Below are 57,671 nucleotides of genomic sequence, written 5' to 3' on the forward strand. Positions count from 1 at the left end.
GAAGCGGCCGAGGCCGCCGTCCGCGGGGGAACGCCGGTCCTCGCGGTCAAGATAGGCGGCTCGGCGGCGGCAGAGAGCGCGGCCATGTCCCACACGGGGTCGCTGGTCGGCACCGACGAGGCGTGGGACGCCGTCTGCGAGCAGGTCGGTGTCCAACAGGTGCCCGACATCCCCGACCTGCTGGGTCGCGCCAGCGCGCACGCGGCGTTCGACCCGCCGCAGTCGAACCGCGTCTGCGTCGCCTCCACGAGCGGCGGACTGGCGAGTCTGCTCGCGGACATGGCGAGCGAACGCGGCCTCGACGTGCCGCCGTTGGAGGGGGAGACCGAGCGCCGACTGCTCGACATGGAGGGACTGTTGACCTTCGGCGAACTCCACAACCCCGTGGACATCAGAGGCTACGGCGCAGACCACCTCCCGGAAATCGCCGACGCCCTGTTCGCGGACGACGCGTACGACGCCTACGTGTTCGCGGTCGGTCTCTCGGCGGTCGACGAACGCGCCGAGGACATCGCCGACGACCTGCTCGCGGTCGCCGACGCCGCGGACGACCCCGTCCTCTTCCTCTGGACCGGCCGCAAGGACCCCGACGAACTCGCCGACCCCCAGCCCTACGAGCGAGTTCGCGAAGAAGTGCCGCTGTTCTACGACCCCGGCCGGTGCATGGACGCGCTCGCCTCGCTGGTCGAGTTCGGGTCGAACCGGGACGACCTCGCGAACAGGCCGCCGCAGAACTACCGACTGTCCGAGAGCGACCGGCGCGACGTCGAGGTGCCCTCGGGACGGACCCTGACGTGGCGCGAGTCCGCCGACCTCCTCTCGGCGTTCGGCGTCGAGACCGCCGAGACGCGACTGGTCGAGGGACCGGACGAAGCGGCGACGGTCGCGTCTGACCTCGGTTTCCCGGTCGTCCTCAAGGTCGATTCGGCCGACGTCCCCCACCGGTCCACCGTCGGCGGCGTCCGGACCGACGTGCGCAGCGCGGCCGACGCCCGCGACGCCTACGAGGCGATACTGTCGAGCGTCCGCGAGGCGGTCCCCGACGCCGAGATAGAGGGCGTGCTGGTTCAGTCGCAGGTCGAAGACGGCGTAGAGGCGCTGGCGGGGGTCTCCACCGACCCCGAGTTCGGCCCCCTCGTCGCGGTGGGACCGGGCGGGACGCTCGTCGAGCAGTTCGACGAGCGGTCGCTGCTGGTTCCGCCGTTCACGGCGGCGGAGGCGGCGAACGCTATCGCCGAGACGCGCCTCGACGCGCTCTTGGAGCAGTCTGACGGTGACGCGAGTGCGCTGGCCGAACTCCTCGCTCGCGTCGGGGACCTCGCGGCGGAGTGCGAGTCGCTCGACGAACTCGACCTCAACCCGGTGCTGGTTCGCGAATCGGGGGTCGCGGTGGTGGACGCGCTGGTCCGGACTCGGTAACCCTCGGAATTATACTCCGGGCCGCCCCACATCCATGCGATGGCTCATCGCTTCAGGGACACCATCCCGCTCTCCGAGCAGCAGCGCCTCGTGCGTCGAAGCATCAGAGAGATATGCGACAACTTCGACCGCGCGTACTGGCGCGACCGGGCACAGGAGGGAACCTACCCCCGCGAGTTCGTGGACGAACTGATAGACAACGGGTGGATGGCGGCGCTCATTCCGGAGGAGTACGGCGGCGCGGGCATGGAGACGAGCGAGGTCGTGGTGATGATGGAGGAGATAGCGGCCAACGGCGGCGGGTTCAGCGCCGCGCAGGCGGTCCACGGCGGCATCTACAACACCGTCCCGCTGGTCGAGTACGGCAGCGAGGAACTGAAGTCGGAACTGCTGCCGAAGGTAGCCGACGGGGAGGCCTCGATACAGGCGTTCGGACTGACCGAACCCAACGCCGGTTCCGACTCGACGTCCATCGAAACCCGGGCGGAGAAGGACGGCGACGAGTACGTCGTGAACGGACAGAAGATATGGACCTCGCGGGTGGACCAGAGCGACTATCTCGTCCTCGTCGCCCGCACGACGCCCAAGTCCGAAGTCGAGAAGTCCACTCGCGGTATCTCGATGTTTCTCGTGGACCTCGACGACGCGCTGGCGCAGGGCGCGCTGGAGATGGAGGAGATATCGAAGTCGGTCAGCGAGTTCGTTCACTCCTACGAACTCTGGTTCGAGGACCTCCGCGTGCCCGAGGAGTACCTCATCGGAGAGGAAGGCGAGGGGTTCTATCAGGTGCTGGACGGTCTGAACGAGGAACGCCTCGTCATCGCCGCCGAGTGCGTCGGCCTCGGCGAGTTAGCCGTGGAGCGGGGGGTCGAGTACGCCAACGAGCGCGAGGTGTTCGGCCGACCCGTGGGGAAGAACCAGTCCATCCAGCATCCGCTGGCGGACGCTCACGCCCGCGTGCAGGCCGCCAAGCAGATGACCTACGACGCCGCCGACGCGACCGGCGGGTCGAGCGAGGAGATCGGCGCGCGCGCCAACATGTCGAAGTACCTCGCCGCGGAGGCCTGCTTCGAGGCCGCGGACGCCGCGGTGCAGACCCACGGCGGGTTCGGCGTGGCGACGGAGTACGACGTCGAGCGCTACTTCCGGGAGGCGCGGTTGACGCGGTTGGTCCCGATTACCCAGCAACTCGCGCTGAACTACATCGGCGAGAACGTCCTCGGACTCCCCCGTTCGTACTGACGGCCGCGCGAAAGTTTTAGTATCGCCTCGGCGAGTTCTATCCGTGATACGATGGTAGACACCGACGACTCCGACAGCGACGACCGAGGCGCAACGGAGCGAAGCGACGATGACTCACGACGACTCGTCTCGGGATGGCAAGGGCGCTTCTACGAGGACTTCGAGGTGGGCGACGTCTACAAGCATCCCTACGGGCGGACCGTGACCGAGACCGACAACGTCTGGTTCACGAACGTCAGCATGAACCTCAACCCGATGCACTTCAACGAGGCGTACGCCGCCGAGACGGAGTTCGGCGAGCGCCTCGTGGACGGGACGTTCGTCATCGCGCTGGCCGTCGGGATGAGCGTCATCGACGTCTCGCAGAACGCCACGGCGAACCTCGGCTACGACGACATCCGACACCACGCGCCGGTGTTCCACGGCGACACGATATTCGCCGAGAGCGAAGTTCTCGACAAACGCGAGAGCGATTCGCGAGACCACGTCGGAATCGTTACCACCGAACTGCGCGCGTACAACCAGAACGACGACCTCGTCCTGTCGCTCGAACGGACGCCGATGGTGCTGAAGCGCGAACACGCGCAACCGAGTGCCGCAAAGCCGCCGGGGTGGATCGAAGGGGTCGGAACCCAACCCGAAGACGTCGACTGAGACGGACCATTCGGCGACGCCGAATCGGACGGCGGTAGGTCTCGAAGCGGTCCCGCTCCGTCTTTTACGGTTTTTGGCCGATATAGCGCTCGTCGAGCGTGTGTTGTGATATCTATTGACAATATCGGTCCCGATTCGGTTTCGCAGTCAGCGAATCGAACACCTCGAGCCTAAATCGGGGTTCTACTGGCCATTAGCCGAACAGTAGCGCTATCGCGCCAATCACTATTTAACTGAAAGCGGCGTTCGGGACCGAACAGTGGTTCGCGAGGACCGAACTATAAGTAGCTCCGGCCAGAAAGTTGGTATAGGTATGATAGACCATGACGGGGGCGGTCGGACGGTCAAGACGACCGAGACGGCGTTCACTATCATCGAAGGTCTCGAAGAGTTGGACGGTGCGCGGGTGACGGAACTGGCCGACCACCTCGGACTGGCGAACAGCACGGTCCACAGTCACCTCTCGACGCTGTACGAGATGGGATACGTGGTCAAAGAGGGCGACGAGTATCTGGTCGGGTCCAAGTTCCTGAAGTTGGGCGAGGCCGTGAAGGAACGGAGGGAGGCCTTCAACCTGATAAAACCGAAGGTGAAACAACTGGCCGAGGAGACCGAGGAGCGCTGCCAGTTCATCATCGAGGAGTACGGCCGGGGCGTCTACCTCTATCGGGAGACGGGCGAACGCGCCGTCTGGACCGACTCCGGACTCGGGAATCGCATCTATCTCCACTCGACCGCGTCGGGGAAGTCCGTCCTCGCGAACCTGCCCGAGAGTCGAGTCGAGGAGATTCTCGACCAGTGGGGACTCCCGGCGCTCACGGAGAACACGATTACGGACCGGGACGAACTCTTCGAGGAACTGAGTACCATCCGTGAGCAGGGGTACGCCGTCAACAAGGAGGAGAGTACGGAAGGACTGCGCGCAGTCGGCGTTCCGGTCATGGACGGTGCCGACGAACTGGTGGGTGCGCTCAGCGTCTCCGGACCGACCCACCGGATGAAGGGCGAGTGGTTCGACCGCGAGATTCCGAACCTTCTGCTCGGGACGGCCAACGAACTCGAACTGAACCTGAAGTACTCGTGACCCGTCTCCGGACCCGATTACCGCTTTCCGCCGTCGTTCCGCAGACGCGGAAGTGCTGCTCCGGAACGCCGGGTCCCAGAGTCCGACAGATACGTCCCGAACACCACATTATTGCTAACGGTCGAGTTTTTAGTTGCCTGTTATCCTATCACAATCCTTTACGCGTATAACTCTGTAAAGGGAAGGGCGGACCGAGCGTCGTGAGGTTCTCGACGGGGCCGTAATACCACGGACGAGTACGGCGCAACGATGTCTACATCGGCTACTCACGATAGCGCTCGATGGGCGGGTTGAAGGCGTCTATCAACTGCGTCCGAGGAGCGACGCCTTCGATGCCGTGACGGACTCCGGGATGGACGACGAACGAATCACCGGCGGCCAACTGTCCTTCTCTGTCGCCGAAGAGTTCGACGCAACCCTCGACGACGAACACGGCTTGCACCGTCTCGTCGTGTTCGTGTTCCGGGAACACCGCGCCCTCCGCCACCGTGTAGTGGACGAGCATCAGTTCGTCCGTGTACGAGAGGACGCGTCGTTCGATTCCTTCGTACGGTCGGTCGATCTTGGCGGGGTTCGTCCAGTCCGTCTTGTCGAAGTCCGACATTGGAGTGGACAGATAACGCCCCCGAAGGTAAAGTTTCGGGAGGGACAGTTCGACAATTTCGCGGAAAAACACGTATCGAACCTCAGTTTCGTATCCGCACCTGCCACCGACACCGGGGTTCTCCAATACGCTACCGCTACGCGGTTTCGATGCGTCGGTAGAGAGCCGTCGAATCGTAACTGCGTACCTTTTTTATCTGGACGACGTAGAGTATCCAGAAATGGAATCCGACGAGGAGACCGAGCAAACGTCGAGCGGACAACGGAGTAAAGTTGCCCGTGTCATCAGGGAGTACGGATTGAACGGAACCGGCGACGAACTCGTCGCGTCGTGGACCGACCAGGGCGACGACCAGCGGAGTTTGCGCGAGCTGGCGGCCCACCTGAACCAGGCGTTGCTGCGGACGGCGATGGAGGACGCCGGGATGAGTCCCCTCGACGGCGAGGTCGAGAACTTTTACCGCCTCCTGACCGACGACGAGACGAGCGCGGGCAACAGAACGGAGGCCGAATCGACGCTCGAACGCGAGGGCGTGGCGGTCGAGGAACTGCAACGGAACTTCGTCTCCCATCAGGCGGTCCACACCTATCTCACGGAGTACCGCGACGCCGAATGGCAGTCCGAGACCGAAGAGCGCGAACGCGTGGACAAGACCCTCGACAGCGTGCAACGGTTACAGAGCCGGTTGACCGCCGTCTCGGAGCAGAGCCTACGGAAGCTCTCCGACAAGGGTCTGATATCGGTCGGCGACTTCGACGTCTTCGTCGACGTCAACGTCTTCTGCGAGGACTGCGGGACGCAACGCGGTATCGTCGATCTGCTAACCGAGCGCGGGTGCGAGTGTGAGAAGTAGTCAGTCGCCTTATAGATTCCGCATTCGTTCGGGGAGATGAAATGTACGGAGAGCGGAGTAATCTGTTTGCGAGAGGGTTCGTCCACCTCCGCGACAAACAGAAATAATTGTAAATACTGTGGTCGAAAAGCACACTTGTTTCATTCGTGTTATTACAGCCCTATTGCTACGAAACACGATAGAAATCGGACCACAATACGATATTGTACTTCACTCTCGCAGTATTATTTAGTATCTTCGCAAAATTCATCCGTAATTCTCAGGTCGAAGGGGGCGTGACTTGTTTGCTCTTATACTTAGCTTACAGTCGATAATGCCCGATAAACGAGTAATTGGTGTACTGGTCCGAACGATGACTGTATTCTAATTACTTCTATCTTCTTGGACTGATACATCGTTCCGATGCTCGCTTTCAGAACGAAACCTTTTGTCCGCACACCTCCTTGAGAGCATATGGCACCCCAAGGGAGTCCGCGCAACGAGGAGTCCGAGGAGGCGACCGATTGGACGGACACTCTCGCCTACGGCGGGGACTCCGAAGCGACCGTCGAGAAGTTCGACGCCCACTCCGAACACTGGAGTCGGTGGCACTACGGCGTCTATCTATCGGCATTCCTGCTGGTCGTCGGACTCTACAGAATGTCGCTCGCGTTTCTCGTCGCGGGATACCTCCTCGGCCCGGCTGCGATGTACCTCGACTCGCAGTATCTCGAAGACGTAACGACCGGGTGGCAACCCGACGTGGGCCTCTACCTCGTCGGGTCGCTGCTGTTCCCCGTCCTGATAATCCCCGCGTACCTGTACAAACGCCGGGAACTTCGGGGTCCGTAACGAGGTCCGAGACTCTCCGCGGTTTCGAACGACACCGACGGAGTTTGACATCCTCCCCGCGCTAAAGCGCGAGGATTCCTCCGTTGGAGGTTCGGCTACCGACCCACGGAGGCAACTTGCGGGTTTGTGCGCACTTCTTTGGGACTTTCGTGAGGGTGCGGTTTCCCCGACCAGTCGTGGTCGTCCCACTCGAATCGCACGGGCCGTGCCATCGGCCTGACTTCCGCATTGCTGTTTTCTCGAAGGAACGTCTCTGACGCCGTGAGGTCGGCGTGTCCCTCGAATCCGCACGGACACGTCAGCGTCTCCCTGTGGCGAACCGTCTCCTCGTGGTCGCCACACTCGGGACACATCTGACTCGTCCATGCTTCCGACTCGGCTTCGAGAGAGATGCCATACTCCTCACAGACACACGCAAGACGGTGGATGAACTTCTTGAACGCCCAGAAGTTGTGCGTCTTCTCGTTCACCCTGACCGACCAGTGCGTTTCCAGCACGTCGGTCAAGTCGCCCACGTACACCGTCGCCACGCCCTCGTCGTACAGCCGTTCAACGAGGTCGCGCACCAGCGCGTTTTGTGCGTGGTCACGGCGCTTCGTTCGCTGTCGGTATAGCCGTCGAATCCGCTTGGAACTGTAGCGTCCCTCTCGGAGTTTCGACTGTAGACGGGCGATTTCGTCTACCGTCTCGCGGAACCGTCCGAACAACTCCCGACCGTCGTAGAGGTACTGGTTCCCAGTAGTCGTGGAACAGGCGACGAGATTGTTCGCGCCAACGTCGAGGGCGGCTTCGTGAGAAGCCAGTGGTGAATCCAGTCGAGAATCAGGAACGGTGACTGGTTGAAAAGCCCTGAACGTGTCGCTAACCTCGTCGTACTCAAGTTCCAGACGACCCTGTTTGCCGTCCCACTTCGGGTTGCCTCGGACTTCGAGGCGGAGTCGTTCGTGGTATCCGAGCCCGTATTCGTCTTTCAGTTCTTGCCCGACAGGGATTTCAAGACGGCTACGCTTCCCCCACTGAATCGTGTACTGGTTGTTTCGGATGTAGGTACGGAGTTCGCGTCCGTCCTCCTCGTTGCCCCAGTACGACGGCGGGTTGGCGTCCTCTCCTTTCTCTTTGAGGGCGAAGAACGACCGCCACGCTTCGCTGTTCTTGCGCGTGACCTGTTGGACGGTTGCGCTACCGACGACGCCGTTGTAGCGTCCTCGGTACTCGGAAGTGTCCCACACGTCGCCGTCATCGAAGTAGTTTTGACGACGTTCGTAGGTCAGTTCGTTCCACAGAGAGGCGGAGGCGTCGAGTAGCTGTAGGAGGCACTCTTTGTCGTTCTCGGTCTGTGGAACGACCTCGAAGGTGTTGACGCGCTTCATTCGTCGTCACCTTCCTGTTCAGCGATGTACTGTTCGACAGCGCCCTTCGAGGCGCTTCCCGCTGTTCCGACGTAGTACGAACGAGTCCACTTCACGTGGTCGTCGTATCGCTGGTTGTACTTCCGCGCGGAGATGCCCTTGATCCAGTTGACGATGAGTGACGGGGCGTTCTTCGGTGGACTCCCGATGAACAGGTGTATGTGGTCGGGCATGACCTCGGATTCGGCCAGTTCGAGGTCTTTGTCTTCACAGATTTCCGCGAAGATGGCTTCGAGACGTTCCTTCGTCTTCCCCGTCAGGTGCGAACGCCGATATTTCGGCACGAACACTATGTGGTAGTAGAGTTCGTACTTCGCGTGACGGGTACTCTTTACCATCTATACATACTATCACGGTTAGACGGCTTATACATTGTGTTGGAATCCCGTCTATGCCATCGTTGGCGGTTGAATACTGTTGGTCGGCTTCATCCCCGCTCTGAAGGGCGAGGCTTTCGCCTCGAATTTTCCGTAACGTAGTCGGCGTGTCTCGAAGGTAACGTTGGGGTTCGGGTAGAAGAACTGGCAGTTCCCGCTAAATGTCGGTGATTCGTTCGTAATCGTCCGGGAGAGCGTCGGCGTCCTCGGGGAGGAGGGCGACGACCACGTAGTCCACGTAGGACTCGAAGTACTCGACGAGCGCTGCGATGCGCTCGGAGTCGATTGCCTCCAGCGAGTCCAACAGCATGAACGGGATTCGTTCGTGAACGTCGTGGACGAGGAATCCGGCGAGCGCGAACACGAGACCCGTCACCTCGCGCTCGCTCTCGCTCAGGTGGTCGATGGTGTCCTCGTAGGCGGTGCCCGACTCGGTGCTTCGCACGACGTGGAGGTCGAACGTCGTCTTCGAGACTTTCCGCCTGCCCTCGCGGACTTCGGTCTCGGTTCGTTCGAGCCAGATGCGGTCGAGGTTCGAGTAGTCGAGAACGTCGAGCAGTTCCGCCACGTGCTGGTTGAACGCTTCGACGGCGTCTCGTTCGATGCGCGAGACGCGGGTCCGCAACTCTTCGAGGTCCGCGTCGATGTCGTCTCGCTCCGCTTCGAGTGCCTCCCGGTCGTCGAGTTCGTCCTCGACCTGCGCTATCTCCTCGCGGACCTCCGATAGCTCGTCTCTCAGGCGGTCGCACTCGAATTCGAGTTGGTTCGCCTCGCGGTGGAGGTCCAGAATCTCGTCGTAGTCGTCGCTCCGCAGCGACTCCACCTCGTCGTTCAGCGTCGTGAGTTCCGCTTCGAGACCCTCGCGTTCGATTCGCAGTTCCTCGACTCGCTCTTCGCGGTCCGCGAGTTCGGACTCCGACTCTTCGATCTGTTCCTCCAGTCGTTCGCGCGTCTGCAGTCGGTCTTCGAGTTCGTCTCGCTCGGAGACCAGTTCCGAAATCCGGGTTTCGAGTTCGCGACGGTCGTCGCGTTTCGTCGATTGGAACTCCCGAATCTGCTCGGTCGTCGAGTCTATCTGATCACGTTCGACGCTACTCCCGCACGTCCAACAGGTCACTTCCTGTCGGTCGCCGAGCAGTTGGTCGGTCACTCCGTCGCCGCTCGCCGCTCCGGTATCACCGAGCGTTTCGAGAACGTCCGACTCGTAGTCGTCCAGCATATCCTGGTTGAACTGGATGATACTCTGCAGTTGGGTGATGTCGGATTCGAGGTCCCGTTTGCGTCGCCGAAGTCGGTCGATCTCCGCGTCGAGTTCGTCGATTCGCTCGGCCGGCGCGGCGGGGAGTTGCTCCTTGCGCTCTCGATACTCGCCGAGTTCCTCGCGGAGACGCTCGATGCTCTCCCGATTGGTCTCGATGTCGTAGCGGGTGTCTTCGAGCGACGACCGGACGGACTGTAACTCCTCCAGTTTCGATTCCAACTCGTCTTTCTCCGCGCGGGTCTCCTCGACGTCCGCGTTCGAGGCGTCGATTTCGGCCTTCTTCGCTTCGAGTTGCTCGCTGGTCTCTTCGAGTTCGCGCTCCAGACGCGTCTCCTCCTCGACGAGTTTGGGCAGTCGCCGTTCGAGGTCAGAGAGCGATTCGAGGTCGTCGGTGAGTCGGCGTTTCTCCCGTTCGAGCCTGTCGATTTCGGCCTGTATCTCGTCGGTGTCGACCGGGCGCATGATGACCTCCCGCAGGTCGTCGCCCCGCGCGACCGCCCGCCGCGACTCGTTGTTCTCCAGCAGGAACGCGTAGAGGTCCGCGAGGACGGAGGTGTCCGCCAGTGGTTCGCCCGTCATGACCACGTCGCCGTCGGTCCGCGTGAGCGTCCGCGTGTACGTGTCGTCGTCGATAGTGAGTTCCACGTGCCCGCGCTCGGCGTCGGCCTTCAGACTCGCCCTGTCGCTACCGAGAACGGCCATGAGCGCCTGAAGCGACGACGTACGGTTCGTCGCGTTACGGCCGGTGAGAACGTTTACCCCGCGACGGAAGGTGAGTTCCGTCTCCTCGATACCGCCGACGTTCTCGACCGAGAGAGTGGCCGTGTTCGTCAGTTCGCTCGTAGAATTCATACGTGATGTTATCCGCTACGCGGGTCATAAGTCCTTCCGTCGTCCGGTCCCGCGGTCGCTCGGCGGGTAGCGAACGTCGGAGAGAAGAGACCGCCGACTCGCGCTGACAGCGACCGCGATCGAGGGAGCGACCGCCCGGGTGAAACTTGGGAATATTGCACAACTTCCACAATAAGGTTCGGTGTGACGGTATCACTCGGCGATGTCCAGTTCGGGCGACAGGGAGACTAATTCGAGCGGCCGTTCTCTGATTTCTAACTCACAATTTCGTGTTGTGTTAATATATCCTAAGTCGCATCGGACTCTTTTTTGCGTCTCCAGTACGGGAGAGGGTGAATAATCACTTCAGATATCTCTCCGATTTCACACCGATGCTGTACGGACGTTTTCATCGCTTCGACCGGAACGAGTTCGCTCGTCGCGGACGGGAACCGGGCAAATAGCACGAGATATTATTGTGTATACTACCCATTTCCGTACAAGGTTCAGAGACTCGAACTCCCAACGGGTGTGACGGGAACTGTCGAGATGCAATCCCGCCGAACGATGGCTACGACAAACGTCACCGATATCTACAGAGGAAATTATATTACCTCACCACCGGAACGTGTTCAGAGAGAGGAAATGACTGGCGAGTCGAACACCCCCGTTCGGACGACAGCCCGGTCGTTCGACATCATCGAAACCCTGCACGGACTCGACGGGGCCTGCCTCACGGAGATATCCGCCCATCTCGATTTGCCCGACAGCACGGTCCACAACCACCTCCGAACGCTCGTCCAACGAGGGTACGTCGTCAGAAACGACAACACCTATCGCGTCAGCCTCAGGTTCCTCGAAATCGGAGAGTACGCCCGCTCCCGGCGGAAAATATGCGAGATGGCCGAGCCGGAAATCGACGAATTGGCCGCCGAGACGGACGAGTCTGCCAGCCTTCTCGTGGAAGAGGACGGACAGGGCGTGTACGTGTACGACGCGCAGGCCGACACCTCCATTCCGCTCGACACCTACCCCGGGAAGCACGTCTCGCTCCACGCCACGGCGCTCGGAAAGGCCATCCTCGCGTACCTCCCCGAGAGCCGAGTCGAAGAGATACTCGACCAGCGGGGGCTACCCGCCCAGACCGCGAAGACGATAACCGACCGCGAGGAACTCGCGAGAGAACTGGAGACCGTCCGAGAGACCGGGTACGCCGTCGATAGCGAAGAGCGGGTTCGCGGTGTCCGCTGCGTCGCCGTCGCCATCAAGAACGAGAACGGGCAGGTAATCGGCGCGATAAGCGTCTCGGGACCGTCGAGTCGCATCGACGCCGACCCGGACGAGCGACTGCTGGAGGAACTCCGGCGAGCGAAGAACATCATCGAGTTGAAACTGGCCCACGCGTAGAGTCCGCGGCGGGGTACTCGCGGCGCGAGAGAAGACGAGAACGGGTGCGTCCTCTCGCAGTGGCGACGTTCGACCGTCGCGTCGGAACGTCGAAGCGGGTCGTGCGATTCAGTGGAGTCGGTCGTGCATCGCGGCGACGAGGGTGTTGCTGGGGTCTTGGGAGAGCTCCCAGCACATCGCTCCGCCGAACCCGTTGTTCTTCACGAAGTCCACCTTGTTCGAGATGGAGTCGACGTTGTCGTAGCAGACGAACGTGTTCTCCGCCGCGGAGTAGAGCCACGGCACCTTCGCGTCCGGGTGCCAGTGGTACTCGTAGTCAGACTGCGGTTTGATGTTCTCCCGGACGTTGTAGAACGTCTCCGAGGACGCGGCGTCGAACGAGTTGAACAGGCCGTCGTTAGTGGACGAGACGCCGGTGTAGGAGCGGCCGTAGAACGGCATGCCCATGAGAAGTTTGTCGTTCGCTATCGGCTTCCCGGCCCAGTGTTGCATGTGGTTGGTGGTGTTCCAACTCGAACTGCTGGGGCCCTCGGGCGGCGAGTCGAACGGCGCGTTGAAGTTGGTGACGTCGCTCCAGTCGCCGTGGTAGTCGTAGGTCATGACGTTGACGTGGTCGAGGTAGTCGCTGATGGTCCCGACCTCGTACGCGTCGTCGGCGATGTTCGGATTGGGCGACGCCGCCATCGTCAGGTGCGCCCACGACCCGACCCGCGAATCGAGTTCGTTGCGACACGCCTCGAGCAGGAGCGTGAAGTTGTGCGGGTCATCGGCCCGCACCGACCCGTCGGGGTACTCCCAGTCCAAGTCGAGACCGTCGAAGTTGTACTTCAGCATGAGGTCGACGGCGGTCTCGGCGAACCGCTGGCGACGCTCGGCGGTCGACGCGGCGTCCGAGAACGTGCCGGAGTACCACCCGGAACTGATGGAGAGGAGGAAGACGGTGTCCGTGTCGTCGTACGTCGCTAACTCGCTGAGCGTGCTCTGCTTCGAGGAGTCGCTGACCGCGACAGTCCCGTCCGACTGGGGTTCGACGAAGGCGAAGTTGAGGTGCGTGAGTTTGTCGTAAGGCACGTCGGCGGGCGAGTAATCGCCAGCCCACGCCGGGTAGTAGCCGACGACGCGGTTGCCGTAACTGCCGTGGGCCTGTGCGCTGTTCGACGCGAGTGCGCCCGTCACCGCCATCGCCCCGGTCCCTCGGAGGAACTTCCGTCGCGACGCGTCCGGGGTCAGTTTCCGCCCGATGCTACTCGACGCTGATTTCTCTTCGTCTGGCATACGGCCTAGATAACAACATGCAAGTCAATAAATATTATTCTAGTTGTGTTCACATTTTATTTCTTCCCGAGGTGCGGTTTTACTATCCCGGAGTGCAGTCCTCGGGACGAGTCGAACGTGCCGCGAACCGTCCGTCCGGTCGGGACCACCACTCGCTCAGGGGTGGGAGATGTGTCGGTCTATCGTCTCCAGCAGGACGTTGTCGGGGTCTTGAGAGAGTTCCCAGCACATCATCCCGCCGAAGCCGTTGTCGACCGTGTACTTCGTCTTCTCCTTGACGGAGTGGCGGTCGTCGTAGGAGACGAACACGTCGTCCGCCTCGGAGTAGAGCCACGGCACGCGCGCCTCGGGGTGCCAGTGGTACTCGTAGTCGGTGCCGTGCCGGAGGTTTTCCGCGATGTCGCCGAACGAGCGGGCAGAACCGCCCTCGAACGACTGGAACAGGCCGTGGTCGTCGGCGTGTTCGTTCTGCACGCTCTCGAAGGTGCGACCGTAGAACGGGAGTCCGAAGGTGAGTTTCCGCTTGGCTATCGGTTTCCCCGCCCAGTAGCGCATGGCGTGGTCGGCGGTGAACGCCGGTTTCGCGTTGGGCGCGTCCGGCACGGGGTAGAGCGGCGCGTTGAAGTGGGTCCGGTCGTCCCACGTCCCGTGGAAGTCGTAGTTCATCACGTTGAGGTAGTCCACGTCGTCGCTGAACGCGCCCACCTCCTGCGTGTCGATTATCGACGGGTTGGCCGACGCCGCCATGCTCAACTCGTACCGTTGACCGTCCTTCTGCTCGGCGGCGTCGAGTTGGGTCCGGATTTCGCGCAGGAGGAGCGTCAGGTTGTGGGGGTCGCTCTCCCGAATCGTGCCGTCGGGGTACTCCCAGTCGATGTCGATGCCGTCGAAGTTGTACTGGCGCACGAGTTCGATGGCGGTCCGTGCGAATCGCTCGCGCCGTTCGGCCGTGAGCGCGGCGTCGGAGAAGCGACCGGAGTACCACCCGGCCTGTATCGAGAACACGAACGACGTGTCGGGTTGTTCGTGAGTCACTGCGCGGAACTCGTCGAGGAGTTCGGGCGCGGCATCGCCGTTGACAGCGAGTTTGACCTCCCCGTCGGACTTCGGTTCGAGGAAGGCGTAGTTGAGATGCGTGAGTTTGTCGTACGGGACGTCTCGGGGCGAGTAGTCGCCTGCCCACGAGGGGTAGTAGCCGACGACTCGCTTGTCCGACGAACGACCGCTTGCGCTCGTCCCACGATTCGCTCCGGCGACGCCGCCGACCATCGGCAGCGCTGCCAATGCGCCGGTGCGTTTCATGAATTTGCGCCGCTGACCGCTTACTTTTTGCTCGGGCATCGGATTAGCTAATAGCCTCTACCGTGATAAGCTTTGGTACGTTGTGACATCACATTTCTGCTCGACGCCCGCCTCGCCCGGTGAAGCCGGACGGAACCGCTCGGCCACTCCGGACGGAAATCCGGTCTCCGTCGGAACCCCAATAGATATACGGCCGACACGAGCAGTGGTACCCATGCTCCCAACAGGACGTTCCTCGTCCGTCGCGTGGGCGACGAAGACTCGACGGGAAATCCGGGAGACCGGAGGCGCCGACGGGTCGGTCGTCGTCGTACCGGTCGGAAGCATCGAACAGCACGGTCACCACCTCCCCGTCGCCACCGACACGCTACTGGCCGACGCGGTCGCTCACCGCGGCGCGGAACGCGCCGGAGACGACGTACCGGTGCTCGTGACGCCGCCGGTCTGGTCAGGGTTCTCGCCCCACCACACCTCGCTGGGCGGCACGTTGACGCTCGAACTGGAGGACCTCCTCGCGGTCTTGGAGGACGTGGCCGACAGCGCGCTCGAAAACGGGTTCGACGGTGTCTGTTTCGTCAACGGGCACGGGGGCAACGCCTCCGTCATCGACAACGTCGTGAGTACGGTGGGGAAGTCCCACCCCGACGCGGAAGTGACCGGCCTGACGTACTTCCAACTCGCGGAACCGTTCATAGACGAGATTCGAGAGAGCGACGTGGGCGGCATGGCCCACGGCGGCGAGTTCGAAACCTCGCTCGTGCTCCACCTCCACCCGGACCTCGTGACGATGGCGGAGGCGGACGCCGAGTACCTCGACGAACCGTACGAGCGCGGGACCCAGGACCTGCTCGTCGGCGGCGCGCTCTCGACCTACCGGGAGTTCGAGGAGTACTCCGCGTCGGGCGCTATCGGCGACCCGTCGCTGGCGAGCGCAGAGAAAGGCGAGGAGTTGTTCGACCGACTGGGCGACGAACTGGCCGACGTACTCCGGTCGGTCTCCGAGCAGGCGCGATAGGTCGGGACCGACTCACCGCTCGTCGGGCATCGTGACCGGGAGTCGGCCGGTCGGTTCCCTGTCGCCGACGAGCACCTCCGCGACGGCCGCGAGTGACGGGGGCGTGGCGTCGTACGTCGTCAGATACGTCTCGACGTCCGGGAACTCTGCGAGGTCGTAGGGGTTGCGGGTCGCGACGACCACCGCGCTCGGGTCGGCCACGAGGAGGTTCCGAACCGCGGCCGCCTGCTCGGGGTCCGCGGCGGCGTCGGACGTTCGCACGACCGTCGGGCCGTCGGACGCCGCGAACTCGGGGGTCTCGCCGGAGTCGAGAACCGTCGCGTCCACCGTCGCCCCCGCGTCCGAGAGCGCTGCCGCGAACGCGCCGCCGTCATCGCGGCGTTCCTCGGCGAGCGAACTCCGGGTCGCGTCGAACTCGTAAACCGAGACGGGGTCTCGGGAGAGCGGCAGGGCGTCGCCGTCGTCGCGGACGAGCGTGACGGCGCGCTCGGCGACGCTCTGCGCGACGGCGCGGCAGTCCGAGGCGGCGGTCTCCGACTCCGCTTCGTGGCCGACCGTGCCCGCGCCGTACGCCCGCTTCGCCCGGAGAACGCGCCGGACCGACTCGTCGATGCGCGACTCCGAGATGCGCCCGGATTCGACGGCCGCCACGACGGCGTCGATGGCCGCGCGCTGTTTCTCCGGCGTGTGCGAGACGCAGATCTGGTCACAGCCCGCTTTGACCGCCTGCACGCAGCCTTCGACCGTCCCGACGCCGTCGGCGATGGCGTCCATCTCCATGCAGTCGGTGAAGACGAGTCCGTCGAAGCCGAGTTCCTCGCGGAGGAGACCGGTGACGACTCGGGGCGAGAGCGTCGCCGGGCGCTCGGCGTCCGCCGCGACGGTCGGGAACGCGACGTGGGTCGTCATGACAGCGCCGATACCGGCGTCGATGGCCCGCCGAAACGGCCGGAGTTCGACGCGGTCGAGGCGGTCGCGGTCGTGGTCGATGACCGGCAGGTCGCGGTGGGAATCGGTCGCGGTGTCGCCGTGGCCCGGGAAGTGCTTCCCGCAGGCCACGACGCTCGCGTCCTGTAGCCCGTCGGCGAACGCGGTTCCGAGTTCCGCGACGGTCTCGGGGCGCTCGCCGAACGAGCGAACGCCGATGACCGGGTTGTCGGGGTTGTTGTTCACGTCGAGGACGGGCGCGAGGTCCACGTCGATGCCCAGCGACCGGAGTTCGCGCCCGACCGCTCGGCCTGCTCGCGCGGAGAGCGCGGGGTCGTCTGCCGCGCCGAACGCCATCGCGCTCGGCTGTTGGGTCCCCCACGAGAGCCGCGCGACCCGGCCGCCCTCTTGGTCGATGCTGACGAGGAGCGGCGGCCCGTCGTCCGGGACGAACCCCTGTAGCGTCCGGGAGAGGGTTCGGAGTTGGGCGGGCGACTCGACGTTGCGACTGAAGTAGATGACGCCGCCGAGGTGGCGCTCGGCGACGAGCGCCTCGATTTCGGCGGTCGGAGCCGTCCCGTTGAAACCGGCGACGAACAACTGTCCCACCTTCGCGTCGAGCGACAGCGACGAGACGGTCGATTCGACGTCGGGAGGGGTCGTGTCGGCGTCCATGCGTACTCAGTAGCGGAGGTACTTCCCGCGCACGTCGGCGAACTCGGCGAGGTCGTCCTCCCAGTGGGCGGTGACGTCCGCCGCGATTTCGCGGGGTTCGCTCGCGGAGTCGGCGGCGTCGATAGTCTCGCGCAGGTAGCTTCCGCCTGCGAGTTTGTCCACGAAGAACTCGTCGTCGTACTGTATCCACTCGCACTCGTCGTGAGAGGTGAACGCCGACGCGAGGACCGTGAGACCGACCATCACGGGGTCCACGGCGTCGCGGTCGAGGAGGTGGACCTGCACGCCGGTCACGTTCTGGTGTTCGTGCTTCGAGAAGGTCGGGGAGAAGTACGCCGGGCGGAACGCGACGCCGTCGAGGTTCTGGGCCGACAGTTCCGCCGCCCACTCGTCGGCGTCTATCCACGGCGCGCCGACGAGTTCGAAGGGCTTGGTCGTCCCGCGGCCCTCCGAGAGGTTCGTCCCCTCGAAGAAGCCCATGCCGGGGTACAGCGTCGCGGTTCCGGGCGTCGGCATGTTCGGCGAGGGGTACACCCACGGCAGGTCGGTGTCGGAGAACCAGTCCGAACGCGACCAGTCGCGCATCTCGACGACTTCGAGCGTCGCGCCGATGTCGAACTCCTCGTTGAAGTACGTCGCCAGTTCGCCGACCGTCAGGCCGTGAACGATGGGGAGTTCGTACGCGCCGACGAAGGAGGACGCCGACTCCTCGACCCGGTTGCCCGTGACCGACACCGGCGCGATGGGGTTCGGTCGGTCGAGGACGACCATGCGCTTTCCGGCCTCGGCGACGCCTTCGAGCGCGTACGCGAGCGTGTAGATGAGCGTGTAGAAGCGACACCCGACGTCCTGCATGTCGTAGATGACGGTGTCCACGTCCGACACCATCTCCGGGCGGAGTTGGCGCTGTTCGCCGTAGAGGCTCTTGACCGGGAGACCGGTTCGGTCGTCGGTGCTGTCGTCCACCTTCACGCCCGCCTGCGCGTCGCCCCGGATGCCGTGTTCGGGACCGAACAGTTTCCGGAGGTCGAACGCGTCGCGGTCGTCGAGCAGGTCGATGGTCGTGTTGAGGTCGCTGTCGGTCCCGGAGGGGTTCGTGATGAGTCCGAGTCGGTCGCCCTCGACCGCGCCGGAGCGGTCGTCTAGCAACCGTTCTACGCCGAGTTGCACCATACTTCCGGTAACGGACCGTCGGGTTAAAAAACGTTGTGTCCCCCCGTCCGTCGCGCCACGTTCGGGCGTCTCCCGCCGCGATTCGACGACAGCGTCACCGACTGCGCCGGTCGCGGGACGGTATCACTGTCCGAGGTGCGGGGCGGCCGCGTCGAACCAGTCGCGGTGGGCGTCGCTCATGAGCGCGTGGTTGTAGACGTGAACCTCGTCGGCGAGGTCGGAGACCCCGTCGACTATGCCCCGCCACTCGGTCTCGGTCTCGGCCACGTCGGGGTCGAGGGTCACCCCGGCGTCGACCGGCACGTCTACGGCCTCCCGGTACCGCCGAACGCGGCGGCGGGCGAGTTCCCGGTCGTCGGTGTAGCAGAGCGCGACGATTCGGTCCAAGTAGGGCCGAATCCGGTCGAGGACGACGCCCGCGGGCCACCCGTCGTTCGGGTCCCGGCCGAGACCGTCCGACGCCGAGTAGGTGAGGTCGACCCCGCCGCTGGCGGCCGCCACGCCCTCCACGAACGTCTCGATGACCGACGCCCGGAAGTCGAAGAGGTCCTCCAGCACGGGACGGTCCGCGACGAGGCGTTCGAGCGAACTCACCTGCGGCGTCGGTTCGCTCACGACGTCCCGGACTATCGACCGGACAGTCGTGCGGGCGCGGTCGAAATCGACGGGGTGGTCGGCCGCTCGCTCCCGGCAGGCCGAGCAAAAGCACTGCGAGACGAGTATCTCCTCGGCCGTCCCGCTGACGACTTGGTTCTTCGCGTGGCCGAACGTCGCACCGTGACCGTGGAAGGCGCTCGGGAACCCGAGCGATTCGAGGTTGATGGCCTCGATGTCGTACTCGGCGAGCGAGCGCGCGACGTCCTCGAAGTAGGCGCGAACCGCCGGTTGGGACGGGCAGAACGCGTGTTCGTGGTCGTCGCCGAACGCGCTCTGGACGCGAAGTACGGGGTTCTCCGCGCCGAGTTTCGAGTTGTGAAAGCAGACGAGCCACGCGTTCACGTCGATGCCGCTCTCGCGGAGCAGTTCGACGACGTCGCCGAACGGGTCCGCCCGCCCGTCCACCTCGTTCACCGGCGGGTCGACGGACGTGTCGGCGAACGCCCCTCGGTCGGGGTCGAAGTAGCAGCCGCCTTCGTACGATTCGAACAGACCGTTCTCCGCACGCGGGTCGAGCGTTCGGATAGAGTGGTAGTGTGCGGCGACGGTGACGCTCGTCACGCCCATCTCGGCGAACTCGCGTCTCGTCTCGGCGGGGTCCCGCGAGAGCAGTCGCCACGGATAGCTCCAGACTGCGACCATATCACTCAAGGCGTGCGATTTGTATTAAATATTGTGCGTCCGGAGCGGGAATTCGGGCGCGGTGGCGCGCGTTCGTCACTTTCGACTCGGTCTCGAAACCGCTCGCCGACTCAATCGAACCGGCCAGCGGCGACCATCGCGTGGAATCGCTCGCGGAACCGGACGAGACCCGTCTCCGTCCCGTCGTGGACCTGATTCGTGAGCAACACCGCGAACCGGTCGCGGTCGTGGTCGAGCCACAGCGACGTTCCGGTGTAGCCGGTGTGACCGAGTCCGCTCCGCGACCAGTTCGGCGCGGGGTATGTCCCGTCGGCGAGTCGCCACCCGAGGCTGTGACGCTCCTCGCAGTCCGGGAGCCAGTCGTCCCGGAGTCGGTCGACGGTCGCGGCCGAGAACAGCGTCCCGTCGGCGGCGAGGTAGGCCCGCGCGAACGCCGCGAGGTCGTCGGCGGTCGTGAACAGTCCGGCGTTGCCGCTGTGTCCGTCCATCGCCCACCCCAGCGGGTCGTGTACCTGCCCTCTGAGCGTGCGGTCCCGGTAGTCGCGGTCGTACGTCGCGGCGACGTTCTCCTCGTCGCTCACCGGACCGAGGCGCGATGCGTCCATTCCGGCGGGGTCGAAGACGCGGGTCTGGGCGAGTTCGTCCAGCGGCCGACTTGTCGCGCGCCGGAGCGCCTCGGCCAGATAGACGAAGTTGAGACAGCTGTACTCGTGTCGCTCGCCGGGGTCGGCGTCGAGCAGCGAGCGGTCTCGAAGGCCCGCGAACACCTCGGACGCCGAACTCCACGACTCCGAGAAGGCGTACGGTTGCAGGCCGGAACTGTGGGTGAGAAGCTGGTCCAGTCGAATCTCGCCGCGACGGTGCCCCGCCAACTCGGGAACGTGGCGGCGGAGTTCGTCCGAGAGCGCGATGTCGCCGGACTCGACGAGCGCGAGCGCGGTCGTGGCCGTCACGACCGGTTTGGTGAGCGAGGCGGCGTCGAACACCGTCGAGCGAGTCGTCGGCGCGTCGCGTTCGGGGTCGCGCCGTCCGGCGGTGGCGACTCGGTCGATGCCGTCGGCGGTGCCGACTACTGCGACGCCACCGGGATAGACGCCGTCGTCGAGACCGCGAGTCAGAAACGCTTCGAGTGAGTCGTCCGAGCGTGTCATCGTGCTGGTGTACGGACGACGACCGTGTTAACTGTTGCAGTACGGAAGAGTCGGCCGACGCGTCGAATCTCTCGTTGGGACGACCGACACGCTCGACGCTATCTGGGGAACGAGTCCGAAATACGTTGGGTCGAGAACGCTCGTACTGGCGTTCAGTACGAGTTGACGAAGTCGATGTAGTAGTCCCAGTCCCAGTTGGCACCGGGGTCGGTGTGCGTACTGCCGGGCACTTGGGAGTGAGCGATGATGCCGCCGTTGGCCGGGTTCTTCGCGTCGTACGGGACGCTTCCGGGGTGCTGCTTCGGAACGCCGTACTGGTCGCAGAGCCAACTGGCGAGTTTGGCCGACGCCCGGTACTGGGCGTCCTCGTAGTACTCGCTGACGTAGCCGCCGTGTTCGATGCCGACCGAGTACGTGTTGTAGTTCGAACCGCCAGCGTGCCACGCGATGTTGATGTCGCTGACGCTCTGGTACGTGTAGCCACCCTCCGAGATGGTGTAGTGGGCGCTCACGTCGGCGTCGGGGTTCTGGAACCAGTTGACCGCGCTGCTGGCCGAGCCTTGCACCGTGTGGATGACGATCCAGTCTATCTTGCCAGCGCCGCGGTCCGCGGCCGTGAAGTTGCTCGAATCTGCCGGTTCCCAGTCGACGGACGGCTTCGCCGCCGCGGTACCGCTCGCCAGTGCGGTGCCACCGAGACCGACGACACCGGCCGTGGCGGCGCGTTTCAGTACGTCTCGCCGAGTCGATTTCGCTTCGTTGTTTTCTTGCATCGCATCTTGATTATTAAGTTGTAGTTACTTTAATTTATTTCTTAGAACTATAACACTAGTTCAGGTGTCACCCGCGTGAATCTCGCCTCGGTTCGACCGTCTCGTCGAAAACCTATTTGTGTCGTCCGACTGAACAAAGTGGTAGATGACGTACGACGCGATTCTGTTCGACGTAGACGGAGTCTTGCTGGATTTACACGCGGACCACCCGACGGTCTATCGGGAGGCGGTGGCGACGACCTTCGACGAGTTCGGCGTCCCGCCCGAGGACGCCGACCTCGACGCGTTCGTGTCGGGGGCGACGGTCGAGAGCATGCGCCGGGCGTGTTCCGAACACGGCGTCGAGTTCGAGACGTTCTGGCCGCGACGCGAGACCAACGCGTCGGACCTCCAGTGCGAGATGATGGACGAGGGCGAACGCGTCCCCTACGGGGACTGCGCCGTCTTACACGAACTCGTCGAGGACCACAGCATGGGCGTCGTCAGCAGCAACCAGCACGCGACCGTCGAGTACATGCTGGCGCGTTTCGACCTCGAACACCTGTTCGACGCGGTGTACGGTCGAGAACCGACGGTCGAAGGGTTCCGACGGACCAAACCCGACACCCACTACGTCGAGCGAGCGAAGGCCGACCTCGACGTGGCGGAGGGACTATACGTCGGCGATAGCGACTGCGACGTGTCGGCCGCCCACCGCGCCGGTCTCGATTCGGCGTTCGTCCGCCGGTCCCACCGAGAGGACTACGCGCTCTCAGCGGAACCGACGTACGAGATTTCGTCGCTCGTCGGACTTCTCGACCTTCCCGGCGTCGCTCCGTCGTCGCCGTAAGGCCGAACTCGTTCCGTTCTCGGTTTCGCTTTCTCGACTTCGAGGATTCGCAGCGTCTCTTCGCCGTCTCCGGCCGTTCTGCGGCGTTACAGACCCCGTAGCATCGGTTCGATAGAGTCGAACTGTGCGTCGGGACACCGGCGTCGAAGATACGCAGTCGTGTTACTCGCTATCTATTTCGACTCCGTTCGAAGTCGTTTTCGCCTAGTCGAAATAGCAGGTAGAACGTTTCTTCCCCGGATATATCGCGTTTCCAGGGATTTTCTCCCGATATTGTGACTTTACAGCTCTAGTCGTGTAATGGCACGGTGAACGGAGTTTTTGACGGGTTTCGCACCGGTTTAATACGCTCGGCGGTGTTATACGGGAAAATCCGCCGTTTTCAGTCTGGTCGAAAGGGATGGCTGGCGGCGGACCGGCGGGTGTCTTCACCGACCAGTCGGTGTCAGTCAGCCCTCGAGAGGCGGAGAAGTAGTTCACCGGAGTCGAAACGGGCAGAATCGACGGCGAGAGTACCGCCGCTCTTACTGCGGCGGACAGCGCTTTCCCATTACCACGGGGCGGGACGCGCCGGTGGCCTCGGGAACGTTGTTCGGAACCCCGTCCATCGCCGCGGCGGCGAGCAGAGCGAAGGCGACGGCCTCTTTCTCGTCGGCACCGACGCCGTACTGGTCGATGGTGCGAACCTCTGCGTCCACCGCGTCGTCGAGCATTCCGACGAGTTCCGGGTTGTACGCGCCGCCGCCGGAGACGACCACCTCGTCCGGGGGTCGCGGGAGGAACCGGCGGTAGGCGTCCGCGACGGAGCGAGCGGTCAGCGCCGTGGCGGTGGCGACGGCGTCCTCGTCCGAGAGGTTTCGAGCGCGACACGCGTCGAGGAACTCCCGAGCGTACGCCCGACCGAACCGCTCGCGTCCGGTCGATTTCGGCGGTTCGGAGCGGAAGTAGTCGTCGTCCAGGCACTCCTCGACGAGCGCCTCGTCGACGGTTCCCGCGCGGGCGAGACGCCCGTCGCGGTCGTACGTCCGTTCGCCGTCGGTCAGTAACTCCACCACGCCGTCGACGACCATGTTCCCCGGCCCGGTGTCGAAGGCCGACACGTCGCCGCGGGTCGGGTCCGGCGGGAGCGCGGTGCAGTTGGCGATACCGCCGACGTTCTGGGCGACGCGGAAGCAGGTGTCGTCGGCCAGTAGGGCGATGTCGGCGAACGGAACGAGCGGCGCGCCGTGGCCGCCGACCGCGACGTCCGCGGTTCGGAAGTCCGCCACCGTGGGCACGCCGGTTCGCTCGGCGACGACGCTGCCGTCCCCGATTTGTAGCGTCGAGCGCAGTCGGTCGTCGCCGACCGGGAGCGACTGCGGTTCGGGAACGTGGCGAATCGTCTGGCCGTGCGACCCGACGGCGTCCACGTCCGCGAGCGAGAGACCGGCGGCGTCCGCGGCGTCTTCGGCCGCGCCAGCGAACACCGCGCCGAGCGCCACGTTCAACTCGCACGCGGTGGCGACGGTTCCCGCCTCGCCGCACGCCGTCGCGATTCGCTCGCGGAACGCGGCGTCGTACGGGCACGTGACGAACGATTCGACACTCACGTCGTAGCCGCGCGGCCCCTCGCCGTCCCGGCGAATCCGACAGCAGGCGGCGTCCACGCCGTCGAGGGAGGTGCCCGACATGAGACCGACGACGGTACGCTCGCCGACTTCCTCGGAGTCGCATCCCCGGCGTCGGCGCGCGTCGGATGTCGCGTCGCTCACGACGAGACCTCCTTCGCGAACGTCTCGTACGCCAGCCACGGCTCGAATCCGAGCTTCCGATAGTAGTCGAGCAGTCCCGTCCAGTCGATTACCGTCCGGTCGTACCCCGCGTCCCGGTACCGCTCAACGATGCTCGCTATCATCCACAGTCCCCAGCCACGACCCCGATACGACTCGTGGACGCCGAGCGGACCGAGACCGCAAACGGCACCGTCGAGGCGGTCGGCCCAGTTGACGTTCGCGCCGCGGTACGTCGAGTCCGGCGCGTTCGTCCGCGCGAACCTGACGGCCGTCCCGTCGTGTCGGAGGAGCCAGTAATCGGTGCCGCCGCCGGGAACGCGACAGACGTTTCGCGCCTCGTAGTACCAGCGTCCCGGGAACTGGTCGGCGAGGAACGAGCGGAGGTCGGCGTCGTCCGCGCCCGCGCGCTCGACGGTCAGGCCCGGCCACGACTCGCGGACGCGGGCGACGCGCTCACCGGGGTCGAACTCCGCGATGTCGCGTTGCAGGTCGTGGACGGTCTCACGCGATTCGAACCCCGCGTCGCGGAGCGTCTCGCGGAGGCTGTCGAACTCGGTCGGCGCTCCGGGGAGGACCTGTCCGGGGTCGCCGCCGAAGCGGAGACGAGACACGCCGCGGTCGGTCGCGGCGCGCTCGACCGTTCCGAGCAGTTCGTCGGCGATGGCGCGCCGGTCGGCGACCGACGGGTCCACGGCGAACAGGCTAATCCAGCCCTGTTCGGGACCGGCGTAGTCGGGAATCGTCTCCACGAGGCGTTTTCCGACCGCGACTGCGACGACGCTCCCGTCCGAGACCGCGCCCCACACCGTCACGTCGAGACCGTCGAAGGGGGCGAACACGCTCTGGGTCACTACTCGCTCGGGGAGCGAGAAATCGGGATGCGCGCGATTCCAGCACTCGATACCGTCGCGGACCGCGGTGTAGTCGGTGAGCCTGCGAACCTCGAACTCCATCACCGACCACCTTTCTCGCGGGAACACTTATAGGCCAGCGACGGTCGGACCAGTCACTCGGCGTCGCCGCCGCCCGTCGGCGGGTCGTCGATGTCGTACATCATCGTCTCCAGTCGCTGGTCGAGACCCGCGGTGAGACCGCCGTCGATTGCGAGTTCGGCGCCCGTAATGAACGACGCCTCGTCCGACGCGAGGAAGGCCACGGCGGCCGCGACGTCCTCCGGGCGGCCGAACCGATCGACCGGATACTGGTCGAGCCACTCCTCGCGGACCGGTCCCTCGCTGGTTAGCTTCTCGCTCGACGCGTCGGTGATGATGCTCCCCGGACAGACCGCGTTCGAGCGGACGCCGTGTCGCCCGTACTGCGTGGCGATAATCCGGGACAGCGCGAGGACGCCGTTCTTCGACGCGGAGTAGGCGGCGAGACCGACGCCGAGTCGGGCGTTGACCGAGGAAACGTGGACCATCGCGCCGCCGCCCGACTCGACCATCGCGGGAAGCGTCTCGCGCGCGCAGAGGAACTGCCCCTTGAGGTTCACGTCCACGATTCGGTCCCACGCCTCCTCCGTGACGCGGTCCGGATTCCCGTCGTCGAACGAACCGCCAGCGTTGTTCACGAGGACGTCCACGCTCCCGTGGGCGTCCATCGTCGCCTCGACCATGGTCGAGACGTCGGTCGCGTCGCTCACGTCGGTGCGGACGAACTCGGCGGTGCCGCCGTCGTCCTCGATAGCGGCGACCGTCTCCGCACCGCCTTCGGCGTCCACGTCGGCCACGACCACGGTGGCGTCCACGGCGGCGAGGCGTCTGGCGATGGCCCGGCCGATACCGTTGCTCGCTCCGGTGACGATAGCGACGTCTCCGCTTCGATTACGGTCGCTTCTGTCCATGTAGTCGCTGTTTCGACTCCGATTTGAACTGTCTTGCGGTCGGAGTCACAGGTTTCAGACTCGACACGTTTTGCCATCACCGACGGTGGTGTAAAAGACACTACCAAAGCTTTTTAGTATATTTTATCATTATTGTGAGTAAGTATGGTTAACGATAACCATGTCACCGGTGGCGACACCGACGGAAACAGGGTGACTCGGCGGCAATGGCTCGCGCTCGGCGGCGGCGCGGCGCTGACAGGATTGGCCGGTTGTAGCGGCGACAACCCGAACGAAACCGACGTGACGATGAGTTCGAAACCGGAGGAGACCGGCACCACCAGCGGGAGCGACACCGAGCAGAGCGGTGGGTCGCCCGTGACGACGACGCTCAACATGCGCGCGCCGGTCAGTTGGCAACCGAGTCAGTCGAACGTCAATCCGTTCACCGACACCAAGAACACCGAGTACTGGATGGACTACATGTGGTCGGAGTCGCCGGTGTACCCGAACGCTCGGGGCGAACCCATCTACTGGCTCGCCGACGAGATAACCCTCGAGGGCGGCGGTTGCGAGGTCCACATCAAACTCAGCGAGGACTACACGTGGTGGGACGGTACCCCCGTGACTGCGGAAGACGTTCGCACGACCCAACTCATCAGCGACTACAAGGAGTACATGGGTCCCGACCAGACCGAGGATAGCTGGGAGGTCGTGGACAAGTACACCGTCAAGAACGTCCTGCCCGGTCCGGCCAACCCCTCGCTGAAGAAGTCCCAGTACTACTCGGTCGTCGCCAAACACGACTACTTCAAGTCGTGGCTGGAGAAGTACGAGGACGCGAGCAACGAGAGCGCGGTGAAGCAGGTGACAAAGAACCTCCAAGAACACCGGATAACGCTGAACGACCTCACGGAGAAGGGACTGGGCTGTGGTCTCTGGAAGCCGACGCAGCTCTCGCCGACGAAAGCCGTCCACGAGAAGTATCAGGACCACCCGCGCGCCGACTGGACGAACTTGGAGACGTTCAACTGGCACCTCATCTCCGAGAAACAGAAGGCGATTCAGGCGCTCAAGACCGGAAAACTGGACATGGGCGACAAGACGGTCACGCAGGCTCAGTCCAGCGACAGGGTCGGCATCTTCAACCGGTTCGGTACCTCCAGCATCGTGAAGTTGGCGATGAACTGGAACAACGAGCACCTCGCCCGCCGACCGGTCCGCCGCGCCATCGCGTACCTCCTCGACCACGACGAACTGGTCAAGATAATCAAGACGACGCAGGGGCTGAAGTACAAGTCCCGAAGCACCGTCAACGGGTTGTCCTCGAAGCAGGCCCAGAAGTGGGGCGGCAAGAGCTTCCAGAACAAGCTCATCGGCTACGGTCGGAAAGCGCAACCGGAGAAGGCGAAGAAGGTCCTACAGGACGCCGGTTACTCGAAGGAAGGCGGCGTCTGGGTCGGGCCGGACGGGAGCAAGGTCAACGACCTCACCTACCTGACGCCGCCGTGGAACATCTACGAGACCATCGGGAACTACCTCAGCCCGAAACTCGACAAGTTCGGGTTCAAGAACAAACTCATCATCCCGTCGTCGAGCGGCTTCTGGAAGCGGTGGACCGACACCCACGACTTCGACATGGTCAACTGGTTCTCGAACACCTCGCATCCGGGGAACGCCTTCGCGACCAACAGCGTGGGCGGTCTGGGCAAGTACAACGAAGTCGCCACCGTCAAGCAACCGAAGGGCAAGTGCAAGGTCAATCGCACGACGCCCGAACTGAGCCAGCCGCGGAGCAAGAAACTCAACCACCCCATCCGACCGAAGTTCCCGAAGAAGGTGGGCACGATGGGAACCGGGGGCGAGCAACAGACGCTCTACCCCATCAAGTGGAACGACATCATCACGCAGACCCAGTCCGCGGACGAGGTCAAGAAGTACGCCAAGAAGTTCATGTGGTACATGAACTGGCAGGTGCCTCACATCGGCTTCTACGACGAGACGAGGGCGTACTGGGGCAACACCGACAAGTTCGATTTCCCCACCGGAAAGGTGGACGACCACCCGAACGCCAAGGAGACGAAGTCGGAACACTTCACGAACGCGATGGAGTTCCTCTCGAAGGGTCACATCAGCGCGAAGACGAAGTGACGGCCGGACGGGGGCGAACGTCCCGACCGACCGCGTTTTTACTCGCGCGGCGTCACCGCCGACCGGGTTTCGCTCGCGGCGTCACCGCCGATGGCACTTCAGCAGAATTCCGGCCGTCGGTACCGCGAGGACGACGGCACCGACGAGGTTGAGGATGCCGACGACGTGCGAGGCGGTTCCCGGTTCCGTGCCGAGCATGAACACGACCGAGAGTCCCCCCGCGAGACACTCGAAGGCGAACAGCATGGCGAACTTGTCGCTGTTCGAGCAGACGTAGTCGAAGAACGTCGGTGAGCGAGACATTTTCTCGTGAAGACGTTTTCCGACGGGAATTAAGTATCTTGCCCCGACGTTCCCGCGTCGGTCGTCCGGACGACCGCGTGGGGGACGCCGCACGCCGGACACTCGTAGTGTTCGCGCTCGAACGTCCGGCCGCATCTGATGCACTGATAGGGGTCGTGTTCGTCGTCGGAGTCGCCGACGAGTTCGAGGAGTCGAGAGAGCAGCGACATACGTGGACGTGAAGTGCGGGCGTAATGAGCCTTCCTCCCGTGCGAAGAACCACCATAGATTTATTGCGGTGGGTGAAATACAGCCACGATAGCACGATGTATTATGCGAAGCGAATCGGCCAATCAGTGCTGGTGTTTTTCATCGCACTGACGGTAACGTTCGCCCTCTACCGGATGTTACCGTTCGGCCCGGTCGAGATGGTCAAGGTTCGACTGATGAAACAACTGCTCGAACAGGGCCAAAGCCCGTCGGCGGCGCAGATGCAGACCATCAACTCGATGGTCAAAACGTACACCGGTATCGACCCGTCGGTGCCGTGGTACGTCTCCTACTACGAGTACCTGAAGAACATCGTCCTCTATCAGGACTTCGGGCGGTCGATATTCAAGAACAAGCCCGTGTTCGACATCCTCTTCCGAGCGATGCCGTGGTCGGTGTTCATCAGCATCTACGGTCTCGCGCTCGGGACGACCGTCAGTCTGCTGTTCGGTGCCGTCATGGCGTACAACGAAGGGAGCAAGTTCGACGCCGGGATGACGTTCGTCTCAATCGCCAACAGCACGGTTCCCTACTACGTCGTCGCCATCCTCACGCTCATCGTCTTCTCGTTCAACCTCGGGTGGTTCCCCAGTGGGGGGCGCATGAACCCCTCGACGACGCCCGGTCTCAACGTACCGTTCATCGTCGGCGTCGTCAAGCACGCGGCGCTCCCGGTCTTTTCGGCGTTCATCGCCAGTTTCGGCGGTGCGCTGGCGTTCCGCGGCAACTGCATCCGCGAGATGGGCGAGGGATACATCCGAGTCGCGCGACTCCGCGGCATCAGTCAGGGTCGAATCGCGATCCGCTACGTCGGCCGCAACGCGCTGTTACCCGTCTACACCAACATCATGATGGGCATCGCGAGCGTCTTCGGAAGCAGCATCATCCTCGAGACGATATTCAACTACCCGGCGATGGGGATGGTGACGTTCAACGCGCTCATGAACCGGGACTACCCGCTCATCATGGGGTCGTTCATCTTCTTCACGATAATCACGCTGCTGGGCATCCTCGTCGCCGATCTCACGTACGGCATCATCGACCCGCGCGTCAAAGGAGGGAAGGAACGTGAAACCTACTGACGACCTCACCGAATCGACCGACGACGCCGACAGTGGGACCGTTCGCACCGACGGCGGAACGGGTAGCCGCTCCGGCGGGACCGGCGGCGTGGACGAGACGCTGTTCACGCAAACGTCGAACGTGCCCGACCCGACGGTCCGCGAGAAGGTCGAACGGGCGTTCGAACGCCGCGTCTACGCACCCGCGGCGATACTCCTGAACGATTGGCGGGGACTCGTCGGGTCGGTCATCCTCGTCGGATTCGTTCTCATGGGGACGGTCGGCGTCTACGTCGTTCCCGAACCCACCGTGATGGAGGGTCCCATCTTCGTGCCGCCGTTCACCGACTGGGCGTACCCGCTCGGGACCGGCGTGATGGGCGAGTCCCTCTTCAAACAAGTCGTTCACGCGACGCCCGCGATGCTGCAGATGATAACCGCCGGGGCGCTGCTGTCGGTCGTCCTCGGGACGGGCATCGGAACCGTCGCGGGCTACCGCGGCGGCCGCACCGACAAGACCCTGATGACGCTGACCGACACCGTCCTCACGATCCCGGGGCTGGTCCTCATCATCGTACTGGCGACCATCTATCAGCCCGAGAACCCCTTCGTGGTGGGTCTCATCCTCGGCATCGACAACTGGCCGCGGCTGGCGCGGACCATCCGCTCGCAGGTGTTGAGCATCCGTGAGGAGGCGTTCACCGAGGCGTCGCGCATCATGGGGCTGTCGGACTTCCACATCCTCCGCCGGGACGTCATCTCGAACCTGATGCCGTACATCTCGGTGAACTTCGCCAACAGCGCGCGCCGCATCATCTTCGAGTCGGTCGCGCTCTACTTCCTCGGCATCCTCCCCCAATCGCAACTCAACTGGGGCGTGATGATGGACGACGCGTACACCGGCGCGAACCTGACGAACCCGAACCAGATTCACTGGTTGCTGGTTCCGATGGCGCTCATCGTCCTCATCTCGCTCGGGTTCATCCTGCTGGCGCAGGGACTCGACCGCGTCTTCAACGTCAAACTCCGGGCACGCCACGAGGGGTCGGCGAACGGCGGAGGTGACGCGTCGTGAGTACCGCATCGACCGGACGCGTGACCGCCGTCCTGCTGGCGATTCGACAGTCGTTCCTCGCCTTCGTCACGGCCATCGGCGTCGGTTGCTGTCTGCTCGCCGTCCTGCTCTCGGAGTACGTCCTCGCGGGACTGTCGTACGGCGTCCTCGCGGGGATGTTCGCCATCTGGGGCGTGAGCGCGTTCGTCTACGCCGTCGTCGGCCACCTCGGACTCCGACTCATCGGGTACCGCTAACCAGACCAATGACACGACAAACCACACGATTCATGTCCGCTTTCGACACCGCGACGCCGCCGCATCGCCGCGACGACCGAGACCGACCCGCGGAACCGACCGGCAGGGTCCGCGGAATCGCCGACCGGAGGTGACCCCCATGGCAACGGAACACCGACCCGCGAACGCGGACGACGACCGCGCCGACGAGGAGGTCATCTTGGAGGTACGGGACGCCAACGTCTCGTTCAGCACGGACGAGGAGGACTCTCGGGTCCTGCGCGACGTGAACCTCAGCGTTCGCGCCGGCGAAGCGCTCGGCGTCGTCGGGGAGAGCGGATCGGGCAAGTCGATGCTCGCCTCGGCGATGCTGGACGCCGTCGTCTCGCCGGGACAGGTGAGCGGCGAGGTCATCTATCACCCGCCGGATGGGACGCCCGTCGACGTCCTCTCGCTCTCGCGGGAGGAACTGATGGACCTCCGCTGGAACGAGATATCGTTCGTCATTCAGGGCGCTCAGAGCGCGTTCAACCCGACGATGGTCGTCGGCGACCACTTCGAGGAGACGCTCCGCGCGCACGACGCGGACGTGGACGAGGGCATGGAACGCGCCCGCGAACTGCTGGCCGACCTCTACCTGCCCGCCGACCAAGTGCTGAACTCCCACCCGCACGAACTCTCCGGCGGGATGAAACAGCGCGCGCTCATCGCGCTCGGACTCGTCCTCGACCCGAACGTCGTCGTGATGGACGAACCGACGGCCGCGCTCGACCTCCTGATGCAGCGGTCCATCGTCAGCATGCTGGAGAGCCTCCGGGAGAAGTACGACCTCACGCTGGTGTTCGTCACCCACGACCTGCCGCTGGTCGCGGACCTCGCCGACCGACTCGCCGTGATGTACGCCTTCGACCTCGTGGAACTCGGCCCGACCGACGAACTCATCGAGAACGCGGCCCACCCGTACACGCGCGCGCTTCTCAACGCGGTACCCAACATCTCCGACCGCGCGATGGACATCGAGGGCATCGAGGGGACCAGCCCCAACCCTGCCTCGCTGCCCGCTGGCTGTTCGTTCCATCCCCGGTGTCCGCTCGCGGACGAGACCTGCGAGCGGAACGACCCGGAGATGCGGGACGTGGACGCCGACCACGAGACCGCCTGTTTCCACTGGCAGGACGCCCGCGAGGAGGTCCCGCTGATGCTCGGCGATCCGGAGGACACCATCGACCGCGAGTACGGCGACGGGACCGCCGGAGGTGGGTCTCGATGAGCGACGCGGACGACGAACCGCTGCTGTCGCTCCGGAACGTGAGCGTCCACTTCGAGGACGAACAGCTGTTCGGTCTCGCGGGTTCGGAGACCGTTCACGCCGTCGACGACGTGAGCCTCGACGTCCACGAGAACGACGTGGTGGCGCTGGTCGGCGAGTCGGGGTGCGGCAAGACCACGCTCGGGAAGACCGCCATCGGCGTCCAGCGGCCCACCGACGGCGACGTGCGGTACCGCGGGCAGGACATTTGGGAGGCGAAGGACGCCAAGGGGTTCCTCGGCGGGGGAGACGTGACCCACTCGTGGGAGAAGATTCGACGGTCGCTCCAGATGATTCACCAAGACCCCGGAAGCTCGCTGAACTCGAACTTCACCATCGAGTCGATACTCTCCGCCCCGCTGAAGAAGTGGGAACCCGAGATGAGCGAGGCCGACCGCCGGGTCCGCATCTACGGGCTGCTCGAATACGTCGGCATGACGCCCGCGGAGGACTACGCCAGCCGATACCCCCACCAACTGTCCGGCGGCGAGCAACAGCGCGTCGCGCTCATCCGGGCGCTGTTGATGAACTCGGACCTCATCCTCGCCGACGAGGCCATCAGCGCGCTCGACGTGTCGCTGCGCGCGGAGATGATGGACCTCATGCTCGAACTACAGGAGGAGTTCGACACCTCCTACCTGTTCATCTCGCACAACCTCGCCAACGCGAAGCACCTCACCCAGCGGGCGGGCGGCCGCATCGGCATCATGTACCTCGGCGAACTCGTCGAGGTGGGAACTCCGGAGCAGATAATCCACGACCCACAGCACCCCTACACGAAGGTGTTGCTGTGGGCGACTTCGGACCTCCAGAACAGGTCGAAGGGCGTCTCGACGCCGCCGGTTCGGTCGCTCGACATCCCCGAACCGACCGACCCGCCCTCCGGATGTCGGTTCCACACGCGCTGTCTCGACGCGCGGGAGGTCTGCACGCGCGAGTGCCCGTCGCTCGAGGACCACGACGGCGACGGCCGACGGACCGCCTGCTTCCGCGCGGACCCGGACCACGAGTACTGGGAGAGCGAACCGCTCGACGGCGCGGAAACCGAAGAAAACGCGGCCGGTGACCGAGGCGAACGCGGCGCGGCCGGAGACGACTGAGACCGCCACGACCGACCGAACTCGGTCAGGTCTCCTCTCAATCGACGCGGTACTGCTCGACCTTCTGCTCGTCCACGTCGATGCCGAGTCCCGGCCCGTCGGGAACCGGGTACGCGCCGTCCTCGACCTCGAACGGGTCCTCGACGACGTAGTCGTCCCACCCGTAGTAGACGCTGTCCGGCGGCAGGTTGATGCCGGGCGTGCTGGCCACGGTGTGGAGCACCGCTGCGGTCTTGACCCCGAGGTCGAACCCGCAGTGGTGAGTGACCGAGACGCCCGCGTTGGCGGCCATCGCGACCTGTTCGCGGACGCGGAGGATGCCGCCTGCCGGGACGAGGTCCACGACGGCCACGTCGATGGCGTCGGCCTGCAGGAGGTATCGGAGGTTCCGCGGGAAGTAGGTGTCCTCGTTGACCGCGACGGGCGTCCGCACGCGGTCCCGGAGCGAGGCGTACGTGCCGTAGGTGTCGATGCGGACGGGTTGTTCGAGGTACTGGAGCAGGATGCCCTCCTCTTCGAGTCGGGTGGCGACCCGGACCGCGTCCTCGAACGACCACCCCTGATTGGGGTCGAGGCGGAACTCCAGTCGGCCGTCCACCTCGTCGTGCATCGCTCGGATTCGCGCCACGTCCTCGCGCCAGTCGGGGCCCGCCTTCGTCTTCAGCGTCGAGAAGCCGTGTTCGACCGCGCGTCTGGCGTACGTGCGCGACTCCTCGGGACCGAGAATTCCGAGGCACGTGGCGACGGGCACTCGGTCGCGGGTCTTCCCGCCGAGGAGTCGGTGGACGGGTTGGCCGACCGACTTGCCGAACGCGTCCCAGAGCGCGGTCTCGACCGCCCCGAGGAACGGCCGGACCTTCACGTACGGGAAGTAAAACGAGTCCACGAAGTCGCGTATCTCGCCGACCTCGCGGCCGACGAGTTCGGGGGCGACGACGTCGTCCATCACGGCCTTCGTCACTGCCGCGGACTTCATCCCGACGAGCATCTCGCCCCACCCGGTCACGTCGTCGTCGGTGTCCACCCTGACGAGCATGCGCGTGACGGACTCGACTTCGTCGTGATTGCTCACGTAGGGCGCGAGGCCGAGGTCGGATTCGAGCGGCGCTACGTCCATCTCCACCGGGATGGCGGTGACGTTCGTAATCGGCATACGTGTCCCTCGTAGCCCACCTACAAATAACTGTTACCGGACCGGAACCGACGGGCAACGAGCGACGACCGCGAGCCATTCGGGGCACAGCGTTTATACCGTCGCCGAACGAGGCGAAAACGATGCCAACCGAGACCGTTCGCGTTCTCGTCGTGGGCGCACACCCCGACGACTGCGACCTCAAAGCTGGCGGTGTCGCCTGCAAGTACGCCGACCGCGGCGACGAAGTACTGTTCGTCTCGATGACGAACGGCGAGGCGGGCCACCACGAACTCGCGGGCCGGGAACTGGTCGAGCGCCGCCGCGCGGAGGCCGAAGCCTCGGCGGCGGTCGCGGGTGCCGAGTTCGAGATGTTCGACGTTCCCGACGGGCGACTCGAACCGTCGCTGGAGAACCGCGACCGACTCGTTCGGACGATTCGAGAGTTCGGGCCCGACCTCGTCCTCACCCACCGACCGAACGACTACCACCCGGACCACCGGTACACGGCCCAACTCGTGCGGGACGCCGCCTACCTCGTCGCGGTGCCGAACGTCTGTCCGGCGACGCCCGCGCTCGACCGGAACCCCGTCTTCGCGTACCTGAGCGACGCGTTCGACCGACCGTACCCCTTCTCGCCGGACGTGGTCGTGGACGTGGACGACGTGGCCGACCGGAAGTTCGAGATGCTCGACTGCCACGAGTCCCAGATGTACGAGTGGCTTCCCCACGTCGAGGACGCGTTAGCGGAGGTCCCCGACGACCCCGACGCGCGGTTCGAGTGGCTTCGGGACGGCGGTCTGCCCCACGTCGAAGCGCTCGCGGACGTGTCGGACCGGTTCCGCGACGCGCTGGTCGAGCGCTACGGCGAAGACGGCGACGACGTTCGCTACGCGGAGGCGTTCGAGGTGAGCGAGTACGGCCGACCGCTGACCGACGACGCGGCCGAGCGTCTGTTCCCGTTCTGAAGAGTCGGCACCAGCGGTGTACTTATGCCGAGGGCGTTCGAGACGACGGACGATGACGAACGTCCTCCTCGCCGGAGAGTCGTGGGTGACCGTACAGTTCGAAATCAAGGGCCGAAACGTGCTGCAGGACAGTCAGTACGGCGAGGCCGCCGACCGGTTCGTCTCGACGCTGGAGGAGGTCGGCGCGTCGGTGACGTACCAGCCGTGTCACGTCGCGGCCGAGTCGTTCCCCCGAACGACGGCGGAACTCGACGAGTACGACCTCGTAATTCTCAGCGACGTCGGCGCGGACACCCTCCAGATTACGGACCGAGTCGCCGACGGCGACACCGACGTCGACCGGTGTGCGCTGCTCGCGGAGTGGGTCAGGGAGGGCGGTGCGCTCGGCATGGTCGGCGGCTACATGAGTTTCGCGGGGAAAGGCGGCCAAGCCCGGTACGGGCGGACGCCGGTCGCGGACGTGTTACCGGTCGAAGTGTCCGCGGGCGACGACCGGGTCGAGACGCCCGACGGGGCGGTTCCCCGGAACGAGGGCGTGCCGTGCGAAGACCTCCCCGCGGAGTGGCCCCACGTCCTCGGCTACAACCGGACCGTGGCGAAGTCGGACGCGGACGTCTGGGCCACGGTCCGAGGCGACCCGTTCCTCGCGGTCGGCGACTACGGCGACGGGAGTTCGTTCGCGTACGCGACCGACTGCGCGCCCCACTGGGCGCCCGAGGGACTGCTCTCATGGGACCATCTCCCGACGCTCTGGAGTCGCGTCCTCGACCGCGTGACGTAGCGGGTCGGTCGCGGTCAGGGGAGTTCGTCGAGGTAGGCGTTCCACACGGCCATCGGTTCCTCGCAGGCTATCTCCGAGATGGTCCGACAGCCGTCGTAGCCCCACACGAACACGCTGTCCGCGCCGCAGTCGAGCGCGGTCCGGGTCGCGGTCCGAACGTCGTCGGCGGCCGACTCGCCCGACAGGCCGAAGCCCTGAATCCAGAGTTGGCTCCGGAGACCGTGGTCGTCGGCGACCTCGACCAGTTCCTCGCCGAACCGCGCGACGTACTCGCCGGGGTCGGCGTCCTCGGTGAACGCCGCCCAGTAGGGGTCGGTCGCCAGCACGTCGATGTGGTCGCTCTCGGCCATCTGCGCCCAATCGCGCGGCCCGTGGTCGGCCGACTGGGTGGGCATGAGACAGACCGCGTTCTCCGCGCCCTCCGCGTCGGCAAGCGCCATCATCTCGTCGAGGAAGTCGAGCATCGAGTCCTCGCGGAACCGGGAGACGCGCTCGGTCTCGGTCGCCGGCATCGGTTCGTCGTACCGCTCGCGGTACTTCTCCCTGCAGTGGTCGCACCGACAGCACCACACGTCGTCGGGGTAGCCGTCCTCGTACCAGTGGACGTCGTGCCAGTGGGGTTCGTCCCAGAAGAGCACGTCCGCGCCGAGTCCGGCGGCGTCCTCAGTCCATCCGCGCACGAACTCCCGGAACGCCGGGTCGTTGAAGCAGGCGGCCGGAACCCGCTCGCCCGTGCTGAGTACCTGCCGGGAGTCGGAGTTGTGAGCCACGAACCGGGAGAACTCCTCGCCGCCGAAGACGCCGCCGACCGCCCACGGGTTGACGTACGTCGTCAGCCCTCGGTCGCGACTCGCCGCGACGATGTCGGCCATCGTCTCGCGGTAGAACGCCCGGTCGCGCTCGCTGAACGTGTGGAGGACGGCGTCGAGTCCGGCCTCGCGAAAGCGGTCCAAGTCCGCCGCCGCGTGTTCTGGGTCCTGTACGCCGAAGTAGCTCGTACCGGCTTCTGTGTCGGGCATGGAACGCGTCGTGCTACTGATGTACATCCGACAACAATGAACGTACCGGTGGGCGAGGGGAGGAGAGGGTCGGCGAACGCCGAACCTATTTAACGCAGGCCGCGCCAGACGTTCGTATGCCACCCGAGACCATCTACGAGGAGTTGGGCGTCCCGCACGTGGTCAACGCGACGGGGACGAAGACCCGCATCGGCGGGAGCCGAATCCGGCCGGAGGCCGTCGACGCGATGGCCCGCGCGTCGGAGGCGTTCGTGCGCCTCTCGGACCTGCAGGCCAGAGCGAGCGAACTGATAGCGGACGTGACCGGAGCCGACGCGGGCTACGTCGCGTCGGGCGCGGCGAGCGCGCTCGCGCTCGGCGCGGCGGCCTGCATCGCGGGCGACGACCTCGGGACGATGGCCCGCCTCCCCGACACCGAGGGCGTCGCCGACGAAATCGTGATGCCCCGGACCCACCGGACCGGCTACGACCACGCGCTCCGGGCCGCGGGCGCGACAGTCGTGGACGTCGGGACCAACGACAAGCACCTCGGCACCGGGTCCCGGAACGTCGAACCGTGGGAGATAGCCGACGCCATCGGCGAGGACACCGCGGCGGTCGCCTACGTCGAGAAGTCCTACACGGAGCCGCCGCTCGACGTGGTGTGCGACGTCGCCCACGACAACGGCGTCCCCGTAATCGTGGACGCGGCCGCCGAACTCCCGCCGACGAGTAACCTCTCGGCGTTCGTGGACGCGGGCGCTGACCTCGTCGCGTTCAGCGGCGGGAAGGCCGTCCGCGGCCCGCAGACGACCGGCATCCTCGCCGGGCGGGACGACCTCGTCGAGTCGGTCGCGGCCCAGCACCTCGACATGCACGCCGCCGAGCAGGTGTGGGAACCGGCGCGCGAACTCGTGGACCCCGAGGAACTGGGCGGCGTCCCCCGACAGGGTATCGGTCGGCCGATGAAGGTCGGCAAGGAGGAACTCGTCGGCCTGATTCGCGCGCTCGAACTGTTCGTCGAGGAGGACCACGACGCCCTCGCCGAAGAGTGGCGCGAACGCGCGGAGCGAATCGCCGCCGACCTCGGTTCTGTCGCCGGGTTCGCCACGTCGCTCACGGCAGACGACAAGACCGCCGTCGCGCCCGAAGTCGTCGTCTCGGTGGACCCGGACGCCGCCGGCGTCTCGGCGGCCGACGTGGTGGGCGGACTCCGCAGCGAGGAACCCCGCGTGTTCGTCGGCGCGGACGCGCTCCCGGCGGGCGAGTTCACGGTCAACCCGATGTGTCTCACCGACGCGGAGGCCGACTACGCCGTCGAACGCATCGCCGCGCAAGTCGAAGAGTGAGGCAGTCGAAGTCCGCGACGGAGGCTACAGCGCGTCGAACTCCACGACGGTCTTTATCACGTCGTCACCCGTCTCGAACGCTCGCTCGACCTCGTCGGGACCGTAGACGCCGGTGACGAGTTCGTCGGTGAACCACTCGGGGAACGCAGCGAGCGACTCCTCGGCCGCCTCGTACTGCTCGACGTTGGAGTTGACGCTCCCGAGCAGCGTCTTGTTCTGCAACACCATCTCGCGGTGGATACGGCCGCCGTCGAGTTCGACGGTCCCGTCCGAGGGGATGCCGAGCAGTGCCCCGACGCCGTTCGGCGCGAGCGCAGTCACCGTCTCGAACGCGTGGGGCGCGTGGCCGGTTGCCTCGTAGACGAAGTCCATCGCCTCGTGGGCGTCCGGGACCTCGGGAAGCGGCGTCTCGCGCGAATCGACGTACGTCGCGCCGAGGCGCTCGATTATCTCTATCGTCGGGTCGGGACGGTCGCGCCGACCCAGACAGTAGCACCGCTCGAAGTCGTCGCGTTCGACCAGCATCGCCAGCGTCAGGAGACCGAGCGGTCCGTTGCCGAGAACGAGCGCGGACTCGGGGTCCCACTCGAACGCCGACCGACTGGCGTAGGCGTGTTCGAGCGCCTTCTCGGTGTTACTGACCGGTTCGACGAGGAACCCGGTGGTCGCGAAGTCGTCGGGGACGCCGACGAGGAACCGCTCGCTGCTGGTGAAGTAGTCGGCCATGTAACCGTGTGCGCCGACGATGCCCCGTTCGAGGTACGCCCCGTCGGGAGCCATGTCGGGTTCGCCACGCTCGAAGTAGTCGTTTTCTTCCCCCGGCGGCCGCCGGACCGTCGGGACGACGAGGTCGCCCGCGTCGAATCGGGTCCCGTTCGGGTCCTCCACGACCCCGACCGCCTCGTGGCCGAGGATCTGGTAGTCCGCGCCATCGGGAAAGCCGCCGTGGCTCCCGCCGACGACTTCGTGGTCGGTGCCGTCGATGCCGACTCGAAGCGTCCGAACCAGCGCTTCGCCGGGGTCGGGAGTCGGTTTCGGCACGTCGATGACTCGGGGCGTCGATTCGCCGCGCCGAACTGCGATGGCTCTCATCGGTCGGTCACTCCTCACTCCTCCGTCCCGCGGGCGCTGGCGACGACTTCGATTTCCACCCCGATGTCGATGGGGAGGTCTTCGACTTGGACCGCGCTCCGGGCGGGATACGGCGGCGACATGTACTCGGCGTACACCTCGTTGATTGCGTCGTAGTCGTCCATGTCCTGCACGAAGACGGTCGCTTTCACCACGTCGTCGAGCGAGCGGTCGGCCGCCGCGAGGACCGCATCGACGTTTTCCAGCGTTCGCTCGGTCTGTTCCTCGATGGTGTCGCCGACGATGTCGCCGGACTCGGGGTCGACCGGTCCCTGCCCCGAGACGTATATCCGGTCCCCGTCGCGGACGCCCTGCGAGAACGGGCCGATGCTCGGCGGCGCGGCGTCGGTGCTAATTTCCTCCATCGGTTCCCTCCGGTCGGGTGCGGGGAGTCGGTGTCGTCGTTCGTGCGTCGCTGCGGCGGCGGGCGAACGACGGACTAACTGCTCGTGCGGTCTCCAGTCTGCGTACCGTCATCAACCGTGTCATCAGACCGCGGAATTATAAAACCAATCCACGATTTGTAACACGGATTTCGGATTTGCAGCCGGGTCAGCGAAAGATAGTATTGGCCATAAAACACAATCCTATAAAATCGTCCCTTTTAATTTATGATATCGTATTTTAGCGCCCAAGAGCACATAATACCTATCCCTTTTCTGGCTCTGGATTGCAATATAGAAGTGATTCACGCGTTTTTGGTGAGAAAGCAAATTCTAGCTACCAGAGTTCGCGTATAATTGGGGGAGTAGTAATAAATCTCTTGTAGGGCTAAGCAGAGTTCACACACTCTAATAAGAAGTATTACCAAGCAGATGGTTATTTTATCACGAGTGGCCAGCTTACCGAAAAGTGGCAGAGTATTGTTTTATTTTCCCATTATTAATGCGTTGGAGGACCGCGCCGAACGACCGACCCGTAGACCACCTGTTGACAGTCGGCCGCCAAGTCACTCCAGTTTTCGCGGCCCAGCAAATGTCACGAACAATCTCGAACGAGTGTCGAGAGTCCGTCTCGTGATAAACAGCCGAGCCTATTCAGACCGTACTTATTAAACGGACGAGAACCTGTACTAGAATACGATTAAATGGTTCGCCTGAATCGCCAACAAGAGAGCGAGGAAGAACACACCTCCGAAGAGGAGGGTGAAACGGAAACGCAGTCCTGTCCGGAGTGTGACTCGGAGAGTCTCGTAACGAGCGGGGATGGCAACGAAATCGTCTGCGAGGACTGTGGGCTGGTCCTCGAGGAACAGACCATCGACCGCGGGCCGGAGTGGCGCGCGTTCAATCACAGCGAACGCCAGAGCAAGAGTCGGGTCGGTGCGCCCACGACCAACACGATGCACGACAAGGGCCTGACGACCCAAATCGACTGGAAGAACAAGGACGCCTACGGTCGCTCGCTCTCGTCCGAAAAGCGAAGCCAGATGAGTCGCCTGCGAAAGTGGCAGGAGCGAATTCGGACGAAGGACGCGGGCGAACGTAATCTGCAGTTCGCACTGAGCGAAATCGACCGCATGGCTTCGGCGCTCGGCGTCCCGCGGTCGGTTCGAGAGGTGGCGTCTGTCATCTATCGGCGGGCGCTGAACGAGGACTTGATTCGGGGGCGCTCCATCGAGGGGGTCGCCACGAGTTGCCTCTACGCTGCGTGCCGCCAAGAGGGTATCCCGCGGAGTCTGGAGGAGGTATCGGAGGTTTCCCGGGTCGAGCAGAAGGAAATCGGGCGAACGTATCGGTACGTCTCGAAGGAACTCAGCCTCAAGATGGAACCGGTCGATCCCAAGGAGTACGTGCCACGGTTCACCTCCGAACTCGGCGTCAGCGAGGAGGTCAAGATGAAGGCGAACGAAATCATCGACGAGACCGCCGAACAGGGCTTGCTCTCGGGGAAGTCGCCGACAGGGTTCGCGGCCGCCGCGATCTACGCCGCGTCGCTGCTCTGTAACGAGAAACAGACCCAACGCGAGGTCGCCGACGTGGCCCAAGTCACCGAGGTCACGATACGGAACCGGTATCAGGAACAGATCGAAGCGATGGGCATCCACTAAACCACGAGAGCACGCATCGTGTAGCAAATCAGGCCGAATCCCGGTTTCCGGGAGTTTAGACGAGTTATTCGGGCGGACGGCGGGAATATTCTCGCGGGAGAGAGTACGTTTCGAGTGTTCCGGCGTGTCGCGACGCGGGTCGAACTGGTCAGTCGAACTCGACGTCGGTCGGGTCCGAGACACGGACAGACAGTACGTTTCGAGTGTTCAGGTCGTGGTGGGATGGTAGCTCTGCAGGCAGAGGGGGACAGGGAGTACATTTCGAATGTTCCACGACAGATGGTTCCCGACTTACAGAGATTCCATTCGTACAGATTCTCCTAGGGAAGAGACAGAGAGTACGTTTCGAGTGTTCAGAGACGACCACTCAGCGGCTAGTCCATCACTCGAAGAGAGACAGTACGTTTCGAGTGTTCAGATAGTTCGTTGTCCGACCCAGCGAAGAGGGAAAAGGAGAGAAAAGACCGAGAAAGAAAAAGGGAGAGGGAGAGAGTACATTTCGAGTGTTCCATTCTACTGGAGGAGTGGAGGTTAGCGGTGAAGTGAGGATTTCACCGGTAGGAAAGAGAGTACGTTTCGAATGTCTACGCCGCAACAACCCTTTGATATATGTTTTAAATCTTTCGGTAGCGGCAAACCGGTTTTAGAGCCTCCTCACCCACGTAATCTACGACGGAACACTCGAAATGTACTCTCTCTATCCGGTTTATAGAAAACGAACACTCGAAACACTCGAACCGTACCTTTATGTGGGAGGAAAGAAATGTCCATCTATACTCATGGCCGGGCTGTTCGACGAGGTAACTGAAACCCTCTTCGCAAACAAAACCGTACTGGAAGAGGAGTACGAACCAGACACCATCCTCGAACGAGAAGACGAAATCGAGGAGTACAAAGACGCACTGAAAGACGTCCTCTTCGGTCGAAACCCATCGAACGTGATGCTCTACGGGAAAGCGGGCGTCGGCAAGACCGCAGTCACGACGTACGTCCTCGACGAACTCCAACAAGCAACCCGCGAACGCGAACAGGCCGACACCCTCTACGTCCATCGACACAACTGCAACGACGACACCGTGTTCTCCGCAGTCCGAGCACTCGTCAACCAACTGCTTCCCGAAGACGAGAAGCAGTTTCCGAAGAAGGGGCTATCGACGGCCGACGCTCGCGAAGAACTGTACGCGCAGTTAGAACGCGTCGGCGGTACTCACCTCGTCGTCCTCGACGAAATCGACCACCTCGCCGAAGCCGACGACCTGTTGTACGAACTCCCGCGAGCGCGAGCGAACGGACACCTCGACGCCGCCAGAATCGGCGTCATCGGTATCAGTAACAACTACACCTTTCGAAATCAGCTCTCCTCGAAGGTCAAAGACACCCTCCGCGAGGAGGAGATCTCGTTCTCGACGTACGACGCGACCGAACTCCGGACGATTCTCTACGACCGCGCCGAGAAGGCGCTCGTCGACGACGGCTACACCGACGGCGCCGTCGGGAAAGCCGCCGCACTCGCCGCCCAAGACACGGGGAGCGCCCGGCAGGCCATCGACCTGCTCCGGAAGGGCGGGGAGATAGCCGAGCGTGAAGACGCGGCGACTATCGAAGACGACCACATCGACCGCGCTCGCGAGGAAGTGAAACGCGGCCGTCTCCGCGACAAAATCGCCGACCAGTCGTTACACGCTCGACACGTCCTCGAAGCCGTGGCGCACATCGAACACAACGGCGACACGCCCGTTCGGACCAAAGACGTGATGAAGACCTACCAGCGTATCGCCGACGAACGCGGTGACGACCCCCTCACGACGCTGAAGAGCATCCAGAACCACCTCTCGGATCTGCAGATGCTCGGCTTCCTCATCCGCCACGAAGTGAACAAAGGCCAGAGCGGAGGCTACTACTACACTCACGAACTCGACATGGAACCGGACGTCGTCTTCGAGGCGTGCAACGAACTCGACAAGGAAGACGCGGTCTAACCGACTCCCGAGGACCTCTCTAATCCTTCTAGAACTGAAACCTAACTACTCAACCTAGTACGAAAATCCCCATTGTCTGTAACAGATGTCTGTTATCATTCTCCGTAGCTATTATCTAATGTCCACCCGTGTCGTATCGGCGAGAACGAGCGCGGCGACAGCTTTCATCACTCCCGCGCGTCTCGTTAGCGAACATGGTGGAGAACATGGAGGAGTTCGACTTTCTCGTCATCGGTTCGGGGTCGGGTCTCGACGTGGCGAACGTGGCGGCGAATCAGGGGCAGTCCGTGGCCGTCGTGGAAAAAGGCCGACTCGGCGGGACGTGTCTCAATCGCGGCTGTATCCCCTCGAAGATGTTGCTCTACCACGCGGATATCGTCGAAACTATCGAGCGCGCCGAGGAGTTCGGCATCTCGGGAGAGGTGACCGACGTCGCGTTCGAGGACATCGTCCGGCAGGTCAACGACGAGGTACACGGCAATGCGGCGTCTATCCGTGACGGGTTGGAGTCGTCGCCCCAACATCACTTGTTCGAGGGCGAGGCTCGCTTCGTGGACGAGCGTACGGTCGAGGTGACTAGCGGCGAGGACGACGGCGCTCGCCTCCGCGCGGATACCGTTCTTATCGCCGCGGGGTCCCGCCCGTGGATACCCGGCGTCGAGGGTATCGAAGACGTCGATTACCTCACCAGCAAGCAAGCGCTCCAGTTGGTGGAGCCACCGGACCACTTGGTCGTCGTCGGGGGCGGATACATCGCGGCGGAACTCGGTCACTTCTTCGGGACGTTCGGCAGCGACGTGACCATCATCGGCCGCCGACCGAACCTGCTTCCGTCCGCCGACGAGGAAGTTGCGGAGGCGTTCACCGAGGGCTACGCCGAGCGGTTCGACGTGTACACCGGTCACGAAGTGATTGCCGCGTCCGAGTCCGACGGGGACATCACCGTGAACGCGCGAACGTATCCGCGCAAGCAGGGCGAGGACCCCGACGAGACCCTGAGCGTCACGGGCGACGAACTGTTGGTCGCGACCGGTCGGACGCCGAACTCCGACACGCTGAACCTCGACGCGGCGGGTGTCGAGACCGACGCCGACGGGTTCGTCGAGACCGACGAGTACCTGCGGACCACCGCCGACGGCGTGTGGGCGCTGGGAGACATCGTGGGCGAGTACCTGCTGAAGCACAACGCCAACCACGAGGCCCAGACCGTCGCGCGGAACGTCTTCGGCGACGAACGCCGACCGATAGATTACACCGCGATACCGTTCGCGGTCTTCGGGTCGCCCGAGGTCGCCGGAGTCGGTGCGCACGAGGAGGCGTTACGGGCGGCCGACCGCGAGTACGCGACCAACACGTATCGGTACGAGGACACCGCCCGGGGCGACGCGATGCACGCCGAGGGGTTCGTGAAGGTACTGGTCGATTTGGAGGGCGAGATTCTCGGGTGTCACATCATCGGGCCGGACGCCTCGTCGCTGATTCAGGAGGTCGTCGTGGCGATGAAAGCCGGGACGGGGACCGTGCAGGACGTTCGGGAATCGGTCCACGTCCATCCCGCGCTGCCGGAGGTCGTCCAGCGGGCGTTCACCGGGCGGTTCTCACCCGGCGGCGGTAGCCAGCACGAGCACCACCACGATTAGCGACCGTCTGAGTGTGACCGACCACCTCGGCGAATCGGTAGCGACTGCCGGTTCCGAGACGTCGCGGTCAGAGGGGCACGACTACACCGACGGTCGGCAGGCGGCCTCCGAGTAGCTTTCGTGTCCGCCGTCCGAGTAGCAATCGGGTCCGCCGTCAAGAACTTACCTGCGTACTCGAACCGAACGTATGGAGTCGCCGACTGTCCTCGTCATCGGTGGCGGTGCGACCGGGGCCGGAATCGCTCGCGACCTCGCGTTCCGTGGCGTAACCGTCACGCTCGTCGACCGCGGCGGACTCGCCAGCGGGACGTCCGGTCGTTCGCACGGCCTGTTACACAGCGGGGCGCGTTACGCCGATTCCGACCCCGTCGGCGCCGAGGAGTGCATCCGAGAGAACCGCGTTCTCAAGCGAATCGCGGGAGACTGTCTCCGCGACACGGGCGGGTTGTTCGTGCAACTCGCTGGCGACGACCCCGAGTACTTCGAGACCAAACGAGACGCCTGCGAGGCGGTCGGTATCCCGACGACTGTTCTGGACGGCGACGCCGCCAGAGATGTCGTCCCGGACCTGTCGCCCGACGTGGAGCGTGTAATGCGAGTGCCAGACGCCGTGGTCTATCCCTCGCGACTGGTCGCCGCCAACGCGGCCGACGCCCGCGACCACGGGGCGACGATTCGCACTCACGCCCCGGTCGAAGGAATGACCGTCGCCGACGGGCGCATCGCTGCGGTCGACGTCGGCGGGGCCATCGACGACCGAATCGAACCGGAGTACGTCGTCAACGCGACCGGTGCGTGGGCCGAACGAATCGCTGCGATGGCAGGCGTCACCGTCGAGATGCGACCGACGCGGGGCGTGATGGTCTCGGTCGAGTACGACCGCCTCGGCCCGGTGTTGAACCGCTGTCGGCGACCCGACGACGGAGACATCATCGTACCCCACGACTCGGAGGTGGTCCTCGGGACGACTAGCGTCAGCGTGGAGGACCCCGACGACTACTCGACCGAAGCGTGGGAGGTCTCGGACACGGTTGCAGAGTGTGCCGCCATGCTTCCGCCGGTCGCCGACGCGCCGACGCTCAGAACGTGGTGGGGCGTGCGCCCGCTGTACGGCCCAGACGAGAAAGCACGCGGCGGCCGCGGTATCTCCCGCGGGTTCTTCCAGTTGGACCACGCCGCCGACGGCGTCGAGAACCTCGTGAGCGTCGTCGGCGGGAAACTGACTACGTACCGCCGGATGGCGGAATCGACCGCCGACCACGTTTGCGACCGGTTGAACCTCGACGCCGACTGCCTGACGGCGGACCGCCGCCTTCCCGGCGCGGACGACCCGGATCGACTCGACGCGTTCGTCGCGGAGTTCGACGGAGGAGGCGTGACCGACGCCGACGTGATCGATACACCGGAACTGTAGCGGAGGGCGTGACACCGTGATGGGCCACGCGGTTCTTCCGTCTCCGTCGCCTACTCCCGACGCCGTGAACGGACCAAACTCCGCTAGTGGCACGTTCCGACCGCCTAGCACCGAGACCAACGACTGGCCTTGGGTGTCCGACGATGCCGACAACCGTCACACCGAGTGCGAGTTGTGCCAGTCGAACACGACGACCAGCATGGCGTACGGTATGCGCGTCTGTCGGACCTGCGAGCGGACGTACCTCCCGTGACGCGCCGGTGATTCGCGACGCACGGCTATCCTCTCTCGGGTCGAACGATCTCTCTCGGTCGGCCAACTCGACTCGTCGGTTTCGACTTCCCCGAGCGAAGGCGATAGCGCGGCGCAAAGCGCCGCATGAAAAGTCCGTTGAGAGTCGTCCCATATTTAAAATTCACCCTCACGTTCAGAATGGCATAGGACATCTAGTTTTAATTCGACCAACATTTAATACGGCGGGAGAGTTGATACAGTAATATCCGTGATTCGCTTGGAACTGCGGAAACTGCTCGAAGAAAAGACCGGGGCTCTCCTTTTGATTGCGGGAGGACTCCTAATAGTCCATGTTGTGGGGCCGAGTTTTCCGGATTTCGTCGGGTTCACTGACCCGGAGAGACTACCGGGATGGACTAGCTTTGTTTTTTCCGCCGCGTCGGTTGGACTCATCGGGCGTGCACTCCCATTCGTCGCTTTGGTCGGCCTGTATCACCGTCTGACTGCCGAGACTCCTCGGTTAGCAGTTGTGGGTGGCGCTCTGATGGCACTCACACCAATTTTATATCTGGTCGGCCTCCTAACTATTCTGATTGGTCCAGTTCCCAAATTGCTGTATCTCCTCTGGCTCAGTCCGCTGCCGTACGTAGTAGGGACTGCGTTTTTCGGGCTAGCTTTCTTCTGGAAAGACGGTTCCGTCCGGTTCGTCGGTGTTCCATTACTTCTTTTCTCGGGGAGGTGGACGCTGCTATACGCTATCGGTCTGAAAACCGGAGACGTGCCGGGATGGTTTCCGTCCGGCGAATTGCTCGCCGTATCTTTGGTTACGATGGGTTACCTCCTCTACACTAGTTCGACTACCCGCGACAGCGGTGCTCCCGCCGGTAGCTAACCGGCCACGTATCCGTGCTTCACCAGTCCTCTAATCCGGGACAGCATCATGTAATATCTGGTCGTCGATGCTCGGAATGGCGTCCCGTGGAACGACTTGTCGGACGTTCATCGGAGAGGATTCGGAAGTGAGACTGAAAACCTTACCTGTCCCAGTAGATACTGGTCGATTCGTTGTCGTCGGAATCGGCTCGGGCTAACGCGGCTACCTTCTCGCGGTTGATGTCCTCCACGAGTTCGAGTGCCTCGTTCATCCACACGTGGAGACCGACGGTCAGTCGCTGGCGGACCTCCTCGACGTCCACCGGCGAGTAGACGTGGACGTAGCCGCCGTCCGAGAGCAGGCGCTGGCGTTTCTCCAGTAGACCGATGTCGGTCAGGTGATTCAGTTGCCTGCTGACGGTGCTTCGGTCTAGGTCGAGGCGGTCGGCGAGTTCTCCCGCGGTCGATTCTCCGTCCTCCATGAGGAAGACGCAGATGTGTATTCCCGTCTCGGAGATGCCGAAGACTTCGCGCAGAACCACCGCTAACTCCGGACGCTCGATTGCGGATGCGTCCGTGGACGGTCGTTGCTCCTCGCCGGAATCGGACGCTGCGCTTCCGAACGAGACGCTCCCGCAGTGCTGGCATTTATGCACCTCTCGCTCTTTGTCAGTTGTTCCCATGGGCGAGCGTTAGCTACGGAGAACCAAGTTCGTTTGGTGAGTTCGAGGTAAGTGGGGTCGTCCTACCCGCCACCGAATTCCGCAATACGCGATTCGTTACAGTCGATGGCCGCAGGCGCAGTTCCCGATGCAGTAGGTCGTCCCGGCCTCGGATAGCTCGACGCCGAGCGTCGCCATCGTCCCCAAGAGATTCCCGACGGCGTCTTCTTCGGGACGAACGGTCGCAGCCGTCGCACCGTAGGGTTTCGACCCGACCGGAATCGTCGCGGTGACATCGCCGCTCGGGTGGTCGATGACCTTCACCTCGTCGCTCGTCTGTACGGGCACGTAGAGCTGTTCGCGGTCCGGTCCCCACGTCCCGACGAACGCCGACCCGCCGAGGTCGATGCGGTTCGTCACCGTACCGGCGTCGATATCGAGTACGGTGACGTCGTTCGAACCGGGGGTGAACACGTACCCCGTCCGTGAATCGGGACCGATTTCGCTCGTGAGTGGACGCTTGCCGAGTCCGTCGTCGCTCGTCAATCGCACCCTCTCCGTGGGGGACGCCGGGTCGCTGACGTCCCAGATGCTCTCGGTACCGGTCGCGCCCTCGTCGTGCTCTACGAGCATCACGTCGCCGTTCCACGCCGCCGTCCCCATCCACGGCCGGGCGGCGTCCGCCTCGCCGGTCGGCGCGACCGATACCTGCGTCGCGAGTTCGAACGCTTCGACGTCGATGACCGAGAGGGTGTCCCCGAAGATGTCCGGCACGTAGGCGTACTCGCCGTCGGGGTGGATAGTGACGTCGCAGGGTCCCGGCCCGTCTCTGTCCCCGCGACCCCCTTCGTCGGTGCGGTCGAGTTCGCCAGTGACCTCGCCGAACGACTCGGACGCCGGGTCGGCGTCGATTCGATACTGGGTGTGGGCGGGTTCGCGGGCGCTCACGACGAGGTGGCTCCCGTCGGGCGTGAGTTCCTGCCAGTTCGCGCCCGACCCGGTCTCGACGGCCGCGACTTCCGACAGCGATCCGACTTCCACCGCCCGCACGCCGCGGTCCACGTTGAGCCACAGCGGGTCGGTCGGAGCGTCGGTCAGCGTCGGTGCGAACTGGTTGGACGGGAACGACGCCGTCACACCGACGTGCGGCGTGGCGACGACTTCGTTGTTGGCAGTGTCGATGATACCGACCGTCTTCTCGCCCGTGTTGAACACGAAGACCGTTCCGTCGCGGGTGTCCGTCTCGGCCGGACCGGACGACGAACCGGCACATCCGGCGGTCACGGCGGTGCCAGCGGCCACCGAACCGGACAGTAGACGACGACGAGAGACGCCCGTCTCCCGGGACTGTCGGTCCCGATTCGGGTACAGGTGGGCGCGCTCGGAGTTGTCGGTCATCTTGTTCGCTGTACCACGCCGTCCGTTCACATCAGGGTGCCGTTCCCGTCAACCGACGCCGCGGCTATCGCCAACGTCCGTGATTTCGATGGTTCGCTCTCTGTCTGTGCAGACGGACAGACGACTCGATAGTCGCGAGACGCCGCGAATCGCTTTGTCGGTCTCCCGAACCATCTGCACGACCGTACGGATACATCAGCTCGTAGACGAACTGATTCTGAGAGGTCACGTATCTGGCTGTGATTGGGACGGACACACCCGTAGTAGTGTTAACATCACTCGCGACCGAGTACCGGTATGGTTCGCACCTCACGGCGGACGTTCCTGCTGGGAACAGGCGCTTCGCTCGCGGCCACGGTCGGAACCCGTAGCCGACCTGCGTCAGCACGACAGCGAGACGATGGAGCGGTACCGCTCGCGAACGAGCAACTTCTGGTCGAGTACCCGCTGAAGAGACTCCGGAACGAGGTCGTGTCGGGCGGCCCGCCCAAGGACGGTATCCCGTCGATAGACGACCCGAAGTTCACCGGCGTCGCCGACGCCGACGAGCGACTCCAACCCGGCGACATCGTCTTCGGCGTCGCGAAGGGAGACGACGTCAAGGCATATCCCCAGTACATCCTCGTCTGGCACGAGATTACGAACGACACGCTCGACGGGACTCCCGTGAGCGTCACCTACTGCCCGCTCACGGGAACCGCGCTGGGGTTCGAACGCGGCGAGACGACGTTCGGCGTCTCGGGGGACCTCCTCAACAACAATCTCGTGATGTACGACCGGGCCACCGATAGCCGATGGCCGCAGATGCTGGGCACCGCCATCGAAGGCGCGCACGAAGGCGAGTCGCTCCGGGAATTTCGGCTGGTCTGGACCACTTGGGAGCAGTGGAAGCGACGCCATCCGGAGACGGAGGTCCTCTCCGAGGACACCGGCTACATCCGGGATTACGGCGGCGACACCTACGGCACGTACAATCCGCGCGGGGGCTACTACACGAGCAGTAACACGTTGTTCGACCGGCTTCAGAACGACGACCGATATCCACTGAAGAAGGTGGTCCTCGGGGCGCGAACGCCCACCGACGCGACGGCGTTCGTCGAAGACGCCCTGCGAAAACGGGGTCTCGTCGAAGGGCAACTCGGCGACTCGCCGGTCGTCGCGGTGTACGACTCCGCGCTCGATACCGCGTACATCTACCGTACACCGGACAGTGCGTCGATAAACCGAAAGAACGGGGCGGTCGCGGTGAACGGGTCCACCTACTCGCCCGCCGACCTCCCCCTCGACCGCGTGTACGGGTACGATGCGATGTGGTTCGCTTGGGTGGGAATGTACCCGAATACGGGAGTTCATGACTAGACAGAAACCCACGGTCGAGGACCGAACGACTCTCCACGGGCGAATCGGGATGACGGTCTCGCGTACTCGCTTCGCGATTCAGACGGCCCTTCGGCGGCGCGACTCGATGGCAGTGTTCGCGGGTTCGTCGGTCGTCTACCTCGCCGCCTATCTGACTGCGGTTGGACACCTGTCGCTCGGTGGTAGCGGCATCGACCTGCTCGTCGTGGACGACCCTCTGTCGCGGGCCTTCGAACCCATCGGCTACGGGCAGTTCGAACCCATCGCCCGACTCGAACTCCCCGTCGCCACCGTCCTGTTCTCACCGGTGAACACGCTCGTCGGTCTCGGACTCGCGGGGTTGGTCGGGGTGAACCTCGCGCTCACGTACCTCGCGTGGCGGCAACCGCAGGCCTGCGGGTTCGCGTCGTCCTCGACTGGGGCCTTGGCAGGACTGCCGGCGTTACTGTCCGGGGCAGCGTGCTGCGGACCGGTAGTGCTCATCGTTCTCGGTGTACAGGCGTCCGGGGTGCTGTTGACCGCGTTCGACGTCTTGCTCCCCGTCGCCGCGGTCCTCCTCGTCGGAAGCCTCCTGTGGGTCGGCCGGAAGATAGACCCGTCGTCGGTGTAGCAGCGTCCGCGCGACAAGTGCTGCCACCATCTATCCGCTCTCGACGCTGCCTTCGAGGTTCTCCCGGGACGACCCCAACCGAATCACCTGACGGGGGGTACGTCCGGTCGTGCGTCTCGGGGACACAGGCGAGGGTGACTTATTCGCGCGAAGGTCGTCCCGTGTACACTGTCCGAACGGTCGCACTGTCGGCGGTCGGACCGTTCGACGCGACAGCTATCCACTCACGAGAGACCATGAACCACGAACACTCATCGGACGGGGAAGGGGGAGCTATTCGGCGGCGAGCGATGCTGAAACTCGCGGCGGGAATCGCAGGGGCCGGTGTCCTCGGCGACGCCGCTACCGCACAGTCCACGACGTACCGACTCGGAGCGAAGATATCTGGGTGGCAGGGCCGCGAACCGGCGGCCATCCGGGGCCAGACCAACCCGACACTGACGCTGGAACCGGGAACCGAGTACGAAGTCGTCTGGGAGAACCTCGACGGCGCGCCCCACAACTTCACCATCACTGACCGGGACGGCAACAGCGTCGTGAGCACGGAAACGATGTCGAATCAGGGGGAGACGCGGTCAGTCACGTTCACCGCGTCGGAAGCGATGTCCCAGTACGTCTGCACGGTCCATCCCTCGACTATGGTCGGCGATATTCGAACCGGGGACGGGACGACACAAACCACGCAGGACGCACAACAAGCGGCGTACGACTGGCGGGAAGCGACGTGGGACTCCTACTGGTACTCGCTGTACAACATGAACACCACTATCGCGGTGAGCGGCGTGGGGGTGCTGTTCCCGCACAACGAACAGCAGCAGAAGCTGTTCACGCAGCGACTGGAGGGCATCTTGAAGAACTCGGACGTAGACCGCCCCCCAATCAAGAATCCGAACCTGAACGTCGCTCCGTTCACCGAAGGCGACCCGCACTTCACTCAGAAGCCGGTCGCACCGTTCAGCGCCGACGTCGAACGCATCCACGCCGACACGATGGCGTGGGACCGGTCGGAGATGTCCGGCGTCGTGAGTCCGGCGTCGGTCGCGTGGACCCACCTCAAGGGCGTGACGTGGGCGAAGAACTTTCAGGCACACTTCGACGTGCTGCCCTCCGACATGGCACCGAAGTTCCGCACGCAACTGCTCGCGACGGTGGCACAACTCGCCATCAAGACCACGCTCGTCGACGGCGGTCCGGACGGTAACGGTGCGCTCACGAAAGGCGACGACAGCCTCCTGCTCGTCTCGGGGTTCAACCCGAAGCAAGGCGAGGTCGTCGACGAAACGGCTCGACCGACCCACCACGCCGCGATGCTGTGGTTCCTCTCGGACATGACCAGCCTCGCCAACGGCGGCTGGTACGGGTACGTCAACCCCGAACCGCTCATCCCGGCACGGAAAATACAGCAACTCACCGATGGGGTGGCGAAGGCGACGATGGAGGCGTTCCCGCCCGAAACGATTCTAGAGATGGGAACGACACGGGACCTCGGCGTGATGCTCGGTGCGGTCGGCTGGTACGGAACACACGCCGGGAGCGAACGACTCCGGTCGCGTGCGGTCGAGTACGCGAACGCGCTGGCGAGCGCAGTCGAGGAGCGAACCGCGAGTAGCGGGAAGGTTCGGTCCGAGTCGAAGAACCAGGCCGCGACGCAGGGCGTCGTCGGACAGGGCCTGCTCTGGGCGTCACAGCTACCGAACGTAACTCACGAGGAGACGGCCCGCTCCGTCCTGACGTACCTGCTCAAGGACCTCTGGGACGACGACGCCGGGACGTTCGCGGACGGCACCGGTGACGGAGCCTACACCATCACCGCGCGGGACGCAGGTGATATCACCGGCGGTGTCAACGCTGCGGACGCCGTGCTCGGCATCGAGGGTGCACAGGAGAAGTACGCGAGCTTCTACAATCAGACGTTCAACCGCGGGCGACTCCAGCGCGCCGAGCGCCCGCCGTCCCGGAACGAGGACGCCGAGTTCACCCTCCCGCTCCCGCAGAACGCAGGCGGGGAGTTCGGGCAGGCCGCGGTGTACAACACCGAGGTCACCTACGACACCGGTGCCGACGAGTGGTCGGTGTCGAACGACCGATTCACCACGGCTCAAGCACTCTATACGGCGAATCAGGACATCTGGATCGGCCAGTGGGCCGGAGATTTCTTCGAGGGCCGCGGCGTCCCGGGGACGAACGACTCCCCGCCGGGCCAGCAACAGACGACCACCAGGTAACGAGGTCCAACTGGAACGTCTCGTTCCGTCACCCCGTTCTTCTTTTAGCCCCACTCGAATCAGGGGACGTATGGAGAAAGTCCGCATCGAGGACGTCGAGAACGCGGTCCAACCGGCCGCCGTGATGCGCCACCTGACGGAACCGCTGGGAGCGACCGACTTCGCGATGAACTACTACGAACTCGAACCCGGGGATAGCTTCGCGTTCGCGTATCACCGACACGAAGTACAGGAAGAGGTGTTCTACGTTCAGTCGGGGGACCGCGACCTTCGAGACGGAAGGGGGCGACGTCGAGGTCGGCTCCGGCGAAATCGTTCGGTTTCCGCCCGGGGAGTTCCAACGCGGTTGGAACCGCGGAGACGAGCGGGTGATAGCGTTCGCCTTCGGTGCTCCGTTGGAGTACGGTGAGCAGGTGAAACTCCGCGACTGCCCCGACTGCGGTGAGGCTACAGATCAGGAACTAGAGCGACGTTCGGACGCCGATGCGTCGAACGGAGATATCGTCGTCGCGGTGTGCAAGGAGTGCGGGACCGAGACGGGCGAGTGGTCCGAAGGGTCGATACCGGGGCAGGTTCCGTAAGGGTCCACTTCCTCGTCTGTCACTCTGACGGCCCGTTCAGTTCGATACCTACGGACCGTATTCGACGACGACAGCAACCGTTCGACTCTCGCTGCGAGAGTCGGTGCCCGTTACGTGTACGTCTCCGTCACTCCGTATTCCCGAGCGAGATACCGTCTCCCAGTCTCATCCCCATCGGCTTCGTCGTCGATTCTCCGCCGTCCTTCGCGTGAGCCAAGTACAGGGCGCTGTTGATGAGACCGATGTGGGAGAACCCCTGGGGGAAATTACCGAGATGGGCACCGCTTTCGGGGTCGATCTCCTCGGCGAGTAGTCCGACGTGGTTGACGACCCCCGAAAGCGAGGTGAACAGGTCCTCGGCCTCCCGAATACGACCGGAAAGGGCTAGCGCGTTGACCAACCAGAACGAACACCAGAGGAACGCACCCTCCTCGCCCGGGAGTCCATCGTCACCGTCGTACCGTCTGACGAGTCCGTCCTCGGAGGTCAACTGAGCCTGTATCGCGTCGATGGTGTTCCGGACCCGCTCGTCGTCGACCGGGAGAAATCCGACGACGGGGACGAGAAGCCCGGTCGCGTCGAGGGTGTCGTCGTCTCCGAACGCTTGGAGAAAGTACCCGTTCCCTTCGTCGTACCCCTCTTCGAGGACTGTCGATTTGATTCGGTCACGGACGTCACGCCATCGGTCCGTCGGCGCGTCGAAGACGTTCTCCTCGGCCATCGCGATGCCGCGGTCGAGCGCGACCCAGCACATCACTTTCGAGAAGACGAAGTGTTTCGGACCGCCACGGACCTCCCAGATACCGGCGTCTCTCTCGTCCCAAACGTCGCAGACGTACTCGACGATACCGCGAAGGGCGTCCCAGTCGTCTTCGGAAACGATATCTGCGAACCGGGCGGTCTCGGAGACCGCGAGTATCAGTTCGCCGTAGGTATCGAGTTGGCGCTGGTCGGCGGCCCCGTTCCCTATCCGGACCGGCTTCGACCCCCGGTAGCCGTCGAGGTGGTCGAGTTCCTCCTCGGTCAGGCCGGTCTCGCCGTGGAGACCGTACAGCGGTTGTATCTCGGCAGGGTCTCCGGCGTGACACCGTTCCAGAAACCAATTGACGTAGCGCATCGCCTCGTAGGTGTGGCCGAGGTTGGCCAGCGCTTGCACCGTGAACGCCGCGTCCCGAATCCAGTTGTACCGGTAGTCCCAGTTCCGGACGCCGCCGACGTCCTCCGGAAGCGAGGTCGTCGGTGCGGCACAGATGGAACCGGTCTCCTCGTGGGTGAGGAGTTTGAGCGCCAGTCCCGACCGAACTGCGAGGTCGTGCCACGCTCCTTCGAAGATACACTCCTCGATGTCGCAGGTGTGGACCCAGTCGTGCCAGAACTCGACCGTGTTCTCCAAAACTTGGTCGGGAAGGGCGTCGCTCACCTCCGCGTCCGGGTCGTACCGCGCGACGAACCAGTAGGCGTCCGCCGGGGTGAGAGACGCCGTTGCAGTGGCCTCGGCGTCTTCCACCTCGAAGTCCAGCGACGACGAGAGCGTTACTCGGTCGTCGGTCTCGTCAGCAGACGCGACGACAGTTCCGTCGCGGGCGGTCGTCGCCGTTTCCGCCCGGCCGTAATCGAACCGAGGTCGAAACGTTGCCTCGATAGGGACCGTCCCGTCGCGGCCCTCTACCTTCCGGTAGAAGGCGCGCTCGCCGTCCCCGCCGATGTCACCTTTGGTCGGGACCATGAAGTCCGTGAGTCGAATCTCGCCTTGCTCGGTCGAGAACGTCGTCTGCAAGACGTTCGTCCGGTCGACGTAGGACTGTTCGGCCTCGAACGCCGTCTCGGGTGCGACCGTGAAATGACCACCTCGTTCAGTGTCGAGAATGCTGGCGAAGACGGACGGCGATTCGATGTCCGGGAACGGACACCAGTCGACGGTTCCGTCGCGACTGACGAGCGCACACGTCTGGAGATCGCCGACGAGACCGTGTGCCTCGATGGGAGGATACTCGTTCATACGCTTACTCCGAGACGTTTTCGAACGCACCCTCGACGACCTCGCTCAGTGCGGGATGGATGTGGATCGTATCCTCGACGTCAGCCACGGTTCCGTCACCGGCGGTCATAGCTACTGCGACCTCGTGGATGAGCGTCGACGCGTCGGAGCCGAGGACGTGACATCCGAGTATCTCGCCGTCGTCCGGGTCGGCCAGCACCTTCACGAAGCCGTCCTCGTCCTTCAGCGCCGTCCCCATTGCGACCTCGGTGAACTCCTTGCGACCGGTCGCGTAGTCGCGGTCGTTCGCTTCGAGTTCCTGCTCCGTCTGGCCCAGACTCGCGACTTCGGGAGCACTGAAAATGGCGTGGCTGTTACCGGTATAATCAACGGCGTCCCGCCGGTCGCGGACCGCGTTCCGGAAGACGACCTGCGACTCGTGGTTCGCAGTGTGGCGAAACTGTGGGCCGCCGATGGCGTCGCCGAACGCCCAGACGTTCTCGGCCGACGTTTCGAGGTACTCGTTCGTCTCGACGAACCCTCGGTCGTCGACGAACTGCCCCTCCGCCTTGTACAGCGTAAAGCCGTCGAGATCGCGCAGGTTCTCCTCGATGCGTCGGGCCTTCTCGTCCCACGGCCGGTTGCTCTCGTCGATGATGCGTTCGAAGTTCGCGTCCCGTACGTCGGTGTCGATACCGAACTCGCTGGAGCGCCGTATCTGTTCGACGATGTCGGCCCGGTGGAGCAGCGTCTTCGACGGATCGCAACCGCGAGTCAGACACGTCCCGCCTAACGGCCCCTTCTCGACGAGGGCCACGTCCAGCCCGCGACGTGACGCGGCCATTGGGAGATTATTCCCGG

The 57,671-nt window shown here is 64.1% G+C and carries 50 protein-coding genes and 1 pseudogene (1 of these 51 only partly in view); 27 read left to right on the forward strand and 24 right to left on the reverse strand.

Annotation, left to right across the window (positions count from 1 at the left end; translation table 11 throughout):
* The 4 genes from NGM06_RS21635 to NGM06_RS21650 all read left to right on the forward strand — a co-directional run.
* Positions 1-1,419: the 3' portion of an acetate--CoA ligase family protein gene (locus NGM06_RS21635; protein WP_254270473.1), read on the forward strand. The gene continues 699 nt to the left of window position 1, outside the view; 1,419 of the gene's 2,118 nt are visible here — the last part of the coding sequence; its start codon lies beyond the left edge, outside the window; it ends in the stop codon at positions 1,417-1,419.
* A gap of 39 nt (positions 1,420-1,458) precedes the next feature.
* Positions 1,459-2,661 carry an acyl-CoA dehydrogenase family protein gene (locus tag NGM06_RS21640; RefSeq protein ID WP_254270474.1) on the forward strand — a complete coding sequence of 401 codons (1,203 nt, stop codon included), beginning with the start codon at positions 1,459-1,461 and terminating at the stop codon, positions 2,659-2,661.
* A gap of 51 nt (positions 2,662-2,712) precedes the next feature.
* Positions 2,713-3,315 carry a MaoC family dehydratase gene (locus tag NGM06_RS21645; RefSeq protein WP_254270475.1) on the forward strand — a complete coding sequence of 201 codons (603 nt, stop codon included), beginning with the start codon at positions 2,713-2,715 and terminating at the stop codon, positions 3,313-3,315.
* A gap of 313 nt (positions 3,316-3,628) precedes the next feature.
* Positions 3,629-4,399 carry an IclR family transcriptional regulator gene (locus NGM06_RS21650; RefSeq protein ID WP_254270476.1) on the forward strand — a complete coding sequence of 257 codons (771 nt, stop codon included), beginning with the start codon at positions 3,629-3,631 and terminating at the stop codon, positions 4,397-4,399.
* Positions 4,400-4,661: 262 nt separating this feature from the next.
* On the opposite strand, the gene NGM06_RS21655 is transcribed toward NGM06_RS21650, so the two are convergent.
* On the reverse strand, positions 4,662-5,003 hold the full coding sequence (locus tag NGM06_RS21655) for a cupin domain-containing protein (protein ID WP_254270477.1): 342 nt from the start codon (positions 5,001-5,003) through the stop codon (positions 4,662-4,664).
* A 220-nt stretch (positions 5,004-5,223) separates the two neighbouring features.
* Between NGM06_RS21655 and rdfA the strand changes: the two genes are divergently transcribed.
* Both rdfA and NGM06_RS21665 read left to right on the forward strand, forming a co-directional pair.
* Positions 5,224-5,856, forward strand: coding sequence for a rod-determining factor RdfA (gene rdfA / locus NGM06_RS21660; protein WP_254270478.1), 633 nt, complete (start codon positions 5,224-5,226; stop codon positions 5,854-5,856).
* A gap of 453 nt (positions 5,857-6,309) precedes the next feature.
* The gene (locus tag NGM06_RS21665) at positions 6,310-6,687 is read left to right on the forward strand and encodes a hypothetical protein (RefSeq protein ID WP_254270479.1); all 378 of its coding nucleotides are present in this window, start codon (positions 6,310-6,312) and stop codon (positions 6,685-6,687) included.
* Positions 6,688-6,782: 95 nt separating this feature from the next.
* Here NGM06_RS21665 and NGM06_RS21670 read toward each other — a convergent pair whose 3' ends face one another.
* From NGM06_RS21670 to NGM06_RS21680, 3 genes are all read right to left on the reverse strand, one after another.
* Positions 6,783-8,057, reverse strand: coding sequence for an RNA-guided endonuclease InsQ/TnpB family protein (locus tag NGM06_RS21670; protein ID WP_254270480.1), 1,275 nt, complete (start codon positions 8,055-8,057; stop codon positions 6,783-6,785).
* Positions 8,054-8,434: an IS200/IS605 family transposase gene (gene tnpA / locus NGM06_RS21675; protein ID WP_254270481.1), complete on the reverse strand. Its 381-nt coding sequence runs from the start codon at positions 8,432-8,434 to the stop codon at positions 8,054-8,056. The genes NGM06_RS21670 and tnpA overlap by 4 nt, the downstream gene beginning before the upstream one ends.
* A 196-nt stretch (positions 8,435-8,630) precedes the next feature.
* The gene (locus tag NGM06_RS21680; protein ID WP_254270482.1) at positions 8,631-10,586 is read right to left on the reverse strand and encodes an archaea-specific SMC-related protein; all 1,956 of its coding nucleotides are present in this window, start codon (positions 10,584-10,586) and stop codon (positions 8,631-8,633) included.
* Positions 10,587-11,210: 624 nt separating this feature from the next.
* Between NGM06_RS21680 and NGM06_RS21685 the strand changes: the two genes are divergently transcribed.
* Entirely contained in the window at positions 11,211-11,972 is a 762-nt protein-coding gene (locus NGM06_RS21685) for an IclR family transcriptional regulator (RefSeq protein WP_254270483.1), read from the forward strand.
* A gap of 108 nt (positions 11,973-12,080) precedes the next feature.
* Here NGM06_RS21685 and NGM06_RS21690 read toward each other — a convergent pair whose 3' ends face one another.
* Together NGM06_RS21690 and NGM06_RS21695 are read right to left on the reverse strand one after the other, a co-directional pair.
* On the reverse strand, positions 12,081-13,247 hold the full coding sequence (locus NGM06_RS21690; RefSeq protein ID WP_254270484.1) for a glycoside hydrolase family 18 protein: 1,167 nt from the start codon (positions 13,245-13,247) through the stop codon (positions 12,081-12,083).
* 156 nt (positions 13,248-13,403) lie between these two features.
* On the reverse strand, positions 13,404-14,588 hold the full coding sequence (locus tag NGM06_RS21695; protein WP_254270485.1) for a glycoside hydrolase family 18 protein: 1,185 nt from the start codon (positions 14,586-14,588) through the stop codon (positions 13,404-13,406).
* Positions 14,589-14,763: 175 nt separating this feature from the next.
* Between NGM06_RS21695 and NGM06_RS21700 the strand changes: the two genes are divergently transcribed.
* A complete protein-coding gene (locus NGM06_RS21700; protein WP_254270486.1) occupies positions 14,764-15,564 on the forward strand; it encodes a creatininase family protein in 801 nt (266 codons plus the stop codon).
* Positions 15,565-15,576: 12 nt separating this feature from the next.
* Here NGM06_RS21700 and nagZ read toward each other — a convergent pair whose 3' ends face one another.
* The 5 genes from nagZ to NGM06_RS21725 all read right to left on the reverse strand — a co-directional run bounded on the left by nagZ (position 15,577) and on the right by NGM06_RS21725 (position 21,562).
* Complete coding sequence (gene nagZ, locus NGM06_RS21705; protein ID WP_254270487.1) at positions 15,577-17,166, reverse strand: beta-N-acetylhexosaminidase; 1,590 nt, start codon at positions 17,164-17,166, stop codon at positions 15,577-15,579.
* Between the two features lie 6 nt (positions 17,167-17,172).
* Complete coding sequence (locus NGM06_RS21710; protein ID WP_254270488.1) at positions 17,173-18,339, reverse strand: exo-beta-N-acetylmuramidase NamZ family protein; 1,167 nt, start codon at positions 18,337-18,339, stop codon at positions 17,173-17,175.
* Between the two features lie 123 nt (positions 18,340-18,462).
* The gene (locus NGM06_RS21715) at positions 18,463-19,638 is read right to left on the reverse strand and encodes a hypothetical protein (protein WP_254270489.1); all 1,176 of its coding nucleotides are present in this window, start codon (positions 19,636-19,638) and stop codon (positions 18,463-18,465) included.
* A gap of 110 nt (positions 19,639-19,748) precedes the next feature.
* Complete coding sequence (locus NGM06_RS21720) at positions 19,749-20,789, reverse strand: serine hydrolase domain-containing protein (protein ID WP_254270490.1); 1,041 nt, start codon at positions 20,787-20,789, stop codon at positions 19,749-19,751.
* A gap of 152 nt (positions 20,790-20,941) precedes the next feature.
* Complete coding sequence (locus NGM06_RS21725; RefSeq protein WP_254270491.1) at positions 20,942-21,562, reverse strand: N-acetylmuramoyl-L-alanine amidase; 621 nt, start codon at positions 21,560-21,562, stop codon at positions 20,942-20,944.
* A 145-nt stretch (positions 21,563-21,707) separates the two neighbouring features.
* Here NGM06_RS21725 and NGM06_RS21730 point away from each other — a divergent pair, with 145 nt between their 5' ends.
* Positions 21,708-22,391: an HAD family hydrolase gene (locus NGM06_RS21730; protein ID WP_254270492.1), complete on the forward strand. Its 684-nt coding sequence runs from the start codon at positions 21,708-21,710 to the stop codon at positions 22,389-22,391.
* A gap of 524 nt (positions 22,392-22,915) precedes the next feature.
* Here NGM06_RS21730 and NGM06_RS21735 read toward each other — a convergent pair.
* From NGM06_RS21735 to NGM06_RS21745, 3 genes are read right to left on the reverse strand one after another with little or no spacing between them, the layout of a single operon-like run.
* On the reverse strand, positions 22,916-24,142 hold the full coding sequence (locus tag NGM06_RS21735; protein WP_254270493.1) for an anhydro-N-acetylmuramic acid kinase: 1,227 nt from the start codon (positions 24,140-24,142) through the stop codon (positions 22,916-22,918).
* Entirely contained in the window at positions 24,139-25,116 is a 978-nt protein-coding gene (locus tag NGM06_RS21740) for a GNAT family N-acetyltransferase (RefSeq protein WP_254270494.1), read from the reverse strand. The genes NGM06_RS21735 and NGM06_RS21740 overlap by 4 nt, the downstream gene beginning before the upstream one ends.
* 53 nt (positions 25,117-25,169) lie before the next feature.
* Complete coding sequence (locus tag NGM06_RS21745) at positions 25,170-26,006, reverse strand: SDR family NAD(P)-dependent oxidoreductase (protein WP_254270495.1); 837 nt, start codon at positions 26,004-26,006, stop codon at positions 25,170-25,172.
* Between the two features lie 144 nt (positions 26,007-26,150).
* On the opposite strand from NGM06_RS21745, the gene NGM06_RS21750 reads away from it, so the two are divergent.
* Positions 26,151-28,136: an ABC transporter substrate-binding protein gene (locus NGM06_RS21750; RefSeq protein ID WP_254270496.1), complete on the forward strand. Its 1,986-nt coding sequence runs from the start codon at positions 26,151-26,153 to the stop codon at positions 28,134-28,136.
* Positions 28,137-28,217: 81 nt separating this feature from the next.
* On the opposite strand, the gene NGM06_RS21755 is transcribed toward NGM06_RS21750, so the two are convergent.
* On the reverse strand, positions 28,218-28,439 hold the full coding sequence (locus NGM06_RS21755; RefSeq protein WP_254270497.1) for a hypothetical protein: 222 nt from the start codon (positions 28,437-28,439) through the stop codon (positions 28,218-28,220).
* A gap of 29 nt (positions 28,440-28,468) precedes the next feature.
* Positions 28,469-28,648, reverse strand: coding sequence for a hypothetical protein (locus tag NGM06_RS21760; RefSeq protein ID WP_254270498.1), 180 nt, complete (start codon positions 28,646-28,648; stop codon positions 28,469-28,471).
* Positions 28,649-28,780: 132 nt separating this feature from the next.
* Between NGM06_RS21760 and NGM06_RS21765 the strand changes: the two genes are divergently transcribed.
* The 5 genes from NGM06_RS21765 (at position 28,781) to NGM06_RS21785 (ending at position 33,448) form a co-directional block, all read left to right on the forward strand.
* Entirely contained in the window at positions 28,781-29,770 is a 990-nt protein-coding gene (locus tag NGM06_RS21765) for an ABC transporter permease (protein ID WP_254270499.1), read from the forward strand.
* Positions 29,757-30,824, forward strand: a complete 1,068-nt coding sequence (locus NGM06_RS21770) for an ABC transporter permease (protein ID WP_254270500.1) — start codon at positions 29,757-29,759, stop codon at positions 30,822-30,824. Before NGM06_RS21765 ends, NGM06_RS21770 begins: the two co-directional genes overlap by 14 nt.
* Positions 30,821-31,060 carry a hypothetical protein gene (locus NGM06_RS21775; protein ID WP_254270501.1) on the forward strand — a complete coding sequence of 80 codons (240 nt, stop codon included), beginning with the start codon at positions 30,821-30,823 and terminating at the stop codon, positions 31,058-31,060. Before NGM06_RS21770 ends, NGM06_RS21775 begins: the two co-directional genes overlap by 4 nt.
* A gap of 139 nt (positions 31,061-31,199) precedes the next feature.
* Positions 31,200-32,309 (forward strand): ABC transporter ATP-binding protein, encoded by a 1,110-nt coding sequence (locus NGM06_RS21780; RefSeq protein WP_254270502.1) that lies wholly within the window; start codon positions 31,200-31,202, stop codon positions 32,307-32,309.
* Positions 32,306-33,448: an ABC transporter ATP-binding protein gene (locus NGM06_RS21785; protein ID WP_254270503.1), complete on the forward strand. Its 1,143-nt coding sequence runs from the start codon at positions 32,306-32,308 to the stop codon at positions 33,446-33,448. The genes NGM06_RS21780 and NGM06_RS21785 overlap by 4 nt, the downstream gene beginning before the upstream one ends.
* A gap of 37 nt (positions 33,449-33,485) precedes the next feature.
* Here NGM06_RS21785 and NGM06_RS21790 read toward each other — a convergent pair whose 3' ends face one another.
* On the reverse strand, positions 33,486-34,601 hold the full coding sequence (locus tag NGM06_RS21790) for a mandelate racemase/muconate lactonizing enzyme family protein (RefSeq protein ID WP_254270504.1): 1,116 nt from the start codon (positions 34,599-34,601) through the stop codon (positions 33,486-33,488).
* Positions 34,602-34,723: 122 nt separating this feature from the next.
* Between NGM06_RS21790 and NGM06_RS21795 the strand changes: the two genes are divergently transcribed.
* Positions 34,724-35,548, forward strand: coding sequence for a PIG-L deacetylase family protein (locus tag NGM06_RS21795; RefSeq protein ID WP_254270505.1), 825 nt, complete (start codon positions 34,724-34,726; stop codon positions 35,546-35,548).
* Positions 35,549-35,600: 52 nt separating this feature from the next.
* Positions 35,601-36,329, forward strand: a complete 729-nt coding sequence (locus NGM06_RS21800) for a glutamine amidotransferase (protein ID WP_254270506.1) — start codon at positions 35,601-35,603, stop codon at positions 36,327-36,329.
* A 14-nt stretch (positions 36,330-36,343) separates the two neighbouring features.
* Here the strand turns inward: NGM06_RS21800 and NGM06_RS21805 are convergent, their stop codons facing one another.
* Positions 36,344-37,348, reverse strand: coding sequence for a hypothetical protein (locus tag NGM06_RS21805; RefSeq protein WP_254270507.1), 1,005 nt, complete (start codon positions 37,346-37,348; stop codon positions 36,344-36,346).
* Between the two features lie 116 nt (positions 37,349-37,464).
* Between NGM06_RS21805 and NGM06_RS21810 the strand changes: the two genes are divergently transcribed.
* On the forward strand, positions 37,465-38,676 hold the full coding sequence (locus tag NGM06_RS21810; protein WP_254270508.1) for an aminotransferase class V-fold PLP-dependent enzyme: 1,212 nt from the start codon (positions 37,465-37,467) through the stop codon (positions 38,674-38,676).
* A 24-nt stretch (positions 38,677-38,700) separates the two neighbouring features.
* On the opposite strand, the gene NGM06_RS21815 is transcribed toward NGM06_RS21810, so the two are convergent.
* Both NGM06_RS21815 and NGM06_RS21820 read right to left on the reverse strand, forming a co-directional pair.
* A complete protein-coding gene (locus NGM06_RS21815) occupies positions 38,701-39,768 on the reverse strand; it encodes a glucose 1-dehydrogenase (protein ID WP_254270509.1) in 1,068 nt (355 codons plus the stop codon).
* Positions 39,769-39,782: 14 nt separating this feature from the next.
* Positions 39,783-40,172 carry a Rid family detoxifying hydrolase gene (locus NGM06_RS21820; protein WP_254270510.1) on the reverse strand — a complete coding sequence of 130 codons (390 nt, stop codon included), beginning with the start codon at positions 40,170-40,172 and terminating at the stop codon, positions 39,783-39,785.
* A 722-nt stretch (positions 40,173-40,894) separates the two neighbouring features.
* On the opposite strand from NGM06_RS21820, the gene NGM06_RS21825 reads away from it, so the two are divergent.
* The 5 genes from NGM06_RS21825 (at position 40,895) to NGM06_RS21845 (ending at position 48,016) form a co-directional block, all read left to right on the forward strand.
* Complete coding sequence (locus tag NGM06_RS21825) at positions 40,895-41,857, forward strand: transcription initiation factor IIB (RefSeq protein WP_254270511.1); 963 nt, start codon at positions 40,895-40,897, stop codon at positions 41,855-41,857.
* Between the two features lie 779 nt (positions 41,858-42,636).
* Positions 42,637-43,836 (forward strand): Cdc6/Cdc18 family protein, encoded by a 1,200-nt coding sequence (locus tag NGM06_RS21830; protein ID WP_254270512.1) that lies wholly within the window; start codon positions 42,637-42,639, stop codon positions 43,834-43,836.
* Between the two features lie 206 nt (positions 43,837-44,042).
* A complete protein-coding gene (locus NGM06_RS21835) occupies positions 44,043-45,476 on the forward strand; it encodes a dihydrolipoyl dehydrogenase (RefSeq protein WP_254270739.1) in 1,434 nt (477 codons plus the stop codon).
* A gap of 187 nt (positions 45,477-45,663) precedes the next feature.
* Positions 45,664-46,890, forward strand: coding sequence for an FAD-dependent oxidoreductase (locus tag NGM06_RS21840; protein WP_254270513.1), 1,227 nt, complete (start codon positions 45,664-45,666; stop codon positions 46,888-46,890).
* 502 nt (positions 46,891-47,392) lie between these two features.
* The gene (locus tag NGM06_RS21845; RefSeq protein ID WP_254270514.1) at positions 47,393-48,016 is read left to right on the forward strand and encodes a hypothetical protein; all 624 of its coding nucleotides are present in this window, start codon (positions 47,393-47,395) and stop codon (positions 48,014-48,016) included.
* A 142-nt stretch (positions 48,017-48,158) separates the two neighbouring features.
* Here the strand turns inward: NGM06_RS21845 and NGM06_RS21850 are convergent, their stop codons facing one another.
* Positions 48,159-48,680: a helix-turn-helix domain-containing protein gene (locus tag NGM06_RS21850; RefSeq protein ID WP_254270515.1), complete on the reverse strand. Its 522-nt coding sequence runs from the start codon at positions 48,678-48,680 to the stop codon at positions 48,159-48,161.
* A gap of 96 nt (positions 48,681-48,776) precedes the next feature.
* Positions 48,777-50,057, reverse strand: coding sequence for a YncE family protein (locus NGM06_RS21855; protein WP_254270516.1), 1,281 nt, complete (start codon positions 50,055-50,057; stop codon positions 48,777-48,779).
* 297 nt (positions 50,058-50,354) lie between these two features.
* Between NGM06_RS21855 and NGM06_RS21860 the strand changes: the two genes are divergently transcribed.
* The 4 genes and pseudogenes from NGM06_RS21860 to NGM06_RS21875 all read left to right on the forward strand — a co-directional run bounded on the left by NGM06_RS21860 (position 50,355) and on the right by NGM06_RS21875 (position 54,832).
* Positions 50,355-51,416 (forward strand): DUF3179 domain-containing protein, encoded by a 1,062-nt coding sequence (locus NGM06_RS21860; RefSeq protein ID WP_254270517.1) that lies wholly within the window; start codon positions 50,355-50,357, stop codon positions 51,414-51,416.
* Entirely contained in the window at positions 51,409-52,026 is a 618-nt protein-coding gene (locus NGM06_RS21865; RefSeq protein WP_254270518.1) for a hypothetical protein, read from the forward strand. The genes NGM06_RS21860 and NGM06_RS21865 overlap by 8 nt, the downstream gene beginning before the upstream one ends.
* 236 nt (positions 52,027-52,262) lie before the next feature.
* On the forward strand, positions 52,263-54,251 hold the full coding sequence (locus NGM06_RS21870; protein WP_254270519.1) for a cupredoxin domain-containing protein: 1,989 nt from the start codon (positions 52,263-52,265) through the stop codon (positions 54,249-54,251).
* Positions 54,252-54,321: 70 nt separating this feature from the next.
* Positions 54,322-54,832 (forward strand): annotated as a pseudogene (locus NGM06_RS21875) (cupin domain-containing protein).
* A gap of 127 nt (positions 54,833-54,959) precedes the next feature.
* On the opposite strand, the gene NGM06_RS21880 reads toward NGM06_RS21875, so the two are convergent.
* Entirely contained in the window at positions 54,960-56,831 is a 1,872-nt protein-coding gene (locus NGM06_RS21880; RefSeq protein WP_254270520.1) for a glycoside hydrolase family 15 protein, read from the reverse strand.
* 4 nt (positions 56,832-56,835) lie between these two features.
* Positions 56,836-57,654 carry an oxidoreductase dimerization domain-containing protein gene (locus NGM06_RS21885; protein ID WP_254270521.1) on the reverse strand — a complete coding sequence of 273 codons (819 nt, stop codon included), beginning with the start codon at positions 57,652-57,654 and terminating at the stop codon, positions 56,836-56,838.
* Positions 57,655-57,671 lie beyond the last annotated feature (17 nt).

It is taken from the genome of Halorussus aquaticus (assembly GCF_024218795.1).
GTDB classification, from domain to species: Archaea; Halobacteriota; Halobacteria; order Halobacteriales; family Haladaptataceae; genus Halorussus; species Halorussus aquaticus.

Coding starts and splice junctions, on each gene's coding strand:
- NGM06_RS21640 (WP_254270474.1), top strand. CDS start 1,459: ATGGCTCATCGCTTCAGGGACACCATCCCGCTCTCCGAGCAGCAGCGC.
- NGM06_RS21645 (WP_254270475.1), top strand. CDS start 2,713: ATGGTAGACACCGACGACTCCGACAGCGACGACCGAGGCGCAACGGAG.
- NGM06_RS21650 (WP_254270476.1), top strand. CDS start 3,629: ATGATAGACCATGACGGGGGCGGTCGGACGGTCAAGACGACCGAGACG.
- NGM06_RS21655 (WP_254270477.1), bottom strand. CDS start 5,003: ATGTCGGACTTCGACAAGACGGACTGGACGAACCCCGCCAAGATCGAC.
- rdfA (WP_254270478.1), top strand. CDS start 5,224: ATGGAATCCGACGAGGAGACCGAGCAAACGTCGAGCGGACAACGGAGT.
- NGM06_RS21665 (WP_254270479.1), top strand. CDS start 6,310: ATGGCACCCCAAGGGAGTCCGCGCAACGAGGAGTCCGAGGAGGCGACC.
- NGM06_RS21670 (WP_254270480.1), bottom strand. CDS start 8,057: ATGAAGCGCGTCAACACCTTCGAGGTCGTTCCACAGACCGAGAACGAC.
- tnpA (WP_254270481.1), bottom strand. CDS start 8,434: ATGGTAAAGAGTACCCGTCACGCGAAGTACGAACTCTACTACCACATA.
- NGM06_RS21680 (WP_254270482.1), bottom strand. CDS start 10,586: ATGAATTCTACGAGCGAACTGACGAACACGGCCACTCTCTCGGTCGAG.
- NGM06_RS21685 (WP_254270483.1), top strand. CDS start 11,211: ATGACTGGCGAGTCGAACACCCCCGTTCGGACGACAGCCCGGTCGTTC.
- NGM06_RS21690 (WP_254270484.1), bottom strand. CDS start 13,247: ATGCCAGACGAAGAGAAATCAGCGTCGAGTAGCATCGGGCGGAAACTG.
- NGM06_RS21695 (WP_254270485.1), bottom strand. CDS start 14,588: ATGCCCGAGCAAAAAGTAAGCGGTCAGCGGCGCAAATTCATGAAACGC.
- NGM06_RS21700 (WP_254270486.1), top strand. CDS start 14,764: ATGCTCCCAACAGGACGTTCCTCGTCCGTCGCGTGGGCGACGAAGACT.
- nagZ (WP_254270487.1), bottom strand. CDS start 17,166: ATGGACGCCGACACGACCCCTCCCGACGTCGAATCGACCGTCTCGTCG.
- NGM06_RS21710 (WP_254270488.1), bottom strand. CDS start 18,339: ATGGTGCAACTCGGCGTAGAACGGTTGCTAGACGACCGCTCCGGCGCG.
- NGM06_RS21715 (WP_254270489.1), bottom strand. CDS start 19,638: ATGGTCGCAGTCTGGAGCTATCCGTGGCGACTGCTCTCGCGGGACCCC.
- NGM06_RS21720 (WP_254270490.1), bottom strand. CDS start 20,789: ATGACACGCTCGGACGACTCACTCGAAGCGTTTCTGACTCGCGGTCTC.
- NGM06_RS21725 (WP_254270491.1), bottom strand. CDS start 21,562: ATGCAAGAAAACAACGAAGCGAAATCGACTCGGCGAGACGTACTGAAA.
- NGM06_RS21730 (WP_254270492.1), top strand. CDS start 21,708: ATGACGTACGACGCGATTCTGTTCGACGTAGACGGAGTCTTGCTGGAT.
- NGM06_RS21740 (WP_254270494.1), bottom strand. CDS start 25,116: ATGGAGTTCGAGGTTCGCAGGCTCACCGACTACACCGCGGTCCGCGAC.
- NGM06_RS21745 (WP_254270495.1), bottom strand. CDS start 26,006: ATGGACAGAAGCGACCGTAATCGAAGCGGAGACGTCGCTATCGTCACC.
- NGM06_RS21750 (WP_254270496.1), top strand. CDS start 26,151: ATGGTTAACGATAACCATGTCACCGGTGGCGACACCGACGGAAACAGG.
- NGM06_RS21755 (WP_254270497.1), bottom strand. CDS start 28,439: ATGTCTCGCTCACCGACGTTCTTCGACTACGTCTGCTCGAACAGCGAC.
- NGM06_RS21760 (WP_254270498.1), bottom strand. CDS start 28,648: ATGTCGCTGCTCTCTCGACTCCTCGAACTCGTCGGCGACTCCGACGAC.
- NGM06_RS21780 (WP_254270502.1), top strand. CDS start 31,200: ATGGCAACGGAACACCGACCCGCGAACGCGGACGACGACCGCGCCGAC.
- NGM06_RS21785 (WP_254270503.1), top strand. CDS start 32,306: ATGAGCGACGCGGACGACGAACCGCTGCTGTCGCTCCGGAACGTGAGC.
- NGM06_RS21790 (WP_254270504.1), bottom strand. CDS start 34,601: ATGCCGATTACGAACGTCACCGCCATCCCGGTGGAGATGGACGTAGCG.
- NGM06_RS21795 (WP_254270505.1), top strand. CDS start 34,724: ATGCCAACCGAGACCGTTCGCGTTCTCGTCGTGGGCGCACACCCCGAC.
- NGM06_RS21800 (WP_254270506.1), top strand. CDS start 35,601: ATGACGAACGTCCTCCTCGCCGGAGAGTCGTGGGTGACCGTACAGTTC.
- NGM06_RS21805 (WP_254270507.1), bottom strand. CDS start 37,348: ATGCCCGACACAGAAGCCGGTACGAGCTACTTCGGCGTACAGGACCCA.
- NGM06_RS21810 (WP_254270508.1), top strand. CDS start 37,465: ATGCCACCCGAGACCATCTACGAGGAGTTGGGCGTCCCGCACGTGGTC.
- NGM06_RS21815 (WP_254270509.1), bottom strand. CDS start 39,768: ATGAGAGCCATCGCAGTTCGGCGCGGCGAATCGACGCCCCGAGTCATC.
- NGM06_RS21820 (WP_254270510.1), bottom strand. CDS start 40,172: ATGGAGGAAATTAGCACCGACGCCGCGCCGCCGAGCATCGGCCCGTTC.
- NGM06_RS21825 (WP_254270511.1), top strand. CDS start 40,895: ATGGTTCGCCTGAATCGCCAACAAGAGAGCGAGGAAGAACACACCTCC.
- NGM06_RS21830 (WP_254270512.1), top strand. CDS start 42,637: ATGGCCGGGCTGTTCGACGAGGTAACTGAAACCCTCTTCGCAAACAAA.
- NGM06_RS21835 (WP_254270739.1), top strand. CDS start 44,043: ATGGAGGAGTTCGACTTTCTCGTCATCGGTTCGGGGTCGGGTCTCGAC.
- NGM06_RS21840 (WP_254270513.1), top strand. CDS start 45,664: ATGGAGTCGCCGACTGTCCTCGTCATCGGTGGCGGTGCGACCGGGGCC.
- NGM06_RS21850 (WP_254270515.1), bottom strand. CDS start 48,680: ATGGGAACAACTGACAAAGAGCGAGAGGTGCATAAATGCCAGCACTGC.
- NGM06_RS21855 (WP_254270516.1), bottom strand. CDS start 50,057: ATGACCGACAACTCCGAGCGCGCCCACCTGTACCCGAATCGGGACCGA.
- NGM06_RS21860 (WP_254270517.1), top strand. CDS start 50,355: ATGGTTCGCACCTCACGGCGGACGTTCCTGCTGGGAACAGGCGCTTCG.
- NGM06_RS21865 (WP_254270518.1), top strand. CDS start 51,409: ATGACTAGACAGAAACCCACGGTCGAGGACCGAACGACTCTCCACGGG.
- NGM06_RS21870 (WP_254270519.1), top strand. CDS start 52,263: ATGAACCACGAACACTCATCGGACGGGGAAGGGGGAGCTATTCGGCGG.
- NGM06_RS21880 (WP_254270520.1), bottom strand. CDS start 56,831: ATGAACGAGTATCCTCCCATCGAGGCACACGGTCTCGTCGGCGATCTC.
- NGM06_RS21885 (WP_254270521.1), bottom strand. CDS start 57,654: ATGGCCGCGTCACGTCGCGGGCTGGACGTGGCCCTCGTCGAGAAGGGG.